Raw genomic sequence first — 57,671 nt, forward strand, 5'->3', positions numbered from 1 at the left:
GAAATCCACGAACGGCGGCGCGATGCCCGCCGGCAGCAGCACGTACAGCGCGGCGATCGCCGCGGTCATCTCGACCGCACCGATCAGCATCTGTACGGCGGCGTGGCGTGCGTCGGGAAACTTCAGCGTCCAGCCGCCCAGCGCGAGCTCGCGTGGCGCCGCACCGAGCCACCACCACCATGCCGCCAGCGCGCCGACCAGCGCCAGCCCCGGCCAGCGACCCCAGCCGTCGGTGATCGCCGGCTCCCAGCACAGCGCACCGGCGATCACCACGGCAAACCCCAGCCCGACGCCCATGCCGGCCACGCCGACGATACGCGCGATATCGCCCGCGCCCAGTCCGGCCGGGCCGTAGATGCGGTAGCGCACCGCACTGGTGGTGATCGCGTGGAAGCCGAGCAGGTTGCCGATGGCATTGGACACCGCGCCGGCGAACGCGGCACGGCGCAACGACACCCGCTCGCCTGCGGTCAGCCGCACGGCCTGCATCTCGAAAGCGGCCAGCATGGCAAAGCTCAGCATGCCGGCGAGCGCCGAGGCGACGATGTCGCGCGCCGGCAGCTGCGACCACGCCGCGCTGAAGTCCCGCCAGCGCATCGCCTGCAGGTAGCGATGCAGCAGCCAGCCGGCGATACCCAGCATCGCCAGCGCCGCGGTTGCGGAAAGCGCACGCGTCCAGCGCGTGGCAGGTGAGCGCTGCGCGGTGGTCATGCCGCGTGCTGCGCGGTCGGCAAGGCGTGATGCATCGGCATCCGGGGCGCAAGGAAGGGGCACATTCTACGGCGGGCGGACGGGTGTCCGGGCACGCGCCGCGCCGCTCGTGTCAGGCTATGGCCTTCCACCATCACGGCCGCTCGACGATGACCGCCACTGCCGACGACCACGCTCCTTCCTACCTGCGCCGCCTGGGCACCTGGGACGCCGCCGCGATCGTGATCGGCGGCGTGATCGGCGCCGGCATCTTCCGCAATCCGGCCACCGTGGCCGAACGCACCTCGGCCGGCTGGCAGGTGCTGCTGCTGTGGGCGATCGGCGGCCTGCTCACGCTGGCCGGGGTGCTCTGCTACGCCGAGCTGGGCGCGCGCCGGCCGCAGGCGGGCGGCACCTACGTCTACCTGCGCGAGGCGTTCGGCAAGCTGCCGGCGTTCCTGTTCGGCTGGACCATGGCGCTGATCAACTACCCCGGCAGCGTGGCGGCGGTGGCGACCACCTTCGCCGACTATTTCTGCGCGGCGCTGGGCTTTCCCGGCAGTTTCGTCAAACCGGTGGCGGTGGGGTCGATCGCCTTCATCGTGGGCATCAACCTGTTCGGCATCCGCGCCGGCGCCTGGGTGCAGAACATCTTCACCGTGCTCAAGCTGGCGGCGATCGCGCTGCTGGTGGTGGTCGGGCTGCTCCTGGCGCGCGGCCACCTCGGCGGCGCGCTGGCGGCCGATCCGGTGCACGTGGCGTCGCCGGGCGATTTCCTCGGCGCACTGCTGCCGGTGCTGTTCGCCTACGGCGGCTTCCACTACCTCAACGACCTGGCCGGGGAGGTGCGCGATCCGCAGCGCACACTGCCGCGCGCGCTCGGGCTGGGCATGGCCGGCGTGGTGGGCAGTTACCTGCTGGTGAACTTCGCCTATCTGGCCGGGCTCGGCCACGCCGGCCTCGCCGCCAGCTCGGCGCCGGCGGCCGACCTGCTGCGCGACCTGCTCGGCCCGCGCGGCGCGACGATCATGGCGCTGGGCATCGCCTGCTCCACCTTCGGCTACTGCGCCATCGCCATCGCCGGCGGCGCGCGCGTGCTGCAGACCATGGGCAGCGACGGCATGTTCTTCAGCGCGGTGGGACGGATCGATCCCACCAGCCGCGCACCCCAGGTGGCGCTGGCGACGCTGGGCGCGTGGGCGATCGTGCTCACCCTGTCGGGCAGCTTCGGCCAGTTGCTGGACTACACCACGGTCGGTGAATGGCTGGCGCACGCGTTCGGCATCGCCACGCTGTTCTGGTATCGCCGCCACCTCGCGCGCGAGCCTTCGCCCTATCGCGTGCCGTTCTATCCGCTGCTGCCGCTGGTGTTCGTGGTGACGGTGCTGGGCGTGATCGTCGCCACCTCGATCCACGCCCCGCGCGACGCGGGCATGAGCCTGCTGATCATCGCGCTGGGCGTACCGGCCTTCTACGGCTGGCGCTGGCTGGAGCGGCAGGCGACCGACTGAGACCAAAAAAATCGCCCGCCTACTGCGCCCGCCGCCAAACGCCGGTGCCGGCGGCGCGGCCGGCACCGGATTCAACGGCTCTTCTTCGATCGATGCGCCTGTTCGGCCAGCACCCTGGCCCGATTGAACGACTGCAGCCACAGTGCTTCGTGGCCGGCCTCGTTTTCGGTCTCGCTGTCGGGAATGCGGCTGAAGGGAATGCGCATCGGCGCCGCCTGATGCTCCAGCGCCTTCTGCATGCTGGCGAAATAGACCTTGTTGAGACCGAACTTGCGGTTGATGCGATCGACGACGTCATCGACCTTGCCCGCGTTCGCGTCCTGCGCGAACAGCGAGCCGGTGCTGTGGCGGCGCTCGATCAACCGATGCAGCGTCACGCTGACGGACAGCGGCACGGCGCCCGCGGGCCCGGGCAGCAGGGCGTGCCGGCGGCGGCCGGTGTCGATCATCAGGGTCAGCATGCGCAGCAGTTCGCGGGTGTCGTCGGTGGGATCGAAGCCAAGATCGGCCTCCCACCGCGCATCGTGGCCGACATGGCGGATGCGTACCGCCAGCGCGCCGGCCAGCAGGGCTTCCCGGCGCAGCCGCATGGCGGCCTTCACCAACAGCTTTTTCAGCACGGCGCGTGCGCCGGCAGGGTGCCGCAGTTCGGGACCCAGCACGTGCGAATGCCCCAGCGAGCCGCGCTGCGTGGCGGTCGGCGGCATCCACACACCGCGCAGCTGGCTCCACATGCGCTCGCCTTCGATGCTGCCCCAGGCGTGCCGGAGCAGGGATTTCGGGGCCGCGGTGAGCTGGGCGACGGTGGTGATGCCGTGCGCGTGCAGGCGCTGTTCCATGGCGGCGCCGATGCCGCACAGGTCGCGCAGTTGCAGCGCATGCAGCACGTGCGGCAGGTTGCCCGCCTCGATCACGGTCAGACCGTCGGGCTTGCGCATGTCCGAGGCGGTCTTGGCCAGGAATTCGTTCGGCGCGATGCCGATCGAGCAGCGGATCGCCCCGCCGGGCGCCGCTTGAGCCACGCACGCCTTGATCCGGGCGGCGAGGGCGACCGCCTCTTCGCGCCGGCACTGGCGTCCCACCAGTTCGCACGCGACCTCGTCGATGGAGCCGACGCGCGCAATGGGGATGGCCTGGTCGATCGCTTCGAGCAGGCGGTGATGCCATGCGACATAGCGCTCCGGGCGTGCCAGCCGGATCACCAGGCCCGGACACCGCCGCCGCGCTTCGCTCACCAGCGTGCCGGTGCCGACACCGTGCGCCTTGGCTTCGTAGCTGGCGGCGATCAGGCTGGTGGTCTCGGCCTCGACCGGCACGACACCGACGGGGCGTCCGCGCAACGCCGGCACCTCGTGCTGTTCGACCGAGGCGAAATAGCTGTTGAAGTCGACGAAAAGGCTGCGCAGGCTCATGGCTCACTCCGGGCCGCACGATATACCTGCCCCGTGTCTTGCCCGCCGAGACCGCCCGCCATTCAGGCCAGGCTGGTGGCGACGCCGAAGGCGATCGCCATCACCGCGGCCACCGCCAGGCAGGCGCTGGTGGGGCGGATGCGGCGGGCGTCCACGCGCGGGATCAGCCGCCACAGCAGCGCCACCCCGACCAGCATGTCCACCACGAGGACGCCGCGCAGCGCGTTGCTGGTCAGCAGCGCGCCATAGGGCGGGCGCACGTGGCCCTCGTGCACGGCCACCGCGCCGACCATCGCCATGCCGGCCATGGTCCACAGCAGGCTCGCGAGGTACACGCGGTTGAACACCACGCCGGCGCGCTCGTTCCAGCGCAGCAGCGGCCAGGCGATCAGCGAAAAGAACAGGGCGAGGATCGAGCTGTACAGCACCCACCACAGGAGGGTGCTGAGCACGGTGAGCAAAGTGGTCATGCGGAAGCCTTGAAGCCGAGCCGGCGCAGCAGCTTTTCCATCAGCCAGGCCGGGCCGACCAGCAGGTAGGAAAGATCGGTGAGGAAGCTCGGCCGGCGCCCCTCGAACTTGTGCCCGATGAACTGGCCGATCCAGGCCACCACGAAAATGCCGAGCGCCAGCCAGCGCAGGTCGGCTGCGCCGAGCCGGTTGAACAACAAGGCGGTGAGCAGCGCCAACGCGGCGAAGGCCAGCAGCAGTGCGCCGCCGAGCCGGTGCGAGCGCTTCCAGTACCAGGCGAACGCCAGCACCATTGCCAGCACCGCCCAGGCTCCGGGTTGCAGGAAGCGCGCCGGCACCGGGATCGTCCACAGCAGCGCGATCACGCTCCACACGATCGGCGGCACGCACAGCCAGTGCAGGCGCTGGTTGATCGGGTGCTGGTGATCGGCGCTGTAGCTGTCCAGCCAGTCCTGCATGGTGCGCATGGCGTGGTCTCCGTGGGCGGCCGGCTCAGGCGAGGGTGATGCCGGCCAGCCGCTGCAAGGCCTCGGCGTACTTCGCCTCGGTGCCGGCGATCACCTCGGCGGGAATGCGCGGACCCGGCGGCGTCTTGTTCCAGCCGATCGACTCCAGGTAGTCGCGCACGAACTGCTTGTCGTAGCTGGGCGGGCTGATGCCCACCCGGTACTGGTCGGCCGGCCAGTAGCGCGAGGAGTCGGGGGTGAGCATCTCGTCCATCACGTAGAGCGTGCCGTCCTCGTCGGTGCCGAACTCCAGCTTGGTGTCGGCCAGGATGATGCCGCGCTCGGCGGCGAACGCGCCGGCCCAGCGGTAGATCGCCAGCGTCGCGTCGCGCACCTTTTCGGCCAGCTCGCGGCCGGCCACGTTCACCACCGCGTCGAAGCTGACGTTCTCGTCGTGGTCGCCCACGGCGGCCTTGGTCGAGGGCGTGAAGATCGGTTCGGGCAGCTGCTGCGCCTGCTTGAGTCCGGCCGGCAGCGCGATGCCGCACACGGCGCCGGTGGCCTGGTAGTCCTTCCAGCCCGAGCCGATCAGGTAGCCGCGGGCGATCGCCTCCACCGGCACCGGCTTGAGCCGGCGCGCCACCACGGCGCGCCTGGCGTACAGCGCCAGGTCGGTGCCCGGCGGCAGCACCTCGGCCAGCGGCACGTCGAGCAGGTGGTTGGGCACCAGATGGGCGGTCCTGGCGAACCAGAAATTGGAGATCTGGGTGAGCAACTCGCCCTTGCCCGGGATCGGGTCGGGCAGCACCACGTCGAACGCGGACAGGCGATCGGTGGCCACGATGAGCAGCCGGGCGTCCTCAAGACGACCATCGGGGCGATGCCCGCGGGGCAGCGCATACACATCGCGCACCTTGCCGCGGTGGATCAGCTCCAGGCCGGGCAGGTTCGATTGGGACAAAGTGGTGGGCACGGATCGGTTCCGGGTGGGGCGGGCGCGGCATAGTGTAACGGCGCGGCCCCCGGCCGGGCCGCCGCCGGCGGGGGCGCTGGTAGACTGGCGCGTCTTCCACCCCGTGTGTTGCCGATGCGAACCGTCCTGATCGCGGCGCTGTGCCTGGTCGCCGCTGCGCCCCTCCGGGCCGAGATGCCTGCCCGCCCCGCCCGCCTCGGGCTCTGTGCCGCCTGCCACGGCGAGCGCGGCATGGCGCAGGTGCCCGGCACGCCCAATCTCGCCGGGCAGAAGCTCGATTATTTGCGCGAAGCGCTGAAGCAGTACCGCGACGGCCGCCGCGACGTGGCGCTGATGAAGGCCGCGATCGGCCCGGTCAGCGACGCCGAGCTCGACCGGCTGGCGCAGTGGTACAGCGCGCAGACGCCCGTGGCGCCGGCGCAGCCATGAGCTACACCTACACCGTCTGGTTCGCCCTCGTCGGCCTGTTCTTCGGCCACGGCCTGCCGGGCGCCGTGGTCGGCGCGCTGATCGGCTTCGTGCTGGACAACATGCGCTACAGCCATCGCCGCAGCGCGGTGCCGGAGGCCGGCGGCTTCATCCGTCCGCTGTTCGCCCTGCTCGGCGCGGTGGCCAAGAGCGACGGCCGCGTCTCCGAGGCGGAGATCGCCATCGCCGAGCGTCTGATGACCCGCATGGGCCTGGACCCCGCCCAGCGACAGGAGGCGATCGCCAGCTTCAACCGCGGCAAGACGGTGGAATTCGACGTCTCGCCGGCCATCGGCGAACTGCGCGACTGGGTCGGCCTGCGCCGCGACCACGCGTTCCCGGTGCTCGACGTGGTGATCGAGACCGTGCTGGCCGAAGGCAACCCGCCGCCGGAGAAGATGGCGATCCTGCGCCAGCTCGCCTTCGCCATGCGGGTGAGCGACATGGAGCTGATGGCGCTGATGGCGATGAAGGGCTACGCCTGGAACGCCGGCAGCGGCCCGCGCGGCGGCAATGGCGGTGGCGGCTACGTGCCGCCGCACCGCTCCACCGGCGGCCCCGACCCGTATGCCGTGCTCGGCGTGCAGCGCAATGCGGACGAGCGCACGATCAAGCGCGCCTACCGCAAGCTGATCTCCGAGCATCACCCCGACCGCCTGGGCGACCTGCCCGAAGACATGCGCAAGCGCGCCGAAGCGCGCGCCAGCGAGATCAACGCCGCCTACGAGCGGATCAAGGCCGAGAAAGGCTTCAAATAGAACGGGTAGGAGCGCACCCTGTGCGCGAAAAGCCTACGAAGAGGTGACGCCGCACATTCCGGTCGCGCGGTAGGAGCGCACCCTGTGCGCGATTGCCCTTCGCGATCAGATCAGATCAGATCATCAGAACCGGTCGCGCACAAGGTGCGCTCCTACAGAGATCGAGCCATGAGCAAGCAATCCCCCATCATCGCCCCGTCCATCCTCTCGGCCGATTTCGCCCGGCTCGGCGAGGACACCGCCCGGGTGCTCGCCGCCGGCGGCGACTGGGTGCACTTCGACGTGATGGACAACCATTACGTGCCCAACCTCACCATGGGTCCGATGGTGCTCAAGGCGCTGCGCGACTACGGCATCAGCGCGCACATCGACGTGCATCTGATGGTCAAGCCGGTCGACCGCATCGTGCCGGATTTCGCCAGGGCCGGCGCCAACTCGATCAGCTTCCATCCGGAAGCCAGCGAGCACGTCGACCGCACCATCGGCCTGATCAAGGAGGCCGGCTGCCAGGCCGGACTCGTGTTCAACCCCGCCACGCCGCTGAACTGGCTCGACCACGTGCTGGACAAGCTCGATTTCGTGCTGCTGATGTCGGTGAACCCGGGCTTCGGCGGGCAGAAGTTCATTCCTTCGGCGCTGGACAAGCTGCGCGAGGTGCGCCGGCGTATCGACGACAGCGGCCGGGCGATCCGGCTGGAAGTGGACGGCGGCGTCGGCGCCGACAACATCGGCGCCATCGCCGCGGCCGGGGCCGACACCTTCGTCGCCGGCTCGGCGATCTTCAACGCGCCGGACTACGCCGCGGCGATCGCCGCCATGCGTCGCGCCATCGGCTGATCGCCCCCGGGGGGACGCAAAAAAGAAGTCCCGGCGCCGCGAGGCACCGGGACAAGCGTCGTCGGACGCGTCAGGGGAGATCACCCGAGTGGGCGCCGCCCGCCGCCGCGCCGTGAAGCGCGGCGGCGGTGTTCCACGGCAATGGCGCGACGCCACTCGGAAGCTTGGAGCCACCGCAGGCGGCGATGGTTCCCACCCGTTCAGGATTTTCTTGCGATCCCGGAAAAAGACTCCCCTCGCGTGGAGGGGAGAAGGAACCGCCATGAAGGTCGGGGAAACGGCGGTGGATCGGTTGCCTGCTGAGCTACAGCGGTTGCCACTCCGGGTCGGGCTCCTCGCCCGGCGCCGCCGCGCGTCCCTGCGCGGCGGCGTAGCGGCCTTCCATGGCATCGGATCCAGCATCGAGCACGAACAGCGGGTGTGAATTCATCCGGATTCTCCTGGTTGATCAGGGCGTCCCTGGTGGGAACCTCGAAAAACTGCTCTTCGCGCGTCATTCCCGCGAAAGCGGGAATCCAGTGTCTTTGTTCTTCAGGGCCTTGGAGTCACTGGATCCCCGCTTTCGCGGGGATGACGAGCCTGATTCAGTGAATGCCCGTCAGCAGGCCGAGCAGCAGGGCGCCGATCGCCAGCACCACGCGCAGCGGTTCGAAGCCGTGCAGTTCGGCATGGCGGTCGGTGTCGTCGGTGGTACTGCGGGCCATTGGTGAAACTCCTCGGGGTTGCGGGCGGTGAGGGTCATCAGGCGCCCGGCGTCGGCGTGGCGCGCGACGCAAAGGAGCCCATGCGGCGACGGCTTCGGGCAAATCACGGGCAGGCGGCCGAACCGGCTTGCGCCGGTCCTGCGCGCATAGCACGCTGCACGCCATCCACTCATGCCAGCAAGGAAGTCGATCCCATGGGCCGCAGCATCGCCATCGTCGAAGACGAACCGCTGATCCGCGCCAACTACGTCGAGGCGCTCAACCGCTTCGGCTACGACACCCGCGGCTACGGCTCGCGGCAGGAGGCGTCGAGCGCGTTCGCGATGCGCCTGCCGGAGCTGGTGATCATCGACATCGGGCTGGGCGACGAGCCGGAGGGCGGCTTCGACCTGTGCCGCGAGCTGCGCGCGAAGGCGCCGACGCTGCCGATCATCTTCCTCACCGCGCGCGACTCGGATTTCGACGTGATCTCCGGCCTGCGCCTGGGCGCGGACGACTACCTCAGCAAGGACACCAGCCTGCACCAGCTGGCCGCGCGCATCGCCGCGCTGTTCCGCCGCATCGCCTCGATGCAGGCCCCGACGGCCAGCGAGACGGTGATCGAGCACGGCCCGCTCAAGCTCGAATCCGAGCGCATGCGGATCACCTGGAACGGCGAGGAAATTCCGCTCACCGTCACCGAGTTCTGGATGGTGCACACGCTGGTGCGCTTCCCCGGCCACGTGAAGAATCGCGACCAGCTGATGCGCGAAGCCGAGCTGGTGGTCGACGACGCCACCATCACCTCGCACATCAAGCGCATCCGCAAGAAGTTCATCGCGGTGGCGCCGGAGTTCGACGCGATCGAGACCGTGCACGGCGTGGGCTACCGGTGGAAGCCGTGAGATCCACCCTGCTTGCGTTACTGCTCCTGCTCGCCGCCACGCAGGCGCGTGCCGGTGAACCCATCGTGGCCAGCGGTGCACGCGATGGCGCGACGCCCGCGTGGACCATCACCGGCACCGCGCCCGACGGCTGGACTGCCGATTGCTGCACCTACGCCCGCGCCATCGGCGTCGATGTGGTCGTCTACCGGGGCGAGTGGACCGGCGAACCGCAGCGCGTGATGGTGCTCAACGTCTGGCCGGCCAAGCTGCCCTCGCTGCAGGCGGAACTCGCCGCCGACCGCACGCGCTACCACCAGCGCGATCCGGCCGGTCGCGATGCCACGGTGGCGATCGCCCAGCCGCACATGCGTTGCCTCGCCAACGTTTACGAAGGCAGCGACCACCTCGACGACATGGTCGTGTTCTGCGATCCGGGCCAGGCCAGCGGCGTGCGGCTGAGCTGGTCGATGACGCTGGCCGCCAACGAGCCGCAGCGCCGCCCGCTGCTCGATGCGCTGCTGCGCGTGGTGGCCGGCACCGCCCATCGCCGCGGCGCCACCGCGCTGCCGGCTCCCGCGCAACCCTGATGCGGCGCGTTCCCGCGCCATGAGCCTGCGCCGCAAGCTGCTGCTGGTCGCGCTGTGCACGCTGGCGCTGCCGGTGGCCGGCTGGCTGTACGTGCGGCAGATGGAAAACCTGCTGCGCGACGGCCAGGCGCAGGCGCTCACCGCCTCGGCGCGCGCCGTGGCGCGCAGCCTGGTGGTCACCGGCGCGGCGCTGCCAGATGCCCGCCAGGGCTGGTACGTGCAGAACGCCGACACGCCGATCACCGTCGACGGCTACGGTGACGACTGGGCGCCGCTCACGCCGTGGAGCGAGCCGGTGGGCACGCGCGGCAAGCTGCTGCTGGCGCGCGACGCCAACTGGCTCTACCTGTGGCTGGACGTGCGCGACAGCCGCCGCACCCGCGCCGAGGCCGACGATCCGCTGGTGCTGCGTGCCGACCACGTGGTGCTCACCCTGGTGCGCGGGACAGCGCGGCGCCGCTACCTGCTGGCCAGCGCCGCGCCCGGTCCGATCACGGCCCGCCCGCTGGACCCACCGGTCGACGGCCTGCCCGACCTGCTCACCGCGCAGTGGCAGGAGGACGGCAGCGGCTATCGCATCGAGCTGCGCGTGCCGCGCGCGGCCGGTATCAGTGCGCTGGGCGTGGGCGTGTTCGATCCGGCCGACGGTGGCGATCCGCTCGCCGTCGAGCAGCGGCCGCTGCTGGCCTGTTCGGACGCACTGTCGGCGGAACTGGCGCAACTGACGCCCGACGACGTGCACGCCCGCGTGCTGTCGCCCGGCGGCTGGCTGCTGGCGCAGAGCGGACGGCGCGATGCGGATCGCCGCCAGGGTCCCCAGCCGGGCTGGTTCGCCGCGCTGATCTACCGCGCGCTGCTGGCCGACCGCGTGCAGGCCTCGCAGCCGTGGATGCAGGACGCGCCGCGCCTGCGCACCGACGAGGTCACCCGGGCGCGCCACGGCACGCCCGCCGCGGTGTGGCGCGACGGCGAGACGCGCGCCAGCGTGGTGCTCGACGCCGCCGTGCCGATCGAGCGGGGTGGCCAGGTGCGCGGCGTGCTGCTGCTGGAACAGGCCAGCCGGGCGGTGCCGCTGCTGGCCAATCGCGCGCTGTTCGGCCTGCTGCTCACCAGCTTCGCGGTGCTGCTGGTGGCCGGCGGCATCCTGCTCGCCTTCGCCACGCGGCTGAGCCTGCGCCTGGGCAAGCTGCGCGACGCCGCCGAGCGGGCGCAGGCGGCGGATGGCCGTCTGGACGGCCTGTTCCAGCGCGGGCGCTTTCCGATGACCGACGCGCCGGACGAAGTCGGCGACCTGGCGCGCAGCTTCGAGAAGCTGTTCGAGGCGGTCGGCGGCTATACCGACTACCTGCGCACGCTGGCCTCCAGACTGTCGCACGAACTCAACACGCCGCTGGCGATCGTCAAGTCCTCGCTGGACAACCTCGAGCACGCGCTCGATGCGGATGGCGGCGTGCCCGCGGATGCCGCGTCGTATCTCGCGCGCGCGCGCGACGGCACCGCCCGCCTCGGCGCGCTGGTGCGCGCGATGAGCGAGGCCAGCCGGATGGAGCGCGCGATCGCCGCCGCCGAGCCGGAAGATGTCGACCTGCGCGAGGTGCTGCGCGGCTGCGCCGAGTCCTATCGCGCGCTGGCCGGCACCCGGCGCTTCGAGAGCGTGCTGCCCGCCGCGCCGCTGCCGTTCCACGGCGCGCCGGAGCTGGTGGCGCAGGCGCTGGACAAGCTGTTCGACAACGCGCTTTCGTTCACCCCCGCCGACGGCTGGCTGCGGCTGGAACTGCGCGCGATCGATGGCGGCGCCGAGATCACCCTGGCCAACCAGGGACCGCTGCTGCCCGCGGCGATGCAGGCGCGATTGTTCGATTCGCTGGTGAGCCTGCGCGACAAGGCCACGCCGGGCGATGCGCCGCACCTGGGGCTGGGCCTGTACGTGGTGCGGCTGGTGGCCGAGCGCCACGGCGGCACGGCGCTGGCGCGCAACCTCGACGACGGCGGCGGCGTGGCGTTCACCCTGCAGCTGTTCGGCATGCCGCGCCCACGGCTATAGCGCCGGCCCATCCAGATGAAAGCGCACCGGCACGCGCGCCGTCGTCGTGGTCGCGCCACCGTCGGGGCGTAGCGCGCGGAAGCGCCACTGACGGGCGGAAGCCACCGCGGCGGCATCCAGCTCGGGGAATCCGCTCGACTTCGCCACCGCGACCTCGCGCGGCAGGCCGTCGGCGCCGATGGTGAGCATCAGCAGCACGGTGCCCTGGTGACGTTGCCGCAGCGCCTCCTCCGGATAGCGCGGCGGCGGCCGGCTGATGATCTCCACCGCCACCGGTGCGCTGATGGCGCCATAGGCCAGCACCCAGCCGCCATCGCCGCGCTGCAGGTGCGCCCGGTAGGTTTCGGGCTCGCCGCAGCCGCCGGTGCGCCCGTCGCAGCGGCGCAGGCTGTAGGTGAGCTGGCCCTGCCCATCGAGCGTGAAGTCGGTCAGCTGGGTGCGGCGCGGATCGATCGGCGCATCCATCGCGGTGCCGACGAAGGCGCCGTGGCGGAAGATATAGAGCTGCACCGCACCGGGCCGGCAGTGCCCGTCGCGTTGCAACACCGCCTCGGCCACGTAGTCATCGCCGCTGCGCTGCGCGCGGCCGGTCAGCGTGCGCTGGCCGCCGGCGAGCAGGAAGCGGTCTTCGTCGTTATGGGCGGCGCTGCCCTCCGGGCAGGAGGCCGTGCTCGCTGGGGCGGCAGCCGACAACGGCTGCAGTGGACGTGGAACGTAGCGCACCGGCGGCGCGGTGGCTGCCGGCGTCGCGGCGCGATGCTGGTGCCACAGCAACGCCAGCACCAGCACCGCGGCGATGCCGCCGAGCCAGGCGAAGGGGCGGCCGCGTCCACGCGGGGAACGACGAGGCAACGGCGGTGGCATGGCGCCAGGCCCCGGCAAGGGTGGCGGTGTGGCGGCGTGCGGCAGCGCCTGCCAACTGGCGTCGCCATCGTGGCGCCAGCGATCGCCGGCGCGGGCGTACAGATCACGCGCGCCGGCCGGCAGCGGGCCGAGCACGCGCTCGCCGCGCAGCAGCCAGATCAGCGTCTCCTCGTCGCGATGCACGCCCGCTTCGGTGCCCAGCGCCTTCAACTGACTGGCCTGGTCCTGCGCGGTGGCCTGGTCGAGGGTGCGCCGGATGATCAGTGGCGCGCGCTGCCACACCTTGTCGCGGAAGGCTTCCGGCGACATGCCGAAGGCGTCGGCCAGCCGCGCCTCGACGGCGCCGGCATCCGGATATGCGTACTCGCCGGTGAGAACCAAGCAGAACGTGTCCATGCCTCACGCATTCCTCGAAGGGATCGTCTGCAAGCTTACCCAAGCCCCCGCCGATCGTGCCGTTCGCCGCGGGTGCGCCATCAACGCGATATGTTCAGCCGCGACAGGCCAGCGGCAGATATCGCGGCTGGATCGTGGTGTCTGGTGTGTTGCAGTTCCACTGCACCTGTCCCTGCGCGTCACGGTATGGCACGAGCACCAGCACCCGGCCTCGCAGAGCCCGGTTCGCCTGCGGCGCGTCGTACGCGATCACTAACTTGCCCGCCTCCACGTTGATCGACGACACGTAGCGGTTATTCATCGACGCGGCCTCGTCGATGCCGGCGGCGGCGTTGTCCTGCGGCATATCGCCATGGTCGGCGTAGTAGGCGGCCACGGCCGCCTCGGCATCGCGAGCGACCGCGAATCCCTCGGCGACCTGTGCGCGCAGGACGTAGTCCTGGTAAGCCGGGATGGCGATGGCGGCGAGTATCGCGATGACTCCCGGGAACAGCCACAGCAGGTAGAAGACACCTTTCGGCGGTGAAGGGTCATCTCGACCGGTTTCCTTCCATCGCGCCAGCCAGCGTAGCTGTCCCTGCAGGTAGTACATGTTGAAGAAAAACAGGGTGACCCCGCCGATGTGGACGGTCGGCGTGCCCCGCCGAAAGCGATTCTCCAGCGAGCCGGCCATCGAAAAGTAGGCGACCAGATAAATCACCCAGTAGGCCAGCAGGAGCACCAGTCCAAGAGTTGAGAGACCCGCCGAAGCTCCCCGCGCCGGCGCCGCAGCAATAACCATGGCGTAGCCTGTCACGAAACAGCCGAGCGCCAGGCCGAGCAGCAGGTGGCATGGCTGTGACGATCGATCTTGCGCACCCAGTTCGACTGCACGAACGGCCAGATCACCCCGAACAGGCCCAGCGTGAGTATGGTGAATAGCAGTACAAGCCCCCAGTGCAGCGAAGGCGGCGAGGGCAGTTCAGCGCGCCGCTGTTCGTGCGTCGTAGCCGTGCCGGAGGCGTCGCCATTGGAAAAGCTTTTCGGCGGTGGAGGCGGCGCGCTGAACGGCGGCGGTGCCACTGCGGTCGCATCAGGGAACAGCTGCGCCAGCGGCCTCCACGCCGCCATCCCCTCGCGCCAGGCCAACGTGTCCGGGCCGAAGCGGCCCTCGCCGATCCACTGGCGCAAATTCGCCTCGGTGTAGGGTCCGTACTTCTGGCCGTCTTGGCCGATCCAGATATTCGCCTCGCTACTCACTGCCACACTCCTTTGTCGTGATGATCAAATGCCCGTGACGCCCGTGACGCCCATGACGGACGGATCTCTGGGGCGTGCGGGGTGCTCGCACATATGCGCTGTCGCGACGCCATGCCGGCGCCGGGCGGTTAAGAGCGGATGTGTCGTTTCCCCTGGATTTCTCCGAGGAGCCTAGGTCTGGACGTGCGCGTCCGCAACATCCGTCATCGATGCCCGTGGCGCGATGGGCTGCTATCTTGGCGCGGTTGTCTTTCCTGCCTGGATCGATCCCCCCGTGATTTCCCGAGACGAATTCGACGCGCTGGTGGCCCAGGGCCACACGCGCATTCCGCTGGTGCGCGAGGTGTTCTCCGACCTCGACACGCCGCTGTCGGTGTACCTGAAGCTGGCCGACGGCCCGTACACCTTCCTGTTCGAATCGGTCGAGGGCGGCGCCACCTGGGGACGCTATTCGATCATCGGCCTGCCGGCGCGCCGCGTGTATCGCCTGCGCGGCCACGAGCTGGAAGTGGAGGACGCCGGCGAAGTCACCGAGCGCCGCCACCTGGACGACCCGCTGGCCGAGATCGAGACACTCCGCCAGCAGTACGACGTGCCGCGGCTGCCGCAGCTGCCGGCCTTCTCGGGCGGCCTGGTCGGCTACTTCGGCTTCGAGACCATCGGCTACATCGAGCCGCGGCTGGCGCAGTGGGACCGACCCGACGAGCTGGGCACGCCCGACGTGCTGCTGATGCTGGCCGAGGAAGTGGCGGTGTTCGACAACCTCAAGGGCCGGCTGTACCTGATCGTGCACGCCGATCCGGCGCAGCCGCATGCCTACGCGCAGGCGCAGCGCCGGCTCGACGCGCTGGTCTACCGCCTGCGCCAGGGCGGCGCCTCGTATCCGCAACTCACGCAGTCGGTGGCGCTGGACGAGAGCGACTTCAAATCCTCCTTCACCAAGGCCGAGTTCGAGGCGATGGTGGAGAAGGCCAAGGAATACATCCGTGCCGGCGACATCTTCCAGGTGGTGCCCTCGCAGCGCCTCTCCGTGGGCTTCAACGCAAGGCCGGTGGACGTGTACCGCGCGCTGCGCGCGCTGAACCCGTCGCCGTACATGTACTTCGTCGACCTGGGCACCACGCAGATCGTCGGCTCCTCGCCGGAGATCCTGGCGCGGCTGAAGGACGGCAAGGTCGTCGTGCGCCCGCTCGCCGGCACCCGCAAGCGCGGCGCCACCGAGGAAGAGGACCGGGCGCTGGAAGCCGAGCTGCTGGCCGACCCGAAGGAGCGCGCCGAGCACGTCATGCTGATCGACCTGGGCCGCAACGACATCGGCCGCATCAGCGAAACCGGCACGGTGGAGGTCACCGACTCGTTCGCGATCGAGCGCTACTCGCACGTCATGCACATCGTCTCGCAGGTGCAGGGCACCGCGAGGCCGGGCCTCAGTTACATGGACGTGCTCAAGGCCACCTTCCCGGCCGGCACGCTCAGCGGTGCGCCGAAGATCCGCGCGCTGGAAATCATCCAGGAACTGGAGCCGGTCAAGCGCAACATCTACGCCGGCGCGATCGGCTGGATCGGCTGGTGGGGCGACGCCGACACCGCCATCGCCATCCGCACCGCGGTGATCCAGGACGGCCGCCTGCACGTGCAGGCTGGTGCAGGCATCGTCTACGACTCCGATCCGGCGTCGGAATGGGAGGAGACCATGAGCAAGGGCCGCGCGTTGTTCCGCGCCGTGGCGCAGGCGGCGAAGGGGTTGTGATGGCGATGGCGGCTTGTGAATGGGTACCTTGCCATTTGCTTTCCGGGAGTGGACAACCAGAACCATGCTCGATGATCTGATCTCGCGCGCGAGCCTCGAAGGCCTCGCCGGTCCCCGCGCATTCCGGTGCGGTGAGGAATATCTCGCGGTCGGCGCCGTCGGGCGCCTGCGGATCACCGGTGACAGTGTTGCCGCAAAGGTCGAGGGCACCACGACCTACCGGGTCGAACTGCGCGACGACGACGGTGCGCTGGCCTTCGACTGCAGCTGTCCGCACGCTGCCGATGGCTATTTCTGCAAGCATGGCGTGGCGCTGGGGCTGGCGTGGCTGGATCGGCCGGAGGCCGAGCGCAAGGCAGATGCCGCATCCGGCAGGAAGAGGCGGCGCGATCCCTGGCGCGACATCGAGCAGTACCTGTCCGCACAACCTGCGGACACCCTGATCGAACTGTTGCTGGACGTGGCGCGGCGCGACGACCGGCTGTACCAGTCCCTGCTGCTGAAGGCCGAGCGTGCCGGTGGCGGGCGCGGCAATGTGGCCAGGGCATTCCGCCGAGCGATTGACGAGGCGACGCGCATCCACGGTTTCGTCGACTGGCGCGAGGCGGGCACCTTTGCCGGCGACATGCAGCAGGTGGCCGAATCGATAGCGGAGCTGCTCAGGCCCGACACCGCCGCATTGCTGGTGGAACTGACGGAGTACGCGGTCGAGCGGCTCGAAAAATCCATGGAGCAGGTCGACGACTCGGACGGCGAGGTCGGCAACATCGTCCATGGACTGGGAGAACTGCATCTGCAGGCATGTCTCATGGCGATGCCCGACCCTGCTGCGTTGGCCGAACGCCTGTTTGCGCTGGAAACCACGCTGCCGTTCGGCGTCTGGAGTTTCGATGCGCTGACCTATCGCAATGTCCTGGGCGCGGCGGGGCTGCAACGGTACCGGGAAGTGGCACAGACGGCGTGGCGCAAGCTCAAGCCCCGCGATGCGCAGGATGCCTTCGATTCGAGCCGGTTCACGATCACCCGCATCATGGAACGCCTGGCCGAGGCCAGCGGCAATATCGAGGAGTTGGTGGCGATCAAGTCGAAGGATCTCTCCTGCGGCTATCGCTACCTGGAGATCGCCGAAATCTGGGCCAAGGCCAAACAGCCGGACAAGGCGCTGGAGTGGGCCGAGCGCGGTTTGCAGGCGTTCCCGGAGCGCCCCGACAACCGCCTGCGGGATTTTCTGGTGGCCTGCTACCTCAAGCGCAAGCGCAACGACGAAGCCCTGCAGCTGACCTGGATCCAGTTCGAAGAGCAGCCGGCGCTCGGCAACTACCAGAAGCTGCATGAGGTGGCTCGCAAGCTCCGCTGCTGGCCCGCGCAGCGTGAGCGGGCCCTGGCATGGGTAGCCGCGGCGGCATTGCGCGGGTCGAGCCATTCCAGTCACTGGCCGAGGGCGGCAACGCCCGACTACTCGCTGCGCATGGAAATCGCGCTATGGGAAAACGACCTCGATGCCGCATGGCAAGCCGCCCAGTCGGGGCCGTGCAACCGGAACCTGTTGATCGTATTGGCGGGCAAGCTCGAACCCACGCGCCCGGACGACGCCATCAGTCTGTATCGCCTGGTGATTCCCCCGATCGTCGAGCAGACCAACAATGCGGCCTATGCCGAAGCCATCATCTTGATCCGCAGGATGGGTGGCCTGATGAAGGCGCAGCGGCAGTCGGCGCCGTTTGGCGATTACCTGGCGGAATTGCGCGTGCGCTACAAGCCGAAGCGAAACTTCATCAAGCTGCTCGACGGGGTGATACGGAGCAGCGGCAGCTGATCATCGCGGCACCGACAGCGCGGGTGGCGCTTTCTGTCTTGATGTCTGCGCCATGCACCGGTTGATTGAACAGCGGAAAGATCGGGCGCGGCAACACGTTGTGGCGCGCTTGCCGTGGACCGCCGAGTGGAGCTGACGCAAGAGCTTTTTCGCGACAAGTAATGGCCCTTGATATCCCGAAGCGCGGCGATGCATGGCGCAAGCCACAGCCAGCCGCAGAGGCCTAGTATGGGAAGATCGAAGCCCCAGGCAGGATTGGAATCATGCGACTTTCAGACGAAGAACTCGAAGCCCTGCTGTCGGACATCGAATCGGACAGGGCGGAGCGCAAGGAAAGCGCCAAAGGGGACGCGCCGGAGAAGTTGCGGCAGGCCATTTGTGCCTTTGCCAATGACCTGCCCGGCCACCAGCGCGCTGGCGTGGCTTTTGTGGGGGTCAGGGACGACGGTAGCTCTGCTGGCTTGCCGATTACGGATGAGCTGCTGCGCACGCTCTCGGACATGCGTTCGGACGGAAATATCCAGCCGATGCCAACGATGAGCGTGGAAAAGCGCACTCTCCACGGGCATGACGTTGCCGTCATCACGGTACTTCCGTCAGATGCTCCACCGGTACGTTGCAAGGGGCGAACGTGGGTGCGCGTCGGGCCGCGGCGCGGCATCGCAACGGCGCAAGACGAACGAATCCTCAACGAACGTCGTCGCCATCGTCATCTGCCGTTCGACCTGCAGCCGGTTTCGTTCGCCACGCTGGCGGATCTCAACCGCGGCGTGTTCGAGAGCGAGTATTTGCCGGGCGCATTCTCGGCCGATGTGCTGGAGGCGAACCATCGCAGCTATGAAGAACGCCTCAGCGCCTGTCGCATGATCGAAGGCGTGGACAACCCCATTCCCACGGTGCTCGGCAGTCTGGTTATCGGCAACCGTCCCCGCGACCTGGTTCCGAGCGCTTATGTGCAGTTTCTGCGGATCGACGGCACCGGCCTGGATGATCCGATCATCGATGAGGCGGCCATCGACGGCCGTCTCGGCGAAGTGCTTGGGCGTATCGACGACAAGCTCAAGGCCCACATTTCGGTGCGGGTGAACATCGAGGCGGATACGGAAAGGCGTCAGGCCGATTACCCGCTGGCTGCACTCCAGCAGTTGGTTCGCAATGCGGTGATGCACCGCAGCTATGAAGCGACCAACGCCCCGATCAGGCTCACCTGGTTCAACGACCGCATCGAGATCGTCAATCCGGGCGGCCCCTACGGCATGGTGACGGAGGCCAACTTCGGCATGCCTGGCATGACCGATTACCGCAACCCTCATCTGGCTGAAGCCATGAAGGTGCTGGGTTATGTGCAACGCTTCGGGGTGGGCATCGCCACCGCGCGCCGACTGCTTGCGGCCAATGGCAACCCGGCACCCGAGTTTTCGCCCAGCGCGACTCATGTACTGGTGATCGTGCGGAGGGCTGCATGAGCATTCCCGTCCTGACGTTTTTCAACAACAAGGGCGGCGTCGGCAAGACCTCGCTGGTGTATCACCTGTCCGCCATGTTCGCCAACCTTGGTGTGCGCGTGCTGGCGGTGGATCTGGATCCGCAGGCCAACCTCACCGCGGCGTTTCTGGACGAAGACCGGCTCGCCGATCTTTGGAGCGAGGGTGCTGGCGTCTCAACCATCTATCGCAGCATCAAGCCGCTGACCGACGTTGGCGACTTCAAGCCTGTCGCCTACCAGCAGATGGAAGAGCGGCTCGCCCTGATACCGGGTGATCTGGGCCTGTCCAGTTTCGAGGATGAGTTGTCCGGCACCTGGACCCAGGCGTTGGGAGACCAGAACAAGGCCAGACCCTTTCGCATTCTCACGGCGTTCTGGCGCACGGCGCAGGAATCGGCCGCGCGCTTCCAGGCTGACCTGATCGCGTTCGATGTCGGCCCGAATCTGGGCGCGATCAATCGCGCGGCGCTGCTGGCCAGCAACCACGTCATCGTGCCCCTGGGCGCCGACCTGTTTTCCTTGCAGGGCCTGCGTAACCTTGGCCCCACTTTGCGCACCTGGCGCGCCGGCTGGGAAAAGCGCCGCAATGACTGGGCGGTGCCGGAGTTCGCGTTGCCGCCGGGCGACATGGTGCCCGTGGGCTACGTGGCCATGCGCCATGGGGTGCGGCTGACTCGGCCGGTCAAGGCGTATACGCGGTGGCTGGACCAGATTCCCGGTGAATTCCGGCACAGCGTTCTGGGCGAGGCGCCCGGTTTCATGCCGGTGCCACCCATCCAGAGCGATCCGTATTGCCTGGCCATGCTGAAGAACTACAACAGCCTGATGCCGCTGGGGCAGGAGGCGCGCAAGCCGATCTTCGCGCTGCGCTCCGCCGATGGAGCCATTGGCGCCCATGCCAATGCAGTGACCAACGCCTACGCGGACTTCAAGACACTTGCCACCGATATTGCCCAGCGAATCGGCCTGCAGGTTCCGGAAAAATATTGATGACCAAGCAAAAACTGGAGCTCACCTGGATCGGCAAGGAGAAGCGGCCGAAGCTGGAGCCGCGGATTCTGCTGGAGGAGTCGGAGCGGTCGTATCACGCGGCGCAGCGGGTGAGCGAGGGCGACCTGTTCGACAACCGGCTGATCTTCGGCGACAACCTGCTGGCGCTGAAGTCGCTGGAGCAGGAGTTTGCCGGCAAGGTGAAGTGTGTCTTCATCGATCCGCCGTACAACACGGGCAGCGCCTTCACGCACTACGACGACGGGCTGGAGCATTCGATCTGGCTGGGATTGATGCGTGATCGGCTGGAGATCATCCGGCGGCTTTTGTCGGAGGACGGGTCGTTGTGGATCACGATCGATGACAATGAAGCGCACTACCTCAAGGTGCTCTGCGACGAAGTGTTTGGTCGTGGCAACTTCATTTCTAATGTAGTTTGGCAAAAGACACTTACCAGACGTAATGACGCGCGCGCTCTTTCTGCTGCGCATGACCATGTGCTCGTTTACGCTAAAGTTTTTGAAAAGTTCATAGTAAACAAGCTTGATTCGAGCGATAAGCAGCGTGCGACCTATCAGAACCGCGACAACGATCCCCGTGGAGACTGGCTTCCGGTGCCGTTTCATGCACCGAACATTAGGCCAAATCTAACGTATGAAATTATCACGCCAGGGGGGCGCTCACTCTGGCCACCAAAGGGGAGGTGCTGGAGCACTACGAAAGAAAAATTCGAAGAGCTTGTTGCGGACAACCGGATTTACTTCGGCTTGGATGGTCGAGGTATGGCGCAGAGGAAAAAGTTTTGGAGCGAGTCGGAAAATAAAATTGTGCCCTGGACCTGGTGGGGTTATGAGGAGGCTGGCGATAACCGTGAAGCAAATCGTGAGGCCAAAGAGATTTCCGACCTGGCTAACATTGAATCAAAATTCGATACTCCAAAACCGGAGAAGCTTTTAAAGCTGGTCTTGGAGATAGCAACCAATCCCGGCGACCTCGTCCTCGACTCCTTCGCCGGCTCCGGCACGACCGGTGCAGTCGCCCACAAGATGGGCCGGCGGTGGATCATGGTCGAGCTGGGCGAGCACTGCCATACGCACATCATTCCGCGCCTGAAGAAGGTGATCGACGGCGAGGATCAGGGCGGCATCAGCAAGGCGGTGAACTGGCGCGGCGGCGGCGGCTTTCGCTACTACCGCGTGGCGCCGAGCCTGATCGTCAACGACCGCTGGGGCAATCCGGTGGTGAACCCCGCGTACAACGCCGCCCAGCTGGCCGAGGCGCTGTGCAAGCTGGAGGGCTTCACCTACGCGCCGTCGGAAACGCTGTGGTGGCAGCACGGCCATTCCAGCGAGCGGGACTTTATCTGCGTCACCACGCAGAACCTGTCCGCCGAGCAGCTGGAGGCGCTGGCGGAGGAGGTGGGTGCCGAGCGCAGCCTGCTGGTGTGTTGCGCGGCGTTCCATGGGGTGACGGCGGCCGCCGCGGTGGGGCGCTGGCCGAACCTCACGCTGAAGAAGATCCCCAGGATGGTGCTGAGCCGCTGTGAGTGGGGCCACGACGATTACAGCCTCAACGTGGCCAACCTGCCGCTGGCCGAGCCGGCGCCCGCGGCTACTCCTTCCGCGTCCGCGTCCGCGGACTCGGGTCGTCGCAGGAAGCGCGTGGCCGATACCGGGCCGGATCTGTTCGGCGATGCAACGGCCGAGGACGAGGCATGAGCGGCGAGGACGAAGAGACGCCGGCGTCCGAGCTGATCCTCTACCGCACCGAGGATGCACAGACGCGCATCCAGGTGCGGCTGGAGGGCGGTTCGGTGTGGCTCACCCAGGCGCAGATGGGCGAGCTGTTCGACACCTCGCCGCAGAACATCACCCTGCATCTGAAGGCGATCTTCGCCGAGGGCGAGCTGGACGAGGCGGCAACCTGTAAGGATTACTTACAAGTTCGTCAGGAGGGCGCGCGCCAGGTGTCGCGCCGCCTGCGGCACTACAACCTCGACGCCATCCTAGCCGTGGGTTATCGCGTGCGCTCGCCACGCGGCACCCAGTTCCGCCAGTGGGCCACGGCGCACCTGCGCGAGTTTCTGGTCAAGGGCTTCAGCATCGACGCCGAGCGCCTGAAGCGGGGCGAGGACGACGCCTACTTCGAGGATCTGCTGGCGACGATCCGGGACATCCGATCCTCGGAGAAGATGTTCTGGCGCAAGGTGCTGGAGATCTACGCCACCAGCGTGGACTACGACCCGTCCGCCGAGGCCAGCCAGCAGTTCTTCGCCACGGTGCAGAACAAGATGCACTGGGCCGCGCACGGGCATACCGCCGCCGAGCTGATCGTGGCGCGCGCCGATGGCGACAAGCCGAACAACGGCATGACCAACTGGGCCGGCAGCGCCCCGCGCAAGGCGGATGCGCGCGTGGCCAAGAGCTATTTGAATGCGGACGAGCTGGAGGCGTTGAACCGCATCGTCACGGCCTATCTGGAGTTTGCCGAGTTGCAGGCCATGAATCGCAAGCCGATGACCATGGCGGCCTGGATTGCCAAGCTGGACGACTTTCTGCGCCTGAGCGACCGGGACATCCTGACCCACGCCGGACGCATCAGCCACGAGCAGGCGCTGGAGTTCGCCGACACGCAATTCGAGCGCTTCCGCCAGCGCAGGATCAACGAGCCGTCGGCGGTGGAGCGTGACTTCGACGAGGCCACCAAAACGCTGGATACGCTGAAAAAAAGCCGCGGTGGAAAAGCGGGTGGCGGTGACAAGGGGAGCGAGGCATGAGCGCACGCGAGCAACACTACGTGGCGGGGCGCCTGTCGTTGCGGCCGCCGCAGGCCGAATCGCTGGCGCGGCTGGCGCAGGCGCTGGATGCGGCGCCCGGCATGCGTTCGCACGAGCGTGAACTGGATGTGGTGCTGGCGACGCTACGGGCGGAGTTCGCCACACTGGAGGATTTCGAGCGCGACTTCCCTTCGCTGTGCTTCGCGCTGGCCACCGGCGTGGGCAAGACCCGGTTGATGGGCGCCTTCGTCGCCTACCTGCACCTGGCTTATGGCATCGACAACTTCTTCGTGCTGGCGCCCAACCTCACGATCTACAACAAGCTGATCGCGGACTTCACCCCGAATACGCCCAAGTACGTGTTCAAGGGCATCGCCGAGTTCGCCCAGCAGTCGCCGGAGATCATCACCGGCGACAACTACGAGGAGCGCGGCAGCTCGCTGGGCCTGCTGTCGCCGGTGACCATCAACATCTTCAACATCTCCAAGATCAACTCGGAGGTGCGCGGCGGCAAGGAGCCGCGCATCAAGCGCATGCGCGAGGTGCTGGGCGACAGCTACTTCAACTATCTGGCCGGGCTGGACGACCTGGTGATGCTGATGGACGAGTCGCACCGCTACCGCGCCAGCGCAGGCGTGCGCTCCATCAACGAGCTCAAGCCCTTGTTCGGCCTGGAGCTCACCGCGACGCCATTCGTGGAGTCCAGCCGCGGGCCGGTGCCGTTCAGGAACGTGGTGATGGATTACCCGCTGGCACGGGCGATGGATGACGGTTTCGTCAAGGAGCCCGCGGCCGTCACCCAGCGTAATTTCGATGCGCGGGCGCACACGCCCGACGAGATCGAGAAGATCAAGCTGGAAGACGGTGTGCGCCTGCACGAGGCGACCAAGGTGGAGTTGCTGACCTACGCGCGCGAGAACGACGTGCCGGTGGTCAAGCCGTTCGTGCTGGTGATCGCCCGCGACACCACCCACGCCGGCCAGCTGCTGGCGCTGCTGGAATCGGCGGCGTTCTTCGAGGGCCGCTACGCGGGCAAGGTGATCCAGGTCGACTCCAGCAAGTCCGGCAAGGACGAGGAGGAAATGATCGCCCGGCTGCTGGCGGTGGAGAGCGTGGACGAGCCGACCGAGATCGTGATCCACGTGAACATGCTCAAGGAAGGCTGGGACGTCACCAACCTGTACACCATCGTGCCGCTGCGCGCGGCCAATGCCCGCACGCTGATCGAGCAGTCGATCGGTCGCGGCCTGCGCCTGCCGTACGGCAAGCGCACCGGTGTGGCGGCGGTGGACCGGCTCAATATCGTGGCGCACGACAAGTTTCAGGAGATCATCGACGAGGCCAATCGCGGCGACTCGCCCATCCGCCTGAAGCAGCTGATTCTGGACGCGCCGGACCGGGACGAGCGCAAGACCAGCGTGCAGGTGCCCGCCAGTGTCGACGAGCGGCTGGGGCTGGTCGAACCCGCGATTCAGCCTGCGGCGATGAACGGCGACAGGCGCGTCGTGCCCACGCAGCCGCTATTCACTACCGAGCCGGAGCGCCGGGCGGCGCGCATGGTGATGGACGTGATCGGCACCTATGAAGTGCGCAGCGCCGAGGTGCCCACCCGCGGCGCGTTGATGCAGGCGGACGTGCAGCGGGAGATTGCGGCGCAGGTGGCCGAGCGGCTGAAGCCGATGCAGTCCTCGCTGCTGCCGGAGCCGGCCATCGACCTGTCCGATGTGGTGGCCAGGACGACGCGGCTGCTGATTGACCAGACCATCGACATCCCGCGGATCGCGGTGGTGCCGAAGGGCGAGGTCGGCACCGGCTTCCACCCGTTTGTATTGGACGTCGCCTCGCTGCATCTGCAGCCGAGCGAGCGCGAGATCGTGATCCAGAACCTGCACACCCATGCGCAGGAAACCATGGCGGCCGAGCAGGGCTTTCACGAAGAGCGGCTGGAGGACTACATCGTCCACGCGCTGGTCGATTACGACGACATCGACTACGAGGCTCATGCCGACCTGTTGTACGAGCTGGCCGGACAGATGGTGCGGCACCTGTCGAGTTACCTGTCGGAGTCCGAGGCGCGCAGCGTGCTCAACGGCAGCCGCAAGCTGATCGCTCGCGAGATCCATGCGCAGATGCAGCAGCACTTCTGGACGCGGGCCACCTCGTACGAGGTGCAGGTGAGCCGTGGCTTCACCGGGCTGCGCCCCAGCACCTACACCGTCGCCGAAAACCAGCCGGTGCTCCACTTCCGCGAAGCACCGAAGGAGGTGGGGCGGATCAAGCAACTGCTGTTCGGCGGCTTTACCCGCTGCCTGTACCCGCTGCAGAGATTCGATTCGGATACCGAGCGGCGCTTCGCCGTGATTCTGGAGCGCGATGCGCTGAAGTGGTTCAAGCCGGCGAAGCGGCAGTTCCAGATCTACTACAAGCAGGGCATCGAACAGCCCGAGTACGTGCCGGACTTCGCGGCGGAGATGGGCGATGCCATCTTCATGGTGGAAACCAAGGCCCGCGATGACATCACCCTGGACGAGGTGAAGGCCAAGGCCGAGGCCGGTTCCCGCTGGTGCCGTCATGCGTCCGAATACGCTGTGCAGGTGGGTTCCAAGCCTTGGCGCTACCTGCTGATTCCGCACGACGAGGTGGTCGAGTCGAAGCGGTGGGGGGACTATCTGCGTTACCAGGTGAACTCGTGAGACGTCGGTCGCCAAACCATTGGATGAGGCGCGCGGGAGCCGGCATGGCTCTGGCCGCTGCCGGCGTTGCTGTGTGTGCGGCAACTCCAGCCGCCACCTTCGTCTGGCCCGACACCGCGCTCGCCCGCACCGAGGCGCTGGCCCTGCTGCAGACCCTCAACGCCGACCTGCTCAGTCACGACAGCGCCACGCTGACGCTGGAGCGCTGGTGCGGCGCGCACGGCATGGCCTCGACGGCGACGGCCGCCCGTTCAGCGCGCTGATCGAGACCTATACCGAGCAGGTGCTGGCGTTCGCTCCGCCGCGCGCGGCACCCTAAAGCCGGCGCGTTCCCGGCCGCTATCGGAGAGCCTTCCGCGGAGTCTCCGCACCGCATCGCCAGGGACCGCCATGAACGAACCCGACCTCAGCCAACTGCCGTACCGCCGTCCGCCGATAACGCGCGGGATCGATCCCCAGCGCATGAACTGGCTGTGGCGGCTGATCTGCGAGCTGGGCGCGATCGATGCGCGGGAAGTGATGGAGGCGCTGCACGCCGTTCGGGTGCCGGTGGACCTGCGCCGGGTGAAGAGCTGGACGGTGAGCGATCGCGAGGCCTCGTTCTTCCCCATCACGCTGGCCGAGCTGGAACGCAACCTGCGCTCGGTGCTGGCGCTGCGCCTGGCCCGGCGCGAGGCGCAGACGCAGCTGGAGCATGCGTCCGACGGACCGGTTGCCGCGCCGCCGGCGAGCGGTGGCGCGGATGCGCCGCCCGCCGACCCCGTCGACCCCGCGCAGCTCGATTGGTGATCCATCGCTGATCGCCGCGCGTCGCAATCCCTGCGATGCGTCCCGGGTGTGCTGTGCGCCCACCGCGCACGGCTATCATCCCCACGATGCACACCGCCCCCACGGACGACCCTGGCCGCGGCCTCGTGATCTACCGCGCGAGCCGGCTCGAAGCGCTGCTCGATCCGCTGCTGCAGCTGCTCGACAGCGTGCCGCCGGCGCACGTGCTGGCGCCGCAGACGGTGATCGCCGCGCACCCGGGCATGCGCCACTGGCTGGCCGGCGCGCTGGCGCGCAAGCGCGGCCCCGGCGGCATCGTCGCCAACCTGCGCATCTCGCTGCCCAGCAGTTGGCTCGACGAGCTGGCGCTGAGCGTGCTCGGCAGCGGCGCGGTGGCGCTCACGCCGTATCGGCGCGACCGCCTGCGCTGGCGCATCCACGAGCACCTGCCGGCGATCGACGACGCCCGCGTGCAGGGCTACCTCGCCGGCGCCGACCCGGCCCGCCGCCGCTACCAGCTGGCCGACCGGCTGGCGCGCATCTACACCCAGTACCTGGTCTACCGGCCGGACTGGCTGGACGCCTGGGAGCGCGGCCGCGACGACCTGCCGGAACCTGCCTTCCTCGCGCCGCTGTGGCGCCAGTTGCGCGCGGAGATCGCCCTGCCGCACCGCGGCGAGCGCGTGCAGGCGCTGGTGCGCGAACTGGCGCGCGATCCGGCGCGCCACGCCGGCGACGAGCCGCTGCACCTGTTCGGCATCAGCCACCTCGCCCCGGCCGAGCTGGCGCTGCTGCGCGCGGTGAGCCGGTTGCGCCCGGTGATCCTGTACGTGCCCGACCCGTGCCGCGAGTTCTGGGCCGGCCTGCGCGGCGAGCGCGAGCAGCTGCGCGAGCTGGCCCGCAGCACCGATTTCGGCGAGGCCTCCGAGCGGTACTTCCTGCAGATGGGCCATCCGCTGCTGGCCGCGTGGGGGCGCATGGGCCAGCACTTCATGCTCAACCTGCAGAACGTGGACGACGCCATCGCCATGGACGTGCGCCACTGGCGGGACGAGGCGCCGCCGGCGGGGGAAAGCCCGGGCCTGCTGCAGCGCCTGCAGGAAAGCCTGCGCCAGCTCGATCCCGCGCTGATCGATCCGCTGCGTGGCGGTGCAGCGGCTGCCCTGGCCGACCGCTCGCTGCGCGTGCACCTGTGCCACACCCGCCTGCGCGAGCTGGAGGTGTTGCGCGACGCCTTGCTCGCCGAGCTGGCCGCGCGGCCGGATCTGAAACCTTCCGACATCGTGGTGATGGCGCCGGACATCGCCACCTACGTGCCGCTGCTGCCGGCGGTGTTCGGCGAGGCCGGCCGCCAGCAGGGGCCGCTGCCGTATCACCTCGCCGACGTCGCGGTGGCGCGCACGCATCCGCTGCTGGACGCGTTCAGCCGCCTGCTGGCGGTGCCCGAGTCGCGGCTCACCGCGCCGGAACTGCTCGACCTGATGCAGGTGCCGGAAGTGGCCCGCGCGCTCGGTTTGGGCGAGGGTGACCTCGACACGCTGGCCGGATGGCTGCGCCAGGCGCGCGTGGCCTGGGCGCTGGACGGCGCGTTCCGCGAAGGCTTCGGCGTGCCCGGCATCGACGAGCACACCTTTGCCTGGGGCATGGACCGTCTGCTCGCCGGCTACGTGCTGGGCGACGCCGACACCGGCGAGCACGGCTGGAACCTGCCCGACGGCGAACTGTGGCCGGTGGAGGGCGTGCACGGTCCGCAGGCGGCGATCCTCGGCGCGCTGGACCGCCTGCTGCTGGCGCTGGCCGAGCTGCATCGCGACGCGTCCGAGCCGCGCACCGCCTCGGCCTGGGCCACGCGGCTGGAGCGCCTGCTCGACACGCTGTTCCGCATCGACCCGCGCGACCGCGAGGCGGTGGAGGCGCTGTCGCTGCTGCGCCGCTTCCTGCAGGCGACCCGGCTGGAGACGGCCGACTGCGGGCTCGATCCGCTGCTGGAATTCTCCGTGGTGCGTGAGGTGCTGCGCGAACGGCTCGCCGCCGCGCCGGAGCGCCAGCGCTTCCTGCTCGGCGGCGTCACCTTCTGCGGCATGGTCCCGCAGCGCGCGATCCCGTTCCGGGTGATCGCCGTGCTCGGCCTGAACGACGGCGAGTTCCCGCGCGGCCCGGGCGACGCCGGACTCGACCTGATGCAGCGTCATCGCCGCCTCGGCGACCGCGACGTGCGCAGCGACGACCGCTACCTGTTCCTGGAAACGGTGATGGCCGCGCGCGAGGTGCTGCACCTCTCGTACATCGGCGAAGGCGTGCGCGACGGCAAGCCGCGCAACCCGGCCGCGCCGCTGGCCGAGCTGCTGCAGTGCCTGGACGACCAGGCCGGCCTGCGCGGTGTCGACGCCGACGAGGACGACCGGCCGCCGGTCCCCGACGCGCCGCGCACGATCCACCGGCCGTGGCGCATCAAGCATCCGCTGCAGCCGTTCGACCGCCGCTATTTCGACGGCAGCGATCCGCGCCTGTTCACCTTCGATGGCGGCAGCGCCGGCATGGTGCGCGGCGCGCCGGCCGCGCCGTTCCTCGACGGTGGCGACGAGGCGGGCGACGAGGTGCCGGGACCCATCGCCCTGCGCGAGGTGCAGGCCTACTTCCGCGATCCGGCGCGGCAGCTGCTGGCGCAGCGGCTCAACATCCGGCTCGACGCGCTGGAGGACGACCGCCTGCAGGCCGACGAGCCGCTGCAGTCGGGCTTCGGCGCGATGGACCAGGTCGGTCGCCGGCTGTTCTTCGACGCCCTGGCCGCGGGCCGTTTCGACCTGCCGGAGCCGCCGCCGGCCTGGCTGCGGCTCAGCGGCATGCTGCCCGGCGGGCGGCTCGGTCTGGCCGCCTGGACGGCCGAACGCGAGGCGGTGAACGCGCTGCTGCAGGCGGCGCGGGCGCATCCGCTGTTCGCCGGTGCCCTGCCGCAGCGCCAGCCGCGCGCGTTCTCGCTCGTCGTGGGCGAACACACGGTGGAGGGCGTACTGGAGCGCGTGTTCGCCGCCGACGAGGCGCTGTGGCTGTTCGAGGCCTGGCCGGGCAAGCAGCCCGTGTCGCTGACGTTCCGCGAGCGCGTGCCGCTGTTCCTCGACTGGGCGCTGCTGCGCCTGGCGGTCGACGCCACCACGCCGGTGCGCGTGGCGGTGTTCACCGCGGATGAAACGGCCGACGTGGGCAGACTGTTCAACGAGTGGGACGAGAAGCTGCACGCCGCGCCGCCGCAGACCGCGCGCGCGATGCGTGACGCACTGGCCGCGCGCGTCGCTGCGCTGCTGGCGATCTGGCGCCAGGCGCAGCGCCGGCCGCTGCCGTATTTCCCGCGCACCAGCTGGGCCACGCTGGACGACAAGCCCGACGCCGCGCGGCAGGCCTGGGAGGGCGGCTTCAACCACACCGGCGAGCGCGACTACGCGCCCGGCTACGCGCGCCTGCTCGCCGGCGAGATGAATTTCGCCGACGGTCAGTCGCAGCACGCCGAACTGCAGTCGCTGGCGCTGCGCCTGTCGCGCCTGATCGACCCGGCCACGCTGGACGAGGTGAACGCATGACCGGCACCGCCGAACACGCCGCAGCGCTGGACTGGACCCGGCTGCAGCTGGCCGGCGACGGCCGCACCCTGATCGAGGCCAGCGCCGGCACGGGCAAGACCTGGACCATCGCCGTGCTCTACCTGCGCCTGCTGCTGGAGCAGGGCCTGAGCCCGCGCGCCATCGTGGTCACCACCTTCACCGACGCCGCGGCGCAGGAGCTGCGCGAGCGCCTGCGCGCCAAACTGGTGTGGGGCGAGATGGCCGCGGCGGACTGGCAGGCCGGCATCGACGCGGCGAACGTCGGGCCCGACCTCACATGGCTGCAGGCGCGCTGGCAGGACGATCCGGCACAGGCCGAACGCGACCGCCTGCGCCTGCGCCTCGCCCAGGCCGAGCTGGATCTGGCCCCGGTCGGCACCATCCACAGCCTGTGCCGGCGCATCCTCACCGACTACCCGTTCGAGAGCGGCACCGGCTTCCAGCTGGGCGAGATGGTCTCGTCCGAGGCGCTGCTCGATGAATGGTCGGCCGACCTGTGGCGGCGACTGCAGCAGGGCGATGTCGCGGTGCCGGAGGCGCCGGACAAGCTCGCCACCCTGCGTCGCCAGCTCAAGGCTTATTTGCAGCCCGGCGTGGCGCTGTGGGCGCCCGACGCAGCGTGCCTGGAGGCTGAACTGCCGGCGTCACAGGCCGAGGCGCTGGAGAGTTTCGCTGCCGACAAGGCGAACTTTCTGCCACGCAAGACCGCGCTGAAGGGCGCGCTGCGGGCGCTGGCGCAGTGGCTGCGCGATCGCGGCGAGCCGCCCAAGGCCTCGGTGATCGCCCACCTGCTTGCGGCCGAAGCGGGTGCCCACGAACAACTTTCCGCCGATGCCCTGGTCGCCCCGGCCACGCGTGACCTGCTCGCCTTCGCCGCCCGCGCCAGCCGTCTGTTCGAGTACGCCGCCAAGGCCGACGAAGTACGCGCCTGGCAGGGCTGGTTGGCGCAGGTGCAGGCCTGGCGCGAGGAACGCCTCGCCGCGCGCGGCCAGCTCAGTTACGACGAGCTGATCGCCCGCGTCGGCAGCGCGCTCGCTCGCGAGGACCGTGCGCTGGCCGACCGGCTGTTCGCCGCCTGGCCGGTGGCGCTGGTGGACGAGTTCCAGGATACCGACGGCCAGCAGTACGACATCCTGCGCGCGATCTACAGCGACGGCGGCGGCGCGGCGCGCGGGCGGCTGGTGATGATCGGCGACCCCAAGCAGGCGATCTACCGCTTCCGCGGCGGCGACATCCACACCTACCTGCGCGCCGCCGACGGCGCCGATGAGGTGCTGCGGCTGGACATCAACCACCGTTCCTCGCGCGCCATGGTCGCGGCGCTGAACCAGTTCTACGCCGCGGCCGGCGAGGTGCTGAGCGCGGACCCGGACGGTCGCATCCGCGTCGAGCCGGTCAAGGCCAGCGGTCGTCGCGACGACGCGCCGTACACCGTCGACGGCGCGCCGCTGGCGCAGCCGCTGCAGTTGCATTGGCAGCCGGACTATCCCGCGTCGGTGCCCGCGCGCTCGCGCGAGGCGCTGGATGCCTGCGCGCGGCAGATCGCCGAGCTGCTGGCCTCCGGCCGCCACCGCATCGGCGACCGCGCGGTGCAGCCGGGCGACATCGCCGTGCTGCTGCCCGGCAACCACGACATCACCGAGCTGCGCGCGCGGCTGCAGCGGCTGGGCGTGCCCTGCGTGGGTGCGGGTCGCTCCAGCGTGTTCGCGCTGGACGTGGCGCGTGAGCTGCAGATCCTGCTCTACGGCATCGATCACGCCAGTGACGAGGGGGCGCTGCGCGCGGCGCTGGCGACACGGCTGTATGGGCTCACGTTTCAACGGCTCAAGGCGCTGCGCGAGCAGCCGGAGGCGTGGCTCGACTACGAGCAGCAGTTCCAGCAGTGGCGAGCGCGCTGGCAGCGCGAGGGCGTGCTGTCGGTGGTGCGCGCGTTGATCGAACACGCCGCGCCCGCGCTGCTGGCCGGCGACGACGGCGAGCGCACCCTCACCGACCTGCGTCACCTGGGCGAACTGCTGCAGGCGCAGTCCGAGCAACTGCACGGCAGCGAGCAGCTGCTGGCCTGGTTCGCCCGCCAGCGCGAGGGCGAGGCCGCCGGCGGCGAGGCGGCGGACGAGCAGCAGCTGCGCATCGAATCCGACGCCCGGCGCGTGCGCCTGATGACCCTGCACGCGAGCAAGGGGCTGGAGTTCAACCTGGTGTTCCTGCCGCTGATGTGGGACCACACGCGCAACGCCAACGACACCTTGCCGGTGATCGACGAGCCGCTGTGCGGTCGGCGCGTGATCGGCTTCGGCAAGGCGGCCAGGGCGCAGTATGACCGCGAGGGCCAGGACGAGCGCTTCCGCGTGCTCTACGTGGCGCTGACCCGCGCCGTTCACGCCTGCCATGTCTACGTGCTGCCGCCGGATCGCCCGAAGCAGGCCAACAGCGACAAGCCGGCGGGCGATCCCGAACGCGCGCCACTGGACGTGTCGATCGGGCGCCTGCTCGCCGCGCGGGCGGCCGGCCTCGACCTCGCCGCAGCGGCACCGCAGCTGGGCTGGTCCGCCGACGGCTGGCCGTGGCGCGCCGGCCGGCTCGCGCTGGAGGCGCCGCCGGAAGGTCCGCGCATCGCGCGCCGGGAGCCGCCGCCGCATCCCGATGCCCGCGTCTACAGCTTCTCCACCCTGGTCCGCGGTGCCCACGCCGGCACGCTGGAAGACGCCGCCGCCAGCGACGAGGTGCCGCTGACCGACGAACTCGCCGAGGCGCTGGACGGAGCGCTGCCCGCCGCCGAGCCGGCATCGCCGCATCCGGAGCTGCAGGCGCTGGCGGCGATCCGCGGCGCCGACATCGGCAACGCGCTGCACGCGATGTTCGAGCACCGCACCATCGGCGAGCCGATGACCCGCCAGCTCGTCCTGATCGACCGCGAGCTCGGCGACGCCGGCGTGCCGCTGGACCCGCGCGAGCGCCCGGCGCTGATCGACCGCATCGCGCGGCGATTGCAGGCCAACCTGGAAGCCGAGCTGCTGCCCGGCCTGCGGCTCGGTGAGCTGCCGCCGCAGCGCCAGCTGGCCGAGATGGAATTCCACTATGTGCTCGACGCCGCCTCGGTGGCCGCGCTGCGCGAAGCCTGCGCACGCCACGGCGAGCCGGCGCTGGTGCCGTTCACCGCGGTCAACCGGCTGCGCGGGCGGATGACCGGCAAGATCGACCTGATCCTCGAACACGAGGGCCGCTTCCACGTGCTCGACTACAAGAGCAACTACCTCGGCGACCGTCTGGACGGCTATACGCCCGACGCGCTGCGCGTGGCGATGGATGCCCACCAGTACCGCTTCCAGGCGCTGCTCTACACCGTGGCGGTGGACCGCATGCTGCGCCAGCGCCTGCCCGGCTATCGGCGCGACCGGCACCTGGGCGAGGCGATCTACCTGTTCGTGCGCGCGGTGGGGCTGGCGCCGCGCTCCGGCATCTGGCGCCACCGCTTCGACGATGCGCTGGTCGACATGGCAGACAGGGTGCTTGCCGGATTATGATTTATTATGAATGAAAACATAAATTATGCATTCGCCATGATTGGGGGATAAAAGCATGATGCACTTCCCGCGAACTGCCTTGGCCACAGAGCTGGCAAGCGCCATCCAGGGCAGGAATCTGTTCGGCGACGCCCACAACGGCTTGTTTCTCGCCGCGCCCAGGCGCACCGGAAAGTCCACGTTTCTGAAGGAGGATCTGAAGCCGGAGTTGGAGCGCCAGGGATTGGTCGTGGTCTATGTGGACCTCTGGTCCGACCAGCGACGCGATCCTGGAAACCTGATTTCAGATGCCGTCGGTCATGCCCTGGACATGTACCTCGGCATGGTCGCGAAGACGGCCAAAGCGGCCGGCCTGGAGAGCATCAGCATCGTCGGTGCCTTGAAGATCGACACGAGCAAGATCGGCCGCATTGACGGCATGACGTTGTCTGAAGCGCTTCGCGTGCTGCATGAGGCGGCCAGAAAGCCCGTCGTGCTCGTGATCGATGAAGCCCAGCATGCGTTGACCAGTGAAGTGGGCGAAGCCGTCATGGCCGCGCTGAAATCAGCCCGAGACCAGCTCAATGCCCCCGGCAGGGTCGATCTGATGCTGGTGATGTCCGGTTCGGACAGGGACAAGCTGCTGCGACTGGTGAACAGCAACAGCGCGCCGTTTTACGGCTCGCAGGTCCAGAAGATGCCGGTGCTGGGCGACGACTTCATCGAGCACGTCGTGAGTCTGATCGAGAAACAGCGGCCGGAACTGCGGCCCGCCAACGGAGCTCTGCTCGCGAAGGCCTTCGCGCGATTCGGTCACCGCCCCCAGTTTTTCCTGGCGGCGCTCGGCGAGGCCCTCAGCCCCTTCTCGGGTTTCGAAGGGCGCTTCGAAGACGCGGTCATCGCTGCCGCAGAGCTTCGCCAGAAGGACGATGAAGCCCGGATGGAATCCGAATATCTCGGATTGAGGCCGCTGGAGCGTGCGGTGCTGTGGCGACTGCTCGAGCAGGAACACCGCTTTCGTCCTTACGACGCGGATGCACTGCGCTTCTACCAGCACAAAACAGGCCAGAAAATCACGGCCCAGAAGGCGCAGACCGCACTGGAAAGCCTGCGGCAACATCAGCCGCCGATGGTCTGGAAATCCGCGCGCAGCGAGTACGCCGTCGACGACGCTGCCATGCACCGTTGGTACCGCGACCGCACCGACGCGGGAACATGGCCACCGAACGATCCGACCGCATGAGCGCCTACCGTTTCGTGCCCTCGCCGCTGGAACTGACCGATGCACCGTGGCGTCCGCTCGACCGCGCCGTGCTGCGCTGGACCCTGGGCCACGGCGGCTCGCCGCTGCTGGCCAAGGTCGTCGCCTGGGCCAGCTACGCCGACGGCGAGGGCGATACCGCGCTGCCGCTGGCGGGCGAGGGCGCCGGTCGCCACGGCATGCCGCGACCGGACGCCGAGGCGCTCGCTGCCCTGCGCGCCGAGCCGCTGGTCGGCGACGGCCGCGCGCCGACGCCGTACGTGATCGACGCCGACGACCGCTTCTACCTTTGGCGCAACCACGCGCACGAGGTCGCTGTGGCGAACGCGGTGCGCACGCGACGCGACGCGGCCGTGCCCGCGCCGGCCGACGATGAGCTGGTGGACATGCTGTTCCACGGCGACCGCTCCGACGCCGTGCAGCGCCAGCGCGACGCGGTGGCCGCGGTCGCCGGGCACAAGCTGTTCGTGCTCACCGGCGGTCCCGGCACCGGCAAGACCACCACCGTGCTGCGCATGCTGCTCGCCCTGCAGCGACAGGCGGCGGGTGCCGCGCTGTCGATCCAGGTCGCCGCGCCCACCGGCAAGGCCGCGCAGCGGCTGGTGCAGTCGCTGCGGCAGGGCAAGCAGGCGCTGGCCGCGCGGCTCGACGACAGCTGGAATGCCGCGCTGGCGGCGATCCCCGACAGCGAGGCGCTGACCCTGCATCGCCTGCTCGGCTACGACCCGCGCCGCAACCGCTTCACCCGCGATGCGGCGCATCCGCTGGCCGCCGACGTGGTGGTGGTGGACGAGGCCTCGATGGTCGACCTGGCCCTGCTGCGCGCTCTGCTCGACGCGGTGCGGCCGCAGGCCACGCTGATCCTGGTGGGCGATGCCGACCAGCTCACCTCGGTGGCTGCCGGCTCGGTGCTGATGGATCTGGTGACCGCGTTCGAGGCCGATCCGCGCGGTGATCTGATACGGCTGGAGCACAGCTTCCGCGCCGAGCGGCAGCTGGTGCCGATCAACCAGGCCGTGCGACGGGGCGACGAAGGCGCGTTGCGCGAGGCGATGAGCGCCGCCGGCGACGACGCGCGCTGGCGCGAGATCGCCGACGCCGCGGCGCTGCGCCGCGCGCTGGCCGGCTGGTGCGACGCCTTGGCCGCGTTGTCGATCCGTCCCGCGCTGCCGCCGCGCGACGAGGCCAATGCCGAGGCGCGGGCGGCGGTGGCGGTGCAGGCGCTGCGCGCCCTGGCGCAGCGCCAGCTGCTGTCGGCGCTGCGCGAGGACGTCTTCGGCGCGCTCGCCCTCAACGGCTGGATCGAGCAGCGCCTGAAACAGCTCTGGAACGTGCCGCCGGACCGCCACTGGTACGCCGGCCGCGCCGTGCTGGTGACCCGCAACGACTACGCCGCGCGCCTGTACAACGGCGACGTCGGGCTGTGCCTGGCCGAGCCGGACGGTTCGCTGCGCGTGTGGTTCGAGACGGTGGACGAGCACGGCCGCGCCAGCGCGCGCAGCTTCGCCCCCGGCACGCTGCCGCCGCACGAGGGCGGCTTCGCCATCACCGTGCACAAGAGCCAGGGCTCCGAATACGACCTCGCCGCCGTGCTGCTGCCGCCCGATCCCGAACACCGCCTGCTGTCGCGCCAGCTGCTCTACACCGGCTTGTCGCGGGCGAAGCGGCGGGTCGAACTGTGGGGTACGGCGCAGGCGGTCGCCGCCGCGCTGGATCGACCGGTGCAGCGCGCGGGCGGGTTGGCGGAGAGGTTGTTGCGGGAGGACGGCGGGTGCTGAGCGGCTGTTGCGTGGGGGCATAGCGTGCGCCCTGTGTTCGAACGGCTCTGGGCTCTGTAGCTACATCTTTCGCGCACAGGGTGCGCTCCTACAAAGCGGGCCGCTGTAGGAGCGCACCCTGTGCGCGATTCGCCGCTGTGCGCGATTCGCCGCTGTGCGCGATTCGCCGGGTCGGTCGCCCACAGGGTGGGCTCCTACAGATCGACGGCGGGTTGGGCGTTCTCAGCCGTCGCCAGCGACGTCCGGCACCACGGGCGCCGCACACGCGTTGCCGCCGCCGTCGATCTGCTGCGCGAGGTTGTAGAGAATCCGCGCATCCTCGGCATCCAGCGTCTCGCCCTGCATCGCGCGGAAGTGGTGGTGGAACGAGCGCACCGCGCCCGGGCGATCGTCCAGCGGATAGCCGACCACGGCCAGCGCCATCCACGGGTCGAAGCCGGCGGGCGGATCGCACAGCGGCCCCTTCGGCCACCGGCCGAAGCCGGCCTGGGCCAGCGTGGCCCAGGGGAAGTACGGGCCGGGGTCGTCCTTGCGCGTGGGCGCCAGGTCCTCGTGGCCGATGACCTGCGTGGGCGGGATGCTCAGCCGCGTGGTGAGGTCGCCGAGCAGGCGCAGCAGGCTGCCGATCTGCGCCGGGGCGAACGGCGAATGGCCGTCGTTGTCCAGCTCGATGCCGATCGAGGCGGAGTTGAGGTCGGTGATGGTGCCCCAGCGGCCGCCGCCGGCATGCCAGGCGCGCAGCGGGTCGCTGACCAGCTGGTAGATGTGGCCGTCCCTGCCGATCAGATAGTGCGCGCTGACCGGGCCGCCGCTGTTGCGCGTGCGCAGGGTGTCCAGCGCCTGCTGCGCCGAGTCCTCGTCGGTGAAGTGCACCACGATCAGCACCGGCCGGCGGATGTCGTGGTTGGGCGAGGGCACCCAGGTCGCCAGTGGATTGCGCGGCGGCGCGTGCGCGCAGGCGCCGAGCAGGGCGATGCCGACGAGCAGGCCGAGCTGGCGGATCGTACGAGGCAGGAGCGAGCGGGACATCGATGGAGCTTTCCTTCGGGCGTGCATCAAGTGCGTTGAGCGCGTCGTCAATCGACGAGCCAGGGCTGCGCGATCCTCGGCACGGTCTGGTACGACTCGGGGTCGTTGCGGTTGGTCAGCAGGATCACGGTGAGGTGCCGCTTGGGCCAGCGCACGATCACGTTGCGGAAACCCACCAACACACGGTACATGCTCGTTGCTCCTTGGTTATTGGTCAGACCGCCGGCCTGCCGTCCGGCCCGTAGGAGCGCACCCTGTGCGCGATGCTCCGATCCTGAATCGGAGCAAGAGCATCGCGCACAGGGTGCGCTCCTACGGGTGATCCCTACCGGATCGGCACGTCGTACATCGTGTGCGGCGTGGGTTCGGGCTGGAAGGTGTAGTGCCACCACTCCATCGGATAGTTGCGGAAACCCTCGCGCGCCATCGCCTGGAGCAGGCGCTGGCGGTTCGCGCGTTGCGCGGCGGTGATGCCCGGATGGTCGGTGTTGGCGCGCGGTCCGAACCAGTCGAAGCCGGTGCCCATGTCCAGCGGTTTGCAATGGCGATCGTGCGCGTCGCACTGCTCCATGGTCAGGTCGGCGGTGGCGCCGCGGCTGTGGCCGGAGACCGGGGCGATGTAGTCGCCGAGCAGTTTCGACTTGTCGAGGTTCGGGTAATGCGTGGCCTTGGTGGACTGGTCGGACAGGTCGTGCGCCCAGCGCACGAAGTCGGCCACGGCGCGCGTCGGGCGATAGCAGTCCCAGATCCGCAGGCGCGCGTGTTCGCGGCGCAGGTCGCGCTCGACGCGCGCCAGCGCCTCGGCGACGGGTTTCAGCAGCAGGCACTTCGGCGCGGCGTAGCCGTCCACCGGGCGACCGACGAAGTTGTCGTGCCCGGCGTACTTGATGTCCTGGTGGATGTCCGGCACGAGGATGCGGATGTCGACCAGGTGCGCACCGGCGGCCGTCCTGGCGGGGGAGCGCGTGACGGGCTGGTTGGCGCAGACCGGCGGGATGGCGATCAACAGGGCCCACGTGATCGTGTAGGAGCGCACCCTGTGCGCGAATGCTCTTCGCTCTGATGGGAAGCCGGAGCAAGAGCATTCGCGCACAGGGTGCGCTCCTACAGGGGTTCGATGAGAGATGGGCGGCAGGCCGCGAACGGTTCGGTGCGTCATGGGCAGTCTCCGGTGCGCGCGAAGTGCAGGTCCTCGTAGTCGGAGCTGAAGTCGGCCAGCGCGTCAGCCTTGGCCATCGTCAGTGTCACCGGCGTGCCGGGGTGCACGTCGAGCCATGCGTCGGGATAGACCGTGGCGTCGTCCCAGTGCACCAGCAGGCGACCGTCCAGGCGGCGCACGTCGCCGGCCAACTTCGGGGACTTGGCCACCACGAAGCGCACGCGGTCGTTCGCGGCGCACAGCGTCATCTCGCCCAGCCAGGAATCGCGGTAGCGACCGATCCACGCGGCCGCTTCCTTGGGCGATACGGGCACGGCATGCGAGGTGTCCGGCGCCGGCGTGCGGCGGCTGTCGGCCTGCGCGGCGCGGTCCAGCGCCTCGGCGTACCAGGCGGCATCGCGGGTGTCGTGCGGTGCGGTGAAGTGCTTGAGCAGCAGCTCACCCAGCACGGTGCGCGCATCGTCAGCCTCGCCGTTGATGAGGAACACGAAGCCGCTGCGCTGGTCCGGCAGCAGCATCAGCTCCGAGTACATGCCCGACAGCGTGCCGGTGTGCCACACGGTCCAGTGGCCGTCCACGTCGGCCATGCGCCAGCCGTAGCCGTAGGCCATGACGTGGCTGTGGTCCCATGCGCGACGCTGCTTGGACACCGGGATCAGCATGTGCGGCGACTGCAGCACGCGGCGTTGTTCCTCCGACAGCCAGGGGAGCTGCGCCGGCGTGGGCGCCAGCCAGTTCTTGGCCCAGGCGAGCATGTCGGTGAGGTCGCAGCGGATGCCGCCGGCCGGTGCCGAGGTGATCGCCGGAATCGTCGCGCCGTCTTCGCGGATCGGTTCGTTGCGGCCGTCGACCTGGCGATGCGGCTGCGCCACGTCGCCTACCGCATCGCGGTTCCACGTGCCGACCTGGCAGCGGGTGAGGCCGAGCGGCTGGAACACCTCGCGATGCATCAGCGTCTCATACGGCGCGCCGCCCGCCGCTGCGGCGACTTCGCCGGCCACCACGTAGAGCAGGTTGTCGTACTGGTATTTCGAGCGAAAGCTGTAGCCGGGCTGGATGTAGCGCAGGCCGTGGATGATGTCCTGCCGCGTGTAGGCGTTCGGCTCGGGCCACAGCATCAGGTCGCCACCACCCTCGGGCAGGCCGCTGGAGTGGGTGAGCAGGTCGGCCACGCGCATGTTCCGGGTCACCCACGGATCGTGCATGGCGAAGTCGGGCAGATACTTCGTCACCGGGTCGTCCCAGTGCAGCGTGCCCTGATCGACCAGCCGGCCGAGCAGGGCGGTGGTCATGGCCTTGCTGTTGGAGGCGATCTTGAACAGCGTGCGGGCGTCGATCTTGCGGCCGGAGCCGGCGACGGTTTCGCCGCGGGTGGCGGTGTAGACGATCTTGCCGTGTTCGATGACGCCGAGGGCGATGCCGGGGAGGTGGTAGCGGGCGACGACGCTGTCGAGGATGTGGTCGTAGGTTGGGTTTGGCGGTGGGTGGGGTGTGGCTGTGGCGGTGATCGTGGCCAGGGTGAGAACCAGAGCGAAGCCAAGGCGCCCCCTCACCCCAGCCCTCTCCCCCGACGGCTTCGCCGCCAGGGGAGAGGGAGCACAGGCGGAGCGCGCTCTGACTCCCTCTCCCCCCGCCCCGCGGGGGGAGAGGGTTGGGGTGAGGGGGCGCTCTTGCTCTAAAGAAGACATCACCTCACTGCCTCGCGTCACGTTCCACCTCGCCCCACACCCGCAGCAGATTGCCGCCCCAGATCTTCGCGATGTCGTCCTCGCTGAAGCCGGCGCGGCGCAGGGCGGCGGTGACGTTGCGGGTTTCGCTGGCGTCCTTCCAGCCGGTGATGCCGCCGCCGCCGTCGAAGTCGGAGGCGATGCCGACGTGGTCGATGCCGGCGACGTCCACCATGTGGCGGATTTGCCCGACGTAGTCGTCCACGGTGGGCAGCGGGTAGGTCTTCTCGATCTCGGCCATGCCCTTGGCCATCGCCGGCAGGTAGTCGTGCTTGTCGGAGTCGTAGGCCTTGTCGCCGGCCTCGCGGGCGACCTGCGCCTGCAGTTTCTTTTCGGCCGCCTCGCGGCCGGGGTCCTTCTTCAGGAATTCCTTGTACGCCACCGCCTGGACCACGCCGCCCCTGGCGGCGATGGCGCGCAGCAGGTCGTCGGGCAGGTTGCGCGGGTGGTCGAGCACGGCGCGCGCGCCGGAGTGCGAGGCGATGATCGGCGCGGTGGACGCGGCGAGCGCGTCGCGCACGCAGCGGTCCGACGCGTGCGAGATGTCGACCATGATGCCGAGCGCGTTGGCGCGTTTGACCACCGCGCGACCGAAGTCGCTCATGCCGCGGTCGCCCGGGCTGTTCATCGCGCTCTCGCCGTGTTCGGTATCGGGCAGTGAGCTGGTGCACAGGTCGTTGTTGCCGACGTGGACCAGGCCGACGTAGCGCGCGCCGCGGTCGTAGGCGGCATCGAGTCGCTTGAGGTCATGGCCGAGCGAGTAGGCGTTCTCGACGCCGATCATCGCCGACAGCAGGCCGGCCTTGCGATTGGCCAGCGCCTGCGCGGGCGTGGTGGCCAGGCGGATGCGGTCGGGGTAGGTCATCAGCATGTCGCCGATGGCGTCGTATTTCTCCTCGGCCTGCTGCACGGCTTTCGCGTAGCCGGCGGCGTCCAGCGTGTGCTGCGGTACCCAGATCACGAAGAACGCGGCGTTGAGCCCGCCGCGCTCCATCTTGCCCAGGTCGACCCGCAGCGGCGTGTTCTCGCCGACGTCGAAGCGCGACTCGTGCATGTAGGTGAAGGGGATATCGACGTGCGTGTCGAGGGTGATCGGCGGATCGTCCTGGGCCGGCGCGGTGCCGGCCAGTACGTTACCGGCGAGGGCGAAGGCGATCAGGCAGGCCAGGGGTCGGATCATCGCTCGGGTCCTCGTGCTCAGGTGGTGCGCCAGTGCCGGGCGGACGGCTCGCCGGCGATCATCTCGCTGAAGCTCTGCCGGCGGCGCACCTCGGCGTAGCGGCCGGTATCCAGCAGCACTTCGGCGGCCAGCGGGCGGGAGTTGTAGGTGGAGGCCATGGAGGCAGCATAGGCCCCGGTGCCGCGGATCATCAGCAGGTCGTCGGGCGCGCAGCGCGGCAGCCGGCGTTCGCGGGCGAAGGTGTCGCCGGTCTCGCAGACCGGACCGACCACGTCGTAGACCTCGGCAGGCAGCGCGTTGGGCTCCACCGGCGCGATCTCGTGCCAGGCGTCGTAGAGGCTGGGGCGCAGCAGGTCGTTCATCGCCGCGTCCAGCACCAGGAACTGCCGCTGCGCGCCGGGCTTGATGCGCACCACCCGGGTCAGCAGCACGCCGGCTTCAGCCACCAGCCAGCGGCCGGGCTCCAGCAGCAGCCGGCCGTCGAAGTCCGCCAGCGCCTCGCGGATCACACCCACGTACTGGGCGGCAGTCGGCGGCCGATCGACACCCGGGCGGTAGCACACGCCCAGGCCACCGCCGACGTCGATGCTGGCGATGGCGTGGCCGGCGTCGCGCAGTTCGCGCCAGAACGCGGCCACGCGCTGCAGGGCTTCGCGGATCGGCGCGAGCTCGAGCATCTGCGAGCCGATGTGCGCGTGCAGGCCGTCCAGCCGCACGTGCGCAAAGTGCGCCGCGTCGTCGAACCAGCGGCGCGCTTCGTCCAGGCTCACGCCGAACTTGTTCTCGGCGCGCCCGGTGGAAATCTTGGCGTGGGTGCATGCGTCCACGTCCGGGTTGATGCGCACGGCGGCGCGGGCCACCACGTCCATCGCGGCGGCGACCTGATCCAGCGTCTCCAACTCGTCGCGCGATTCCAGGTTGAAGCGGCCGATGCCGGCTTCCAGCGCCTCGGCGATCTCGGCGGCAGTCTTGCCGACGCCGGAGAACACGATGCACTCGGGCCGGATGCCCGCCTGCAGGCAGCGCCACAGTTCGCCGGCGGAGACGATGTCCGCGCCCAGCCCATGCTCGGCCATCAGCTGCAGGATCGCCACGTTGCTGTTCGCCTTCGCGGCGTAGCAGACCAGCGCATTGAGGCCGTCCAGCGCGCCAAGCAGTTCATCGATGCGGCCGCGGATGGCGCTGGCCGAATAGGCATGCAGTGGCGTGCCCATCTGGGCGGCGAGTGCGGCCAGGTCCACGCCGTCGAACAGGTTGGCGGTCTCGTCCCTGTTCGGCGTCCCGGTTGGCGCGTGGGGGTGATCGGTAGCGGGCTTCAGCAAGTGGCCATCCGTCCTTGTGGGTATGGGCAGGGGTCGCGAAAAAGACGGCCCGCACACGCGGTGCGGGCCGGGTTGGGAGGCCAGGCCTCAGAAGTCCACCGCGACGGTGAGCTGGGCGAAGCGCGGGCTCTGGAAGCCGAGTGGTCGCAGGAAGGTAGGGTTGGTGGAGCTGGAGATGTCGGTCTGCAGATCCTGGTCCACCTGCACCGTGCGCTGCTGGTCGAGCAGGTTGTAGACCGACAGCTTCACGCGCAGGTTGCCGCCGTTGAACGGGCGCAGGTAGCTGAGGCTGGCGCCCAGGGTGTAGGTCCACGGCAGGCGGCCGTACTTGCCGCGCGGCGAGTGCACGTAGACGCGATCCTCCGACACCGGCGATTCGCAGTTCTGCACGCAGATGTAATAGCTGTGGTAGTTGCGCTTGTCGAAAGGATTGCCCACGCCGAAGCCGGTGATCGGGCCGCCGGAGTGCACGTCCAGGTCGCCGCCGATCTGCCAGTGCGGGGTGAGCGCGTAGGTGCCGCGCAGCTTGAGCTGATGGCGGCGGTCGTTCGGCAGGAAGCCATCGCCTCCATAGTTCACCCACGGATCGTCGAAGTTCTCGGTGCGGCCGGTATCGTCGAAATTGGTGTCCGAGTTCACCGGGCCCTCGGCGTTGCCGCGGTTCCATGACATCACGTAGGAGGCGTTGAACGCCCACTTCTCGTCCCAGGCGCGGTTGAGCTGGAACTCCAGCGCCGCGTACGTGCGCTTGGGCTTCACCCAGCCGCGCTGGCCGAGGTAGTTGCCGTTGGCGTCGTACATCGCCCAACCTTCCTTGGACGTGTCCACGGTGACATAGCCGTCCGGTGCGCCGTCGCAGTTGGTGTCGCCCCACACGGTGACCTTCTTGCCGGGGTTGGCCATCACCCAGCCAATCGCACCGGCCGGGCCGCACTGTGCCGTGGCGGTGATGTCCATGTCGTCGATGGCGTTGTGCAGGCGGCGGTAGGTGCCGCTGACGCCCCACGACCAGCTGGCGTCGAGCATCTGCTGGAAGCCGAGGATCGCCTCGTCCTGGTAGACCGGATCCATGCTCCGGTCGACTTCCGAGCGTAGGTCGCCGACCGTGCCGTTGCCCTGCGAGGTGTCTACGTTGCCGAGCTGCGGGCCCAGCCCAGGCACCGCGTATTGGGTACCGTCGAGGGTCTTGATCTCCCAGCCGTCGAACGCGTAGTAGGTGCGCTCGTCGAGCAGGCCGCCGGCCTGCTTGATGTTGATGACGTTGGCCACCGGCAGGTAATAGCGGCCGAGGTTGCCGAACAGCTTGGTGCTGCCGTCGCCGTGCATGTCCCAGGAGAAGCCCAGGCGCGGTGCGATCTGGCGGTCCATCTTGATGTAGCTGTGGCCCGCGGCGTCCTGGTTGTCGAAGCTGTCGTTGCGCAGGCCGGCATTGAGCACCAGGTTCGGCGTGATCTGCCAGTTGTCCTCGAGGTAATAGGCCGAGTCGATGGTGGTGAAGGTGCCGGCGATCTCGTAGCGACGCGCACGCACGTAGCCCTCGTATCCTGCCGGCAGGGTGGCGCCGTTGGGGATCGTGGCGCCGGCGGTGGCGGCGTACACGTTGTAGTAGTAGGCGCCCGGGCCGGCGTAGTGGCGGGCGTAGTCGGACGTGTTGTTCTCGTGGTCGTAGCCGAAGCGCAGCAGGTGGTCGCCCAGCGTCCACTCGAAATCGGCACGCCCCTGCTTGCGCACGTCGTTGCGCTTGTAGACGGTGGAGCTGGTGGTGCAGCCCAGCGGCACGCCCGGATCGTTGATGTCCAGCAGCGCGCTGCTGGCCGCCACCACGTTGCATGCCAGATCGAGCTGCGAGCGCGTGAAGGATTCGCGCTCGTTGCGGCCGACCATCAGCTTCATCGACAGGTCGTTGGTGAGGTAGCTGGTCCAGGTCAGGGCCCAGTTGCGGCCGCCGGTGTCGGTGAAGATGCGGTTGGTCTTCTTGCCGCGGGTGTCGGTGTCGAAGTCGTAGGCATAGACGTCGCCGGCGTTGTGGTTCTTGTCGGAGAACGCCATCAGCGACAGGGTGTTCTTGTCGGTGATGTTCCAGTCGATCGTGGTGCCCCAGAAGCCGGTGCCGGAGCGGTTGTCGGTGATCGTCGTGCCGGCGTCGTTGGTGTTGCGGGGAGTATTGCCGCGCGCCTCGTACATGGCGAAGAAGAACAGCTTGTCCTTCACGATCGGGCCGGAAGCCCAGACGTTGGTCTTGATCAGCGACTCGGTGTCGCGGCTGGCGGTGATGTAGCGGCGGCCGTCGGGGGTGTAGTGGTCGTCCGCCTTCGAGTGCCAGCTCGACGGCTCCATGGTGATCTCGGTGCCGGCATGGAACTCGTTGGTGCCCGAGCGGGCCACCGCGTTGACCACGCCGCCGGTGGTGCGGCCGAATTCCACCGAATAGCCGCCGGTCTTCACCTGGAACTGGTCGTAGAAGGCGAAGGGCGCCTCGGAGAAGCCGTTGCGGTTGTAGAAGTCGGTGACGTTGAGGCCGTTCACGTAGAACGCGTTCTCGGCCACCGAGGAGCCACCGAAGGAGATGCCGCCGAAGTTCGAGTTGCCCTTCACCACGCCTGGTGCCAGCAGCGCGACCGAGGCGACGTTCTGGTCCACCGGCAGGCGGGCCAGCTCGGCGCGCGAGACGATGGTGGCCGACTCGGTGGAGCTGACGTCGATCACCGGCAGCACCGAACTGGTGACGCTGATCGCGGAGAGGTTGGTTGCGCGCACCGAGCCGATGTCCACCGAAGTGGTGGTGCCCAGCGCCACCGTGACGTTGCGCGCCGGGGCGACGGCCTGGCCGTCCTTGCTGGCGGTGATGGTGTACCGGCCCACCGGCAGGAACGGGAAACGATAGTTGCCGTTGCGGTCGGCGGTGATCGTGCGGGTCAGCCCGGTCTCGGGATTGGTCACCGTGACCACCGCGCCGGCGCGGGTGTGGCCGGATACCGAGCCATCGTTGTTGGCCGCCTGCGCGGCCGGGAACGCCGCCATCAGGCCCAGGCCCAAGGCGATACTCAATGCGGTCTTGCACATGTGCCGACTGCTGCTCATTGCCCCATCTCCCCTTGCTGCTGTCGGGCCGCCCTTGGTCGCGGCCGGTTTAGTTGTCGGAACGTCCCTGCAGTGGCAGCCGCTTCCAGGCGAAGTGGTAGTCCCACTGGTCGAAGTACAGGTTGCCGCCCTTCCACTCGACCTCGCCGCGCTGGGAGTCCACCGTCTCCGAGCGCGGGAACGTCTTGGCCGGCACGAAGGGCTGGCTGTAGTCGTCGTTGAAGGCGATGCGGTAGGCGTCCAGCCCGCCGAGGTAGAACCAGCGCAGCGCCGGGTCGTCGCCCGGCCTGGGCTGCAGCTGGCCGAAGGTCACGTCCATCGGCACCCAGCCGTAGGGCGGCAGGTAGAGCTGGCCCCAGTCGTGGATGTTGTTGTAGCGCCCGTCGGAGAAGATCCAGCCCGATTGCCAGCGCGTCGGAATGCCGTTGAGGCGCAGCAGGGTCATCAGCAGCAACGTCTGTTCGCCGCAGTCGCCGTGGCCGGCGTGCAGCGTGTAGTCGCTGATGTTGCTGATGGTGGAGTACTCGCGTGCGCCGGCCCAGGGAATCCGGTCCACCGCCGCGAACAGCTTCTGCGCGATGCGGTAGGGATCCTTCTCGTCGCCCACCACCTTGCGCGAGAACGCGCGCAGGTCGTCGGTGAACACGATGTGCGGCGGGCGCTCGGCGACGTAGGGCGCCAGTGCCGGGGTGATCGTTTCGGCGCTGACCTTGGCCGGGTCGATCGCGTGGTACTGCGCCAGCACGGTGACGTCGTAGGTGATGGCGAACACGGTGGGCTTGCCCGCCACCGCCTTCTTCTCCAGATACGCCGTGCGCTGGAGCGTGGACTCCGGCGCCACGCGGGCGCCGGCGGGCGAGCTCTCGATGAGGCGGATGTCCTCCTGCTGGCCCGTGATGGCGCGCGGGTAGGGAATCCATGCGCGCACCGTTTCGCCGGCCGGCACGGCGTCGGCCTCGACGGTGAGCGTCTGGGTCACCTCGACCCGGTGCGGGTCGACCCCGCTGCGGCCGCTGGCGAGCGCCTCGCGCAGCACGGTGCGGTGGTGGTCGTTGAGGATCTCGTTGGGACCGTCGTCGAACGGCGCCTGCACGGCGCGGCGCGCGCGCGCCTCGGCGCTGATGCGGAACAGGTTGCCCGGCGAGCGGTTGAAGTAATAGGTGTGGCCGTCGATGGTGAGCTGCTCGAACAGGCCCTGGCGGTTCCAGCGGTCGAACTCGGCGGTGGTCAGGTCGGGAATCTGCCTGCGCACACGTGCCTGCACCTGGCTGGCGTCGAGCGAAAAATCCAGCCGCAGCCGGCGCATGCGCTCGCGCTGGAAGGCGAGCGCGTCTCGCTGGTCGGCGCTGAGATCGGACAAGGCGAGCGCCCGGGCGATCGCCGCATCGGCCGCCTGGAAATGGCCGGCGTCGATCTGCGCGATGATGGCCGGCAGCGGTGTCGACGACGGCGTGGTGGCGGCGGGCGACAGCACGGGAACGACGAGCAGGGCGGCGCACAGCAGCGGGAGCAGGCATCGGCGCCCGTCGATGACGGCGACAGGCGCGGGGCGATGCGTGATGGTGTTGCGCTCGTGCTGCGCCGGCCGGCCCTTCGTCATGCGTGCTTCCCCCGACATGAACTTGCGAAACCGTTGTGTAGCACGCTTGCAAAACAGCGTCAATAATTTATGCTGCGATTGAAATTTTATGGAATGAGATATTCCAAACGAGGGCCGGGTGCGGTCACGCGAAGGGGGTGCAGGTGATCCAGACGGTATGGCCTTTCCTGGGCCTGATGCTGGTGGTGGCGGGCTTCTTTCCAGCGCTGGAGCGGCGCACCGGCTGGCGCATCTTCGACGTGCTGCCGCCGATCGTGATGGTCTACCTGTCGATCACCGCGATGGCGATCGCCGGGGTATGGCAGGTCACGCCGGCGATCCACCAGGCGCAGTCGCTGCTGATCGGCAACCTGGTGCCGGCGCTGCTGTTCCTGCTGATGATCAACTGCGACCTGCGCGCGATCTTCCGGCTCGGGCCGCGCGTGCTGGCGGTGTTTGCCTGCACCACGGTCAGCCTGTTCATCGCCTTCATCGCCACCTTCCTGATCTACCGCCACTGGCTGCGCGGCGACGACTGGCAGCCATTGGCGGCGCTGTCGGGCAGTTGGGTCGGCGGCACCGCCAACATGATCGGCGTGAAGCAGGCGATCGGCATGTCCGACCCGCACCTGGCGATGTCGCTGCTCACCGATGCGGTCTGCTATTCGATGTGGGTGGTGGTGCTGTTCTCGGTGGCGCGGCTGGCGCCGGCGTTCAACCGCTGGACCCGCGCGCGCTCCAGCGGCGAGCTGGTGGTGGCGGAAGTCGCGCCGGGCGGCCCGACCGTGCCGGAGAACGTGCTGCTGTGGCTGGGCGCGGCGCTGCTGGCGACGACGCTGGCGCGGGTGGTTGGCGGTTGGTTGCCCACTTCCGCGATGGTCAGTGCCGGCACCTGGACGATCCTGCTGTCGACCCTGGCCGGGCTGGCGGTGGCGCACACGCCGGTGGCGCGCTTTCCCGGGGCCGGCAGCATCTCCGGTGCGATGCTGATCTTCGTGGTGGCGATGCTGGCCTCGCAGAGCAACTTCCACGGCCTGGGCGAGGCGCCGCTGTACATCCTGTGCGGCGCCACCGTGATCATGCTGCATGCGGTATTGCTGGTGGGGTTTGCGCGGATCTTCCACTTCGACCTGTACCTGTGCGGCATCTCCTCGCTGGCGCACATCGGCGGCGTGGCGGCGACTCCGGTGCTGGCGGCGGCGTATTCGCACGCGCTGGTGCCGGTGGGCATCCTGCTCGCCCTGCTGGGCTACATCCTCGGTACCGGGTTCGGGCTGCTGGTGGCGTCGGTGATGTCGACGCTGGCCATGCCCTGAGCCGGGCCTCCACGACGGGAATCCGACCATGACCATTTCATCGTTCCGTGCGCTGTGCCTGGGCCTGCTGCTGGCTGGCGCGGCCGCGTCGCCCGGCCTGCATGCCGCGCAAAACCTGCCGGTGCCGCCCTCGGGCGTGCCGGGCGTGGGCCCGGCGCAGCTGACGCCGGAGTTCTGGATCGGCCTGCGGCCGCAGCCCGATGCGGTGCTGCTGACGCCGGCGCGGATCGCCGCGCAGAACGCGAAGCTGCTGGCCGACGACTCCTCGATGCACGACCTGCGCAAGCTGCCGGCCACGCTGGATCGCGCGCGGGTGGACGCCTGGCTGGACACGGTGTCGACGCCGCCGACCCGGCCGCTGTACGACGTCGACGGCCAGCCGGTGGCGGAGGCGACGATCAAGGCGATCGTCGCCAACGCCCACCGCGATGCCGTGCCGGCCAGCGAGCCGACCCGCTATGGCCTGGTGGTGAAGCGCGCCGCGCTGCGCAGCCTGCCCACCGACCTGCGCGTGTTCAGCCATCCCGGCGGCACCGACATCGACCGTTTCCAGGAAACCGCCGAGTTCCCCGGCACGCCGGTGGTGGTGGCGCATACCAGCGCCGACGGCCGCTGGCTGTTCGTGGTGAGCCCACGCTATGCCGCCTGGACGCATCGCGAGAACGTGGCGATCGGCAGCGCCAGCCAGGTCTTCGGCTACGCCGGACGGACCGCGGCGCGGGTGGTCACCGGCGGCACGGTGCACACGGTCTACACGCGCGAGCAGCCGGCGGTATCGCAGCTGCAGCTGGACATGGGCGAACGCGTGCCGCTGGCCACCGGCCTGCCGCCGGACCAGCCGGTGAACGGGCAGACGCCGTATGCCGCGCACGTGCTCGAGCTGCCGATTCGCAACGACGACGGCACGCTGGCCTTCGCCCCCGCGCTGGTGCAGATCAACCAGGACACCGCGCCCGACTACCTGCCGCTGACCGAGGCGAACATCATCCGCCAGGGGTTCAAGTTCCTCGGCGAGCGCTACGGCTGGGGCCATGCGTACGACGGTCGCGACTGCTCCGGCTTCGTCTCGGACGTGTATCGCTCGATGGGCGTCCAGATGCCGCGCAACACCAGCCGGCAGGCGATCAGCCCGGCACTGGATCACCGCGCGTTCACCGCGCGGGACGATCATGCCGAACGGCTCAAGGCCGCCATGGCGCTGAAGGTGGGCGACCTGGTCTACATCCCCGGCCACGTGATGATGGTGATCGGCCAGTGGCAGGGCCAGCCGTGGGTGATCCACGACGTGCTGAGCATGAGCTACCGCCAGGGCGACGGCAGCACCCGCCACGTCAAGCTCAACGCGGTGTCGGTGACGCCGCTGCTGCCGATGCTCTACGGCAAGGACGGCTCCACCTTCATCGACCACATGACCAGCATCGTGCGCATCCGGCATTGAGGGGGATGGAGGTGGGGGTGCGCATCCAGAGCACGATGGATTCCCGCTTTCGCGGGAATGACGGCGCGCAGGTGGTGCGGGATTACGGGCCTTCATCGCTTACGGCTTCTCCGGAAAGCCGTAAAGAACCCAGACACGCGAATCCTCAAGCTGGCGTCATTCCCGCGAAGGCGGGAATCCATCGTGCTCTTCCGCCACAGCCACCAAGACCCATCGCCCACGCGGGCTCCAGGCACCCAGGACAAGTGACAGCGAACCCATGAAGATCACAGACATCCAGTTCGGCATGCTGCGGGTGCCGCTGAAGACCCCGTTCAAGACCGCGTTGCGCACGGTGAGCCAGGTCGAGGACATCGTGGTGATGATGCACACCGACACCGGCCATGTCGGCCACGGCGAGGCGCCGGCCACGGCGGTGATCACCGGCGACACGCACGGTTCGATCGTCGACGCGATCCGCCACTACATCTCGCCGCGGCTGATCGGCCAGGAGGTCGCCGACCTCAACCGGCTGACCGGGCTGATCCAGGGTTCGATGGAGAAGAACTCCTCGGCCAAGGCGGCGGTGGAGATCGCCCTGTACGACCTGTGGGGCCAGCTCTACAGCGCGCCGCTGTACCAGTTGCTGGGCGGCGGCGATCCGGTGATCACCACCGACATCACCATCAGCGTGGACTACATCGACAAGATGGTGGCCGACTCGATCGCCGCGGTGGAGCGCGGCTTCGAGTCGCTGAAGATCAAGGTGGGCAAGGACATCGGCGTCGACATCGAGCGGGTCAAGGCGATCTATGCGGCGGTGGAAGGCCGCGCGCTGCTGCGGCTGGACGCCAACCAGGGCTGGACCGCCAAGCAGGCGGTGTACGCGCTGCAGACGCTGGAGGACGCCGGCATCAAGCTGGAGCTGGTCGAGCAGCCGGTGAAGGCGCGCGACCTGGCCGGCATGCGCTACGTCACCGAGCGCGTGCACACGCCGGTGATGGCCGACGAGAGCGTGTTCGGGCCGATGGAGGTGATCGAGCTGATCCGCCTGCGCGCGGCCGACATCATCAACATCAAGCTGATGAAGACCGGCGGCATCTCCAACGCGATCCGCATCGCCGACATTGCCGCCATGCACGGGGTGGAATGCATGATCGGCTGCATGCTGGAGAGCTCCATCAGCGTGGCCGCCGCGGTGCACGTGGCGGTGGCCAAGGCCGACGTGATCACCAAGGTTGATCTCGACGGCCCCTCGCTGAGCCAGTTCAATCCGGTCGACGGCGGGGTACTCTTCAACGAATCGGAGATCTCCGTGACCGACGCCCCGGGTCTGGGCATCCGCGAGATCCGGGGGCTGGAGCCCGTGTCGGAGTAGGGGCGTGAGCATGTCACCGCTGGTGAAGATCCGTTCGGAGCGCGACCAGATGTCGGCGGTGGAGCGGCGCATTGCCGACTTCATCGTGGAGAACGCGCAGTTGCTGCGTGACTACTCCTCGCAGCAACTGGCCAATGCGCTGGGCATCAGCCAGTCCAGCGTGGTCAAGTTCACCCAGAAGCTCGGCTTCAAGGGCTACCCGGACCTCAAGTATTCGATCGGCGAGGCGATCGCCCGCGCCGCGCCCGGCGAGACCGCGCCGGTGTCGCCCACGCAGGGCGCCGCCAGCCTGGCGCTCGGCGACCGGCTGTGGCGGCGCAAGTGCGCGGCCGAGGAAGAGACCCGCGTCATCAACGCGCCGGAGGCGATCCAGGCGGTGGCCGAGGCGATCGACCGCGCCGGCCGCAGCGGCCGCGTGTTCCTGCTCGGCATGGGCGACGACGACGTGCTGGTGCGTGCCTTCGCGCTGCGCCTGGCGACGCTGGGCATCCTCACCGTGCACAGTTTCGACATGGTGCGGATGGTCTCCAACGTGGCGGCGGCGCAGGCCGGCGACGTGCTGGCGGTGATCTCCGAGTTCGGCCAGCACGCCGCGCTGGGCAAGATCGCGCGGCAGTTCCGCGAGCGGCGCGGCCAGCTGGTGACGCTGACCCGGCACACCGCCAACCCGCTGCGCACGCTGGCCGACATCGCGCTGGTGGTGTCCGCGCACGACGAGCAGCCGTACATCCAGTCGCTGCTGTACCAGTCGGCGACGCAGCACCTGCTGGACAGCATCTTCGTGCGCCTGTGCGAGGGCCACGACGACCGCCGCACGCAACTGCTGGGCAACCTGGAACGCATCCAGCACATCCTCGAACCGTAACCGCTCCGGCAGGCAGGGCTCCCGATGATCCCCACGCTCACTTTCCTGCGGCGCGTCGCCGCGCTCGCCATCGTCACCGTTTCCGCCCACGTGCTCGCCGCACCGGCCGCACCGCCGTGGCAGGGTGCGCGGCAGATGGTGCTGGTGACCATCGATGGCTGGGACGCCGACCAGGGCACGCTGCGCCGCTTCGCCCGCGAGGGCGGTCAGTGGGTCGCGGTCGGCGCGTCGTGGCCGGTGGTGATCGGCAAACGCGGCGCGGCCTGGGGACTGGGCCTGCAGCCGCCGCGCGCCGACGGCCCGGTCAAGCGCGAAGGCGACAACCGCAGCCCGGCCGGCGTGTTCCGCATCGGCACTGCGTTCGGCTATGCGAAGACGCTGGCCACGGCGATGCCGTACCGCGCGCTCGGTGCCACCGACTGGTGCATGGACGTCAGCGGCGCGCGCTACTACAACCGCATCGTCGACGCTCAGGTGGTGGGTGCCGATGCGGTGAAGGGCTCCTCCGAGCCGATGCGCCGCGACATCCACGTGCACGGCGACCAGCGCTACCGCATGGGCTTCGTGATCGACAGCAATCCGGGCGCCAAGCCCGGCGCCGGCAGCTGCATCTTCGGCCACCTGTGGGCCTCGCCGACCACCGGCACCGCCGGCTGCACGGCGATGACGCCCGAGTCCATGCGCAGCCTGCTCGGCTGGCTCCGGCCGGAAGACCATCCGGTGTTCGTGCTGCTGCCGAAACAGGCCTACGCCGCCGTGCGCGACGACTGGCAGCTGCCGCCGCTGGAGGTCGGCCGATGAGCCCGACCGTGCGCGTGCTGCTGGGCCTGGCGCTCGGCGCCGTGGTCGGGCTGGGGCTGGCCGCGTTCGATCCGGCGCTGGCGAGCCAGGTGGCCGCCGTGGTCCAACCAGCCGGCAGACTGTGGCTGGCGGCACTGCAGATGACCGTGGTGCCGCTGGTGCTGTCGCTGGTGGTGGTGGGCGTGAACACCGCCAGTGACGCGGCGGCGTCCGGCCGCGTGGCACGGCGGGCGATCGTGGTGTTCCTGGTGCTGCTCACCGGCGGGGCGTTTCTCGCGGCGCTGCTGGCGCCGTGGCTGTTCCGGCTGTTCCCGCACAACCCGGCGCTGAGCGAGGCGTTGAGCCACGCCACCGTGCCGCTGTCCGCGCGCACCGCGCCCACCGGCTGGGTCGAGGCCGTCACCTCGGTCGTGCCGACCAATGCGATCGCCGCCGCCGCGCAGAGCGCGATGCTGCCGCTGGTGGTGTTCGCGCTGTTCCTCGGCTTCGCGCTCACCCGGATCAAGCCGGAACGACGGGCGATGCTGGTGGAGTTCTTCCAGTCCATCGCCGACGCGATGATCGTGATCGTGCGCTGGGTGCTGTGGGTGGCGCCGCTGGGCGTGTTCGCACTGATCCTGGCGGTGTGCGCCCGCGCCGGGCTGAGCATGCTCGGCGCGCTGGGCATCTATGTGCTGGTCGAGTGCCTGCTCTACGTCACGGTGACGCTGGCGATGCTGGTGGTGGCGGTGAGCTGGGGTGGCGAGACGTGGCGGCGCTTCGTGCCCGCGCTGGTGCCGGCGCAGGCGGTGGCGCTGAGCACGCAGTCCTCGCTGGCCTCGCTGCCGGCGATGCTGGAGAGCGCGAACGGCCGACTCGGCTATCCCGAGCGCGTTACCGCGCTGGTGCTGCCGATGGCGGTGTCGCTGTGCCGGCTGACCAGTCCGGTGCAATACGTGGTGTCGGCCTCGTTCATCGCCTGGGCCTATGGCATCGACCTGTCGCCCGCCGCGCTCGCCGCCGGCGCCGCGCTGGCGGTGGTGATCAGCCTCGGCTCGGTGGGCCTGCCGGGACAGGTCACCTTCATCGCCACCAACCTGCCGGTGGCGCAGGCGATGGGCGTACCGGTGGGGCCGCTCGGCCTGATGCTGGCGGTGGACACGCTGCCGGACACGCTGGCCACCCTGGGCAATGTCACCTGCGATCTCACCGCGACCAGCGTGGTGGCGCGGCAGTCGGCGAAGGAGGGCGCATGAGTATCGAACACGCCGATGCCATCGTGATCGGCGCCGGCATGGCCGGCGCGTCGGTGGCCTATTTCCTCGCCCCGCATGCGCGGGTGATCGTGCTCGAGCGCGAGCCGTACGCCGGCATGCATTCCACCGGCCGCTCGGCCGCGCTGTTCAGCGAGACCTACGGCACGGAGCAGGTGCGCGCGCTGACCCGCGCCACGCGCCCGTTCCTGGCCGCGCCGCCGCAGGACTTCGCCGCGCACCCGATCCTCACCCCGCGCGGCGCCACGGTGATCGGCCGCGCCAATCAGGCGGAGCAGGTGCGCGCGATGTTCGAAAGCATGCGCCGCGACACCCCCGACCTGGAGTTGCACGACGGCTCGCACGTTCGCGATCACGTGCCGGTGCTGCGCCCGGAAGCGGCGGCGATCGGCCTGCACGAACCGGGCGCCGCCGATATCGACGTCAACGAGCTGCACCAGGGCTTCCTGCGCGGCCTGAAGGCACGCGGCGGTGCGCTGCACGTAAACCAGGCGATCGCGGCGATCGGGCGCGACGGCAGCGGCTGGACGGTGAGCGTCGGCGCGCGGCGCTTCCATGCGCCGCTGCTGCTGGATGCCGCCGGTGCCTGGGCCGATCAGGTCGCCGCGATGGCCGGCGTGGCACCGCTGGGGCTGGTGCCCAAGCGGCGCTCGGCGTTCGTGTTCGAGCCGCCAGCCGGCCTCGCCACCGCCGACTGGCCGTTCGTCTGCGACCTCGACGAAACCTTCTATTTCAAACCCGATGCGGGTCAGCTGCTCGGCTCGGCGGCGAATGCCGATCCCACCCATCCGCACGACGTGCAGCCGGAAGAGTTCGACATCGCGCTGGGCATCCATCACATCGAGCAGGCGACCACGCTGCAGATCCGCCGCCCCACCCGCACCTGGGCCGGGCTGCGCTCGTTCGTCGCCGACGGCGACCTAGTCGGTGGCTTCGCGAGTGATGCGCCGGGTTTCTTCTGGGTCGCCGCGCAAGGCGGCTACGGCATCCAGACCTCGGCGGCGATGGGCGAGGCCTGCGCGAACCTGGCGCTGGGTCGCGCGCTGCCGGCGCATCTGCAGGACGCCGGGCTCACTGCAGCGATGCTGGCGCCGGATCGCCTGCGCTGAACCTGCAGTTCTCCCGGCATCCGCCGATCTGCAGATTTCCAGTCTGTGGAGAGAGTGGCCATGCGCTCCAGGATCATCACGACGCTCGCCGTCGGCGGCCTCGGCGCCTTGTTGTTGCCCGGCGCGCTGGCGCTGATCGCGTGTCTGCTGTGGGTTCACGCGCAACGCTACCGCGAAATACGGCGAGCTGGCCGAGGCCGAGATCAAGGCGCTGGTCGTCGATGGTTTATATAAATAAAATTGCATTTCGCTCAGTTGAAATGTAATTTAATTTGTATGTCCAAGCGCACCCCGCCCACTCACCCGCAAGCGCGCCGCCAGGTCGTTGCCCTTGGCAAGCGGCTGCGCGCGGCACGCCTGCGCCGCAAGATGACCCAGCCCATGCTCGCCGAGCGGGTAGGTATCAGCGTGCCCACGCTGGGCAAACTGGAGGCCGGCGACCCGTCCACCAGCCTCGCCACCATGCTGCGCGTGCTGACCGTGCTGGGCATGGGGGCGGACATCGACCTGCTGGCGGCGCAGGACACCCTGGGCCGCAGCCTGCAGGACAACGCCTTGAAGCGCCCGTCCCGCGCTTCGCGCGGGGCGGCGACAGCGCCGGGCAAGCCGGCATGAACGCGGTCGAGGTCTGGCTGGACGCCGCCGCCCTCGGCGCGCCGATCCAAGTCGCCACGCTGACCCGCGACAGCAGCAAGACCGGTGACACCGTGCGCTTCGAGTACACACCCGAGTGGCTGCAGCAGACAGCGCCTTTGCCCGGCTTTGCGCTCGATCACGAGCTGCCGCTCGCCAGCGGCGCCATGTATGCCCATGCCGGCGCCGACCAGCTGTCGGGCAGCTTCCAGGACTGCTCGCCGGATCGCTGGGGCAAGCTGCTGATGGAGCGGCGCGAGGCGATCGAGGCGCGCGAGCAGCAACGCCCGCTGCGGACCCTGCGCAGCTGGGACTTCCTGCTCGGCGTCAACGACGAATCGCGCATGGGCGCGTTGCGCCTGCGCGATCCGGCCAGCGGCGAATACGTCGATACACGCGCGCTGAGCGCGCCGCCGGTCACCGCGCTGCGTGAGCTGGAAGCCGCGGCGGAGCGGGTGGAGCGCGACGGCGACGAGCTGGTCGACCCGTGGATCCGGCAACTCATCGCCCCGGGCGCCTCGCTGGGCGGCGCCCGCCCCAAGGCCAGTTTCCGCGATACCGATGGCAGCCTGTGGTTGGCCAAGTTTCCCGCCGTGGACGATCGCCTCGACGTCGGCCACTGGGAATACCTCACCTGGCAGCTGGCGCAGGACGCCGGCGTGGACATGCCGCCGGCGCGGGCGCTCAAGCTGTCCGGCCGTGGCCACACCTTCGCCGTGCGCCGGTTCGACCGCACGGACGCCTCGCGCCGTCTCTACAGCTCGGCCATGACCCGGCTGGCGCGCCAGGACAGCGACGGCGCCAGCTACCTGGACCTGGTCGAGGTGCTCGAGCACGAAGGCGCCAGCACCCGCATCGCCGACCAGCTCGCCCAGTTGTTCCGCCGCGTGCTGTTCAACATCCTCATCGGCAATCGCGACGACCACCTGCGCAACCACGGCTTCCTGCGTGACGGCAACGGCTGGGTGCTTTCGCCCGCGTTCGACGTCAACCCCAACCCGGACAAGGGCGTGCACGTGCTGAGTATCGACGGTAGCGACCCCTCGCCCGATTCCGGTCTACTGCTGGCCACCGCCGAGTTCTATCGTCTGAAGCCCAAGGCCGCCCAGGCGATTGCGCGTGAGGTGCGCCAGGCGGTGA

At 69.2% G+C, this 57,671-nt stretch carries 45 protein-coding genes and 1 pseudogene (2 of these 46 only partly in view); 29 read left to right on the top strand and 17 right to left on the bottom strand.

The genetic code is table 11. From position 1 onward, the window contains the following. Positions 1–711, bottom strand: the 5' portion of a protein-coding gene (locus ACO2Q2_RS07455; RefSeq protein ID WP_423255132.1) for a UPF0104 family protein. 240 nt of this gene lie to the left of the window's left edge; the window shows 711 of its 951 coding nt (coding positions 1–711); its start codon is at positions 709–711; its stop codon lies off the left edge, out of view. A 149-nt stretch (positions 712–860) separates the two neighbouring features. On the opposite strand from ACO2Q2_RS07455, the gene ACO2Q2_RS07460 reads away from it, so the two are divergent. Next, positions 861–2,201 carry an APC family permease gene (locus ACO2Q2_RS07460; protein WP_423255133.1) on the top strand — a complete coding sequence of 447 codons (1,341 nt, stop codon included), beginning with the start codon at positions 861–863 and terminating at the stop codon, positions 2,199–2,201. A 71-nt stretch (positions 2,202–2,272) separates the two neighbouring features. Here the strand turns inward: ACO2Q2_RS07460 and ACO2Q2_RS07465 are convergent, their stop codons facing one another. The 4 genes from ACO2Q2_RS07465 to ACO2Q2_RS07480 form a co-directional block, all read right to left on the bottom strand. Then, positions 2,273–3,613 carry a DNA polymerase Y family protein gene (locus ACO2Q2_RS07465; protein WP_423255134.1) on the bottom strand — a complete coding sequence of 447 codons (1,341 nt, stop codon included), beginning with the start codon at positions 3,611–3,613 and terminating at the stop codon, positions 2,273–2,275. Positions 3,614–3,675: 62 nt separating this feature from the next. Further along, entirely contained in the window at positions 3,676–4,083 is a 408-nt protein-coding gene (locus tag ACO2Q2_RS07470; RefSeq protein WP_423255135.1) for a hypothetical protein, read from the bottom strand. Next, a complete protein-coding gene (locus ACO2Q2_RS07475) occupies positions 4,080–4,550 on the bottom strand; it encodes a DUF962 domain-containing protein (protein WP_423255136.1) in 471 nt (156 codons plus the stop codon). Before ACO2Q2_RS07475 ends, ACO2Q2_RS07470 begins: the two co-directional genes overlap by 4 nt. A gap of 25 nt (positions 4,551–4,575) precedes the next feature. Further along, on the bottom strand, positions 4,576–5,502 hold the full coding sequence (locus ACO2Q2_RS07480) for a phosphoribosylaminoimidazolesuccinocarboxamide synthase (RefSeq protein WP_423255137.1): 927 nt from the start codon (positions 5,500–5,502) through the stop codon (positions 4,576–4,578). A 114-nt stretch (positions 5,503–5,616) separates the two neighbouring features. Between ACO2Q2_RS07480 and ACO2Q2_RS07485 the strand changes: the two genes are divergently transcribed. The 3 genes from ACO2Q2_RS07485 (at position 5,617) to rpe (ending at position 7,565) form a co-directional block, all read left to right on the top strand. Then, positions 5,617–5,931, top strand: a complete 315-nt coding sequence (locus tag ACO2Q2_RS07485) for a c-type cytochrome (protein ID WP_423255138.1) — start codon at positions 5,617–5,619, stop codon at positions 5,929–5,931. Then, a complete protein-coding gene (gene djlA / locus ACO2Q2_RS07490; RefSeq protein WP_423255139.1) occupies positions 5,928–6,728 on the top strand; it encodes a co-chaperone DjlA in 801 nt (266 codons plus the stop codon). Before ACO2Q2_RS07485 ends, djlA begins: the two co-directional genes overlap by 4 nt. 168 nt (positions 6,729–6,896) lie before the next feature. Next, entirely contained in the window at positions 6,897–7,565 is a 669-nt protein-coding gene (gene rpe / locus ACO2Q2_RS07495; protein WP_423255140.1) for a ribulose-phosphate 3-epimerase, read from the top strand. A gap of 304 nt (positions 7,566–7,869) precedes the next feature. Here rpe and ACO2Q2_RS07500 read toward each other — a convergent pair whose 3' ends face one another. Then, on the bottom strand, positions 7,870–7,995 hold the full coding sequence (locus tag ACO2Q2_RS07500) for a hypothetical protein (protein ID WP_423255141.1): 126 nt from the start codon (positions 7,993–7,995) through the stop codon (positions 7,870–7,872). A gap of 468 nt (positions 7,996–8,463) precedes the next feature. Between ACO2Q2_RS07500 and pdsR the strand changes: the two genes are divergently transcribed. The 3 genes from pdsR to ACO2Q2_RS07515 are packed head-to-tail and all read left to right on the top strand — an operon-like array spanning position 8,464 to position 11,766. Beyond that, entirely contained in the window at positions 8,464–9,153 is a 690-nt protein-coding gene (gene pdsR, locus ACO2Q2_RS07505; protein WP_423255142.1) for a proteobacterial dedicated sortase system response regulator, read from the top strand. Further along, on the top strand, positions 9,150–9,722 hold the full coding sequence (locus tag ACO2Q2_RS07510; RefSeq protein WP_423255143.1) for a hypothetical protein: 573 nt from the start codon (positions 9,150–9,152) through the stop codon (positions 9,720–9,722). The genes pdsR and ACO2Q2_RS07510 overlap by 4 nt, the downstream gene beginning before the upstream one ends. A 19-nt stretch (positions 9,723–9,741) precedes the next feature. After that, the gene (locus ACO2Q2_RS07515) at positions 9,742–11,766 is read left to right on the top strand and encodes an ATP-binding protein (RefSeq protein ID WP_423255144.1); all 2,025 of its coding nucleotides are present in this window, start codon (positions 9,742–9,744) and stop codon (positions 11,764–11,766) included. Here the strand turns inward: ACO2Q2_RS07515 and ACO2Q2_RS07520 are convergent. The 3 genes from ACO2Q2_RS07520 to ACO2Q2_RS07530 all read right to left on the bottom strand — a co-directional run bounded on the left by ACO2Q2_RS07520 (position 11,761) and on the right by ACO2Q2_RS07530 (position 14,265). After that, on the bottom strand, positions 11,761–13,026 hold the full coding sequence (locus ACO2Q2_RS07520; RefSeq protein ID WP_423255145.1) for an energy transducer TonB: 1,266 nt from the start codon (positions 13,024–13,026) through the stop codon (positions 11,761–11,763). The two genes, ACO2Q2_RS07515 and ACO2Q2_RS07520, sit on opposite strands and share 6 nt — an antisense overlap. 94 nt (positions 13,027–13,120) lie before the next feature. Next, positions 13,121–13,807, bottom strand: coding sequence for a pilin (locus ACO2Q2_RS07525; protein ID WP_423255146.1), 687 nt, complete (start codon positions 13,805–13,807; stop codon positions 13,121–13,123). Between the two features lie 11 nt (positions 13,808–13,818). Then, positions 13,819–14,265, bottom strand: coding sequence for a DUF4339 domain-containing protein (locus ACO2Q2_RS07530; protein WP_423255147.1), 447 nt, complete (start codon positions 14,263–14,265; stop codon positions 13,819–13,821). A 274-nt stretch (positions 14,266–14,539) separates the two neighbouring features. On the opposite strand from ACO2Q2_RS07530, the gene trpE reads away from it, so the two are divergent. The 13 genes from trpE (at position 14,540) to recD (ending at position 36,682) form a co-directional block, all read left to right on the top strand. Then, the gene (trpE, locus tag ACO2Q2_RS07535) at positions 14,540–16,015 is read left to right on the top strand and encodes an anthranilate synthase component I (RefSeq protein ID WP_423255148.1); all 1,476 of its coding nucleotides are present in this window, start codon (positions 14,540–14,542) and stop codon (positions 16,013–16,015) included. 64 nt (positions 16,016–16,079) lie between these two features. Further along, positions 16,080–17,831: a DUF6880 family protein gene (locus ACO2Q2_RS07540; protein WP_423255149.1), complete on the top strand. Its 1,752-nt coding sequence runs from the start codon at positions 16,080–16,082 to the stop codon at positions 17,829–17,831. 263 nt (positions 17,832–18,094) lie between these two features. Continuing rightward, a complete protein-coding gene (locus ACO2Q2_RS07545) occupies positions 18,095–19,297 on the top strand; it encodes an ATP-binding protein (RefSeq protein WP_423255150.1) in 1,203 nt (400 codons plus the stop codon). After that, entirely contained in the window at positions 19,294–20,307 is a 1,014-nt protein-coding gene (locus tag ACO2Q2_RS07550; RefSeq protein ID WP_423255151.1) for a ParA family protein, read from the top strand. Before ACO2Q2_RS07545 ends, ACO2Q2_RS07550 begins: the two co-directional genes overlap by 4 nt. Continuing rightward, positions 20,307–22,025 (top strand): site-specific DNA-methyltransferase, encoded by a 1,719-nt coding sequence (locus ACO2Q2_RS07555; protein ID WP_423255152.1) that lies wholly within the window; start codon positions 20,307–20,309, stop codon positions 22,023–22,025. The genes ACO2Q2_RS07550 and ACO2Q2_RS07555 overlap by 1 nt, the downstream gene beginning before the upstream one ends. Next, a complete protein-coding gene (locus ACO2Q2_RS07560; RefSeq protein WP_423255153.1) occupies positions 22,022–23,083 on the top strand; it encodes a virulence RhuM family protein in 1,062 nt (353 codons plus the stop codon). The genes ACO2Q2_RS07555 and ACO2Q2_RS07560 overlap by 4 nt, the downstream gene beginning before the upstream one ends. Further along, positions 23,080–25,776 carry a DEAD/DEAH box helicase family protein gene (locus tag ACO2Q2_RS07565; RefSeq protein ID WP_423255154.1) on the top strand — a complete coding sequence of 899 codons (2,697 nt, stop codon included), beginning with the start codon at positions 23,080–23,082 and terminating at the stop codon, positions 25,774–25,776. The genes ACO2Q2_RS07560 and ACO2Q2_RS07565 overlap by 4 nt, the downstream gene beginning before the upstream one ends. A gap of 44 nt (positions 25,777–25,820) precedes the next feature. Beyond that, positions 25,821–26,039, top strand: a complete 219-nt coding sequence (locus ACO2Q2_RS07570; RefSeq protein ID WP_423255155.1) for a hypothetical protein — start codon at positions 25,821–25,823, stop codon at positions 26,037–26,039. A gap of 127 nt (positions 26,040–26,166) precedes the next feature. After that, complete coding sequence (locus tag ACO2Q2_RS07575) at positions 26,167–26,565, top strand: hypothetical protein (protein ID WP_423255156.1); 399 nt, start codon at positions 26,167–26,169, stop codon at positions 26,563–26,565. Between the two features lie 86 nt (positions 26,566–26,651). Then, positions 26,652–30,119 carry an exodeoxyribonuclease V subunit gamma gene (gene recC / locus ACO2Q2_RS07580; protein WP_423255157.1) on the top strand — a complete coding sequence of 1,156 codons (3,468 nt, stop codon included), beginning with the start codon at positions 26,652–26,654 and terminating at the stop codon, positions 30,117–30,119. Further along, on the top strand, positions 30,116–33,664 hold the full coding sequence (locus tag ACO2Q2_RS07585) for a UvrD-helicase domain-containing protein (RefSeq protein WP_423255158.1): 3,549 nt from the start codon (positions 30,116–30,118) through the stop codon (positions 33,662–33,664). Before recC ends, ACO2Q2_RS07585 begins: the two co-directional genes overlap by 4 nt. Before the next feature lie 55 nt (positions 33,665–33,719). Then, on the top strand, positions 33,720–34,886 hold the full coding sequence (locus ACO2Q2_RS07590; protein WP_423255159.1) for a hypothetical protein: 1,167 nt from the start codon (positions 33,720–33,722) through the stop codon (positions 34,884–34,886). Further along, positions 34,883–36,682 carry an exodeoxyribonuclease V subunit alpha gene (gene recD, locus ACO2Q2_RS07595; RefSeq protein ID WP_423255160.1) on the top strand — a complete coding sequence of 600 codons (1,800 nt, stop codon included), beginning with the start codon at positions 34,883–34,885 and terminating at the stop codon, positions 36,680–36,682. The genes ACO2Q2_RS07590 and recD overlap by 4 nt, the downstream gene beginning before the upstream one ends. 222 nt (positions 36,683–36,904) lie before the next feature. On the opposite strand, the gene ACO2Q2_RS07600 is transcribed toward recD, so the two are convergent. From ACO2Q2_RS07600 to ACO2Q2_RS07635, 8 genes and pseudogenes are all read right to left on the bottom strand, one after another. Continuing rightward, entirely contained in the window at positions 36,905–37,711 is an 807-nt protein-coding gene (locus ACO2Q2_RS07600) for an N-acetylmuramoyl-L-alanine amidase (RefSeq protein ID WP_423255161.1), read from the bottom strand. Positions 37,712–37,758: 47 nt separating this feature from the next. Next, positions 37,759–37,887 (bottom strand): annotated as a pseudogene (locus ACO2Q2_RS07605) (serine hydrolase); the annotation flags it as partial. 149 nt (positions 37,888–38,036) lie between these two features. Further along, positions 38,037–38,717, bottom strand: coding sequence for a M15 family metallopeptidase (locus ACO2Q2_RS07610; protein WP_423255162.1), 681 nt, complete (start codon positions 38,715–38,717; stop codon positions 38,037–38,039). A 149-nt stretch (positions 38,718–38,866) separates the two neighbouring features. Then, positions 38,867–40,423, bottom strand: coding sequence for a serine hydrolase (locus ACO2Q2_RS07615; protein ID WP_423255163.1), 1,557 nt, complete (start codon positions 40,421–40,423; stop codon positions 38,867–38,869). A 139-nt stretch (positions 40,424–40,562) separates the two neighbouring features. Beyond that, positions 40,563–41,777 carry a dipeptidase gene (locus tag ACO2Q2_RS07620; RefSeq protein ID WP_423255164.1) on the bottom strand — a complete coding sequence of 405 codons (1,215 nt, stop codon included), beginning with the start codon at positions 41,775–41,777 and terminating at the stop codon, positions 40,563–40,565. Between the two features lie 17 nt (positions 41,778–41,794). Then, entirely contained in the window at positions 41,795–43,099 is a 1,305-nt protein-coding gene (lysA, locus tag ACO2Q2_RS07625; RefSeq protein WP_423255165.1) for a diaminopimelate decarboxylase, read from the bottom strand. Between the two features lie 87 nt (positions 43,100–43,186). Further along, positions 43,187–46,180, bottom strand: a complete 2,994-nt coding sequence (locus ACO2Q2_RS07630) for a TonB-dependent receptor (RefSeq protein WP_423255166.1) — start codon at positions 46,178–46,180, stop codon at positions 43,187–43,189. A 49-nt stretch (positions 46,181–46,229) separates the two neighbouring features. Continuing rightward, on the bottom strand, positions 46,230–47,780 hold the full coding sequence (locus ACO2Q2_RS07635; RefSeq protein WP_423255167.1) for a transglutaminase-like domain-containing protein: 1,551 nt from the start codon (positions 47,778–47,780) through the stop codon (positions 46,230–46,232). 143 nt (positions 47,781–47,923) lie between these two features. Between ACO2Q2_RS07635 and ACO2Q2_RS07640 the strand changes: the two genes are divergently transcribed. From ACO2Q2_RS07640 to ACO2Q2_RS07680, 9 genes are all read left to right on the top strand, one after another. After that, positions 47,924–49,075, top strand: coding sequence for a DUF819 domain-containing protein (locus tag ACO2Q2_RS07640; protein WP_423255168.1), 1,152 nt, complete (start codon positions 47,924–47,926; stop codon positions 49,073–49,075). 28 nt (positions 49,076–49,103) lie between these two features. Further along, on the top strand, positions 49,104–50,513 hold the full coding sequence (locus ACO2Q2_RS07645; protein ID WP_423255169.1) for an SH3 domain-containing protein: 1,410 nt from the start codon (positions 49,104–49,106) through the stop codon (positions 50,511–50,513). Between the two features lie 259 nt (positions 50,514–50,772). Further along, positions 50,773–51,870, top strand: a complete 1,098-nt coding sequence (locus ACO2Q2_RS07650; protein WP_423255170.1) for a dipeptide epimerase — start codon at positions 50,773–50,775, stop codon at positions 51,868–51,870. Between the two features lie 10 nt (positions 51,871–51,880). Continuing rightward, on the top strand, positions 51,881–52,735 hold the full coding sequence (locus ACO2Q2_RS07655; protein WP_423255278.1) for a MurR/RpiR family transcriptional regulator: 855 nt from the start codon (positions 51,881–51,883) through the stop codon (positions 52,733–52,735). 24 nt (positions 52,736–52,759) lie between these two features. Further along, complete coding sequence (locus tag ACO2Q2_RS07660; protein WP_423255171.1) at positions 52,760–53,536, top strand: L,D-transpeptidase family protein; 777 nt, start codon at positions 52,760–52,762, stop codon at positions 53,534–53,536. Beyond that, entirely contained in the window at positions 53,533–54,771 is a 1,239-nt protein-coding gene (locus ACO2Q2_RS07665; RefSeq protein WP_423255172.1) for a dicarboxylate/amino acid:cation symporter, read from the top strand. Before ACO2Q2_RS07660 ends, ACO2Q2_RS07665 begins: the two co-directional genes overlap by 4 nt. Further along, positions 54,768–55,898, top strand: coding sequence for an NAD(P)/FAD-dependent oxidoreductase (locus tag ACO2Q2_RS07670; protein ID WP_423255173.1), 1,131 nt, complete (start codon positions 54,768–54,770; stop codon positions 55,896–55,898). Before ACO2Q2_RS07665 ends, ACO2Q2_RS07670 begins: the two co-directional genes overlap by 4 nt. Before the next feature lie 276 nt (positions 55,899–56,174). Further along, complete coding sequence (locus tag ACO2Q2_RS07675; protein WP_423255174.1) at positions 56,175–56,513, top strand: helix-turn-helix transcriptional regulator; 339 nt, start codon at positions 56,175–56,177, stop codon at positions 56,511–56,513. Next, positions 56,510–57,671 carry the 5' portion of a type II toxin-antitoxin system HipA family toxin gene (locus tag ACO2Q2_RS07680; RefSeq protein WP_423255175.1) on the top strand. Its footprint extends 86 nt past the window's final position, so only the first 1,162 of its 1,248 coding nucleotides appear in the window; it begins with the start codon at positions 56,510–56,512; its stop codon lies beyond the right edge, outside the window. Before ACO2Q2_RS07675 ends, ACO2Q2_RS07680 begins: the two co-directional genes overlap by 4 nt.

The organism is Dyella sp. KRB-257, assembly GCF_049445995.1.
Lineage (GTDB): Bacteria > Pseudomonadota > Gammaproteobacteria > Xanthomonadales > Rhodanobacteraceae > Dyella_A.

Excerpts from the sequence above, each read along its gene's own strand:
- ACO2Q2_RS07460 (WP_423255133.1), top strand. The coding sequence starts at position 861 with ATGACCGCCACTGCCGACGACCACGCTCCTTCCTACCTGCGCCGCCTG.
- ACO2Q2_RS07465 (WP_423255134.1), bottom strand. The coding sequence starts at position 3,613 with ATGAGCCTGCGCAGCCTTTTCGTCGACTTCAACAGCTATTTCGCCTCG.
- ACO2Q2_RS07470 (WP_423255135.1), bottom strand. The coding sequence starts at position 4,083 with ATGACCACTTTGCTCACCGTGCTCAGCACCCTCCTGTGGTGGGTGCTG.
- ACO2Q2_RS07475 (WP_423255136.1), bottom strand. The coding sequence starts at position 4,550 with ATGCGCACCATGCAGGACTGGCTGGACAGCTACAGCGCCGATCACCAG.
- ACO2Q2_RS07485 (WP_423255138.1), top strand. The coding sequence starts at position 5,617 with ATGCGAACCGTCCTGATCGCGGCGCTGTGCCTGGTCGCCGCTGCGCCC.
- djlA (WP_423255139.1), top strand. The coding sequence starts at position 5,928 with ATGAGCTACACCTACACCGTCTGGTTCGCCCTCGTCGGCCTGTTCTTC.
- rpe (WP_423255140.1), top strand. The coding sequence starts at position 6,897 with ATGAGCAAGCAATCCCCCATCATCGCCCCGTCCATCCTCTCGGCCGAT.
- ACO2Q2_RS07500 (WP_423255141.1), bottom strand. The coding sequence starts at position 7,995 with ATGAATTCACACCCGCTGTTCGTGCTCGATGCTGGATCCGATGCCATG.
- pdsR (WP_423255142.1), top strand. The coding sequence starts at position 8,464 with ATGGGCCGCAGCATCGCCATCGTCGAAGACGAACCGCTGATCCGCGCC.
- ACO2Q2_RS07515 (WP_423255144.1), top strand. The coding sequence starts at position 9,742 with ATGAGCCTGCGCCGCAAGCTGCTGCTGGTCGCGCTGTGCACGCTGGCG.
- ACO2Q2_RS07520 (WP_423255145.1), bottom strand. The coding sequence starts at position 13,026 with ATGGACACGTTCTGCTTGGTTCTCACCGGCGAGTACGCATATCCGGAT.
- ACO2Q2_RS07525 (WP_423255146.1), bottom strand. The coding sequence starts at position 13,807 with ATGGTTATTGCTGCGGCGCCGGCGCGGGGAGCTTCGGCGGGTCTCTCA.
- ACO2Q2_RS07540 (WP_423255149.1), top strand. The coding sequence starts at position 16,080 with ATGCTCGATGATCTGATCTCGCGCGCGAGCCTCGAAGGCCTCGCCGGT.
- ACO2Q2_RS07545 (WP_423255150.1), top strand. The coding sequence starts at position 18,095 with ATGCGACTTTCAGACGAAGAACTCGAAGCCCTGCTGTCGGACATCGAA.
- ACO2Q2_RS07550 (WP_423255151.1), top strand. The coding sequence starts at position 19,294 with ATGAGCATTCCCGTCCTGACGTTTTTCAACAACAAGGGCGGCGTCGGC.
- ACO2Q2_RS07555 (WP_423255152.1), top strand. The coding sequence starts at position 20,307 with ATGACCAAGCAAAAACTGGAGCTCACCTGGATCGGCAAGGAGAAGCGG.
- ACO2Q2_RS07560 (WP_423255153.1), top strand. The coding sequence starts at position 22,022 with ATGAGCGGCGAGGACGAAGAGACGCCGGCGTCCGAGCTGATCCTCTAC.
- ACO2Q2_RS07565 (WP_423255154.1), top strand. The coding sequence starts at position 23,080 with ATGAGCGCACGCGAGCAACACTACGTGGCGGGGCGCCTGTCGTTGCGG.
- ACO2Q2_RS07570 (WP_423255155.1), top strand. The coding sequence starts at position 25,821 with ATGGCTCTGGCCGCTGCCGGCGTTGCTGTGTGTGCGGCAACTCCAGCC.
- ACO2Q2_RS07575 (WP_423255156.1), top strand. The coding sequence starts at position 26,167 with ATGAACGAACCCGACCTCAGCCAACTGCCGTACCGCCGTCCGCCGATA.
- recC (WP_423255157.1), top strand. The coding sequence starts at position 26,652 with ATGCACACCGCCCCCACGGACGACCCTGGCCGCGGCCTCGTGATCTAC.
- ACO2Q2_RS07585 (WP_423255158.1), top strand. The coding sequence starts at position 30,116 with ATGACCGGCACCGCCGAACACGCCGCAGCGCTGGACTGGACCCGGCTG.
- ACO2Q2_RS07590 (WP_423255159.1), top strand. The coding sequence starts at position 33,720 with ATGATGCACTTCCCGCGAACTGCCTTGGCCACAGAGCTGGCAAGCGCC.
- recD (WP_423255160.1), top strand. The coding sequence starts at position 34,883 with ATGAGCGCCTACCGTTTCGTGCCCTCGCCGCTGGAACTGACCGATGCA.
- ACO2Q2_RS07600 (WP_423255161.1), bottom strand. The coding sequence starts at position 37,711 with ATGTCCCGCTCGCTCCTGCCTCGTACGATCCGCCAGCTCGGCCTGCTC.
- ACO2Q2_RS07620 (WP_423255164.1), bottom strand. The coding sequence starts at position 41,777 with ATGATCCGACCCCTGGCCTGCCTGATCGCCTTCGCCCTCGCCGGTAAC.
- ACO2Q2_RS07630 (WP_423255166.1), bottom strand. The coding sequence starts at position 46,180 with ATGAGCAGCAGTCGGCACATGTGCAAGACCGCATTGAGTATCGCCTTG.
- ACO2Q2_RS07635 (WP_423255167.1), bottom strand. The coding sequence starts at position 47,780 with ATGACGAAGGGCCGGCCGGCGCAGCACGAGCGCAACACCATCACGCAT.
- ACO2Q2_RS07645 (WP_423255169.1), top strand. The coding sequence starts at position 49,104 with ATGACCATTTCATCGTTCCGTGCGCTGTGCCTGGGCCTGCTGCTGGCT.
- ACO2Q2_RS07650 (WP_423255170.1), top strand. The coding sequence starts at position 50,773 with ATGAAGATCACAGACATCCAGTTCGGCATGCTGCGGGTGCCGCTGAAG.
- ACO2Q2_RS07655 (WP_423255278.1), top strand. The coding sequence starts at position 51,881 with ATGTCACCGCTGGTGAAGATCCGTTCGGAGCGCGACCAGATGTCGGCG.
- ACO2Q2_RS07660 (WP_423255171.1), top strand. The coding sequence starts at position 52,760 with ATGATCCCCACGCTCACTTTCCTGCGGCGCGTCGCCGCGCTCGCCATC.
- ACO2Q2_RS07665 (WP_423255172.1), top strand. The coding sequence starts at position 53,533 with ATGAGCCCGACCGTGCGCGTGCTGCTGGGCCTGGCGCTCGGCGCCGTG.
- ACO2Q2_RS07670 (WP_423255173.1), top strand. The coding sequence starts at position 54,768 with ATGAGTATCGAACACGCCGATGCCATCGTGATCGGCGCCGGCATGGCC.
- ACO2Q2_RS07675 (WP_423255174.1), top strand. The coding sequence starts at position 56,175 with ATGTCCAAGCGCACCCCGCCCACTCACCCGCAAGCGCGCCGCCAGGTC.